The sequence below is a fragment of the Ruegeria sp. N8 genome, from assembly GCF_056531325.1.
This window is the reverse complement of sequence record NZ_JBQFLQ010000003.1, coordinates 330,098-386,407: the sequence shown is the minus strand read 5'-3', so window position 1 is coordinate 386,407 and position 56,310 is coordinate 330,098. Positions and strand designations below refer to the sequence as shown.

54 protein-coding genes (2 of these 54 only partly in view) are annotated in these 56,310 nt (G+C 59.5%); 34 read left to right on the top strand and 20 right to left on the bottom strand.

Features of this window, described 5'->3' with window-relative positions; all coding sequences use genetic code 11:
* Positions 1-619 carry the beginning of an error-prone DNA polymerase gene (locus tag ACR0C5_RS09625; protein ID WP_480876181.1) on the bottom strand. 2,300 nt of this gene lie to the left of the window's left edge, so only the first 619 of its 2,919 coding nucleotides appear in the window; it begins with the start codon at positions 617-619; its stop codon lies beyond the left edge, outside the window.
* A 110-nt stretch (positions 620-729) separates the two neighbouring features.
* On the opposite strand from ACR0C5_RS09625, the gene ACR0C5_RS09620 reads away from it, so the two are divergent.
* Complete coding sequence (locus tag ACR0C5_RS09620) at positions 730-1,194, top strand: DUF1203 domain-containing protein (protein ID WP_480876179.1); 465 nt, start codon at positions 730-732, stop codon at positions 1,192-1,194.
* On the opposite strand, the gene ACR0C5_RS09615 is transcribed toward ACR0C5_RS09620, so the two are convergent.
* Entirely contained in the window at positions 1,191-2,183 is a 993-nt protein-coding gene (locus tag ACR0C5_RS09615) for an ABC transporter ATP-binding protein (protein ID WP_480876224.1), read from the bottom strand. The genes ACR0C5_RS09620 and ACR0C5_RS09615 overlap by 4 nt on opposite strands.
* An 87-nt stretch (positions 2,184-2,270) precedes the next feature.
* Here ACR0C5_RS09615 and ACR0C5_RS09610 point away from each other — a divergent pair, with 87 nt between their 5' ends.
* The 4 genes from ACR0C5_RS09610 to polA all read left to right on the top strand — a co-directional run bounded on the left by ACR0C5_RS09610 (position 2,271) and on the right by polA (position 6,672).
* Positions 2,271-2,444 carry a zinc-finger domain-containing protein gene (locus ACR0C5_RS09610; RefSeq protein ID WP_170772979.1) on the top strand — a complete coding sequence of 58 codons (174 nt, stop codon included), beginning with the start codon at positions 2,271-2,273 and terminating at the stop codon, positions 2,442-2,444.
* Between the two features lie 90 nt (positions 2,445-2,534).
* Positions 2,535-3,197, top strand: coding sequence for a YrbL family protein (locus ACR0C5_RS09605; protein WP_480503493.1), 663 nt, complete (start codon positions 2,535-2,537; stop codon positions 3,195-3,197).
* A gap of 138 nt (positions 3,198-3,335) precedes the next feature.
* Positions 3,336-3,806: a hypothetical protein gene (locus ACR0C5_RS09600; protein ID WP_170772976.1), complete on the top strand. Its 471-nt coding sequence runs from the start codon at positions 3,336-3,338 to the stop codon at positions 3,804-3,806.
* A gap of 70 nt (positions 3,807-3,876) precedes the next feature.
* Positions 3,877-6,672 carry a DNA polymerase I gene (gene polA, locus ACR0C5_RS09595; protein WP_480876177.1) on the top strand — a complete coding sequence of 932 codons (2,796 nt, stop codon included), beginning with the start codon at positions 3,877-3,879 and terminating at the stop codon, positions 6,670-6,672.
* A 43-nt stretch (positions 6,673-6,715) separates the two neighbouring features.
* On the opposite strand, the gene ACR0C5_RS09590 is transcribed toward polA, so the two are convergent.
* Both ACR0C5_RS09590 and ACR0C5_RS09585 read right to left on the bottom strand, forming a co-directional pair.
* A complete protein-coding gene (locus ACR0C5_RS09590; RefSeq protein WP_170789490.1) occupies positions 6,716-6,946 on the bottom strand; it encodes a DUF2798 domain-containing protein in 231 nt (76 codons plus the stop codon).
* Positions 6,947-7,006: 60 nt separating this feature from the next.
* A complete protein-coding gene (locus ACR0C5_RS09585) occupies positions 7,007-7,762 on the bottom strand; it encodes a hydroxypyruvate isomerase family protein (protein WP_480876175.1) in 756 nt (251 codons plus the stop codon).
* A 178-nt stretch (positions 7,763-7,940) separates the two neighbouring features.
* On the opposite strand from ACR0C5_RS09585, the gene ACR0C5_RS09580 reads away from it, so the two are divergent.
* Positions 7,941-8,876 (top strand): DMT family transporter, encoded by a 936-nt coding sequence (locus ACR0C5_RS09580; RefSeq protein WP_480876173.1) that lies wholly within the window; start codon positions 7,941-7,943, stop codon positions 8,874-8,876.
* On the opposite strand, the gene ACR0C5_RS09575 is transcribed toward ACR0C5_RS09580, so the two are convergent.
* The gene (locus ACR0C5_RS09575; RefSeq protein ID WP_480876171.1) at positions 8,873-9,451 is read right to left on the bottom strand and encodes a DUF1285 domain-containing protein; all 579 of its coding nucleotides are present in this window, start codon (positions 9,449-9,451) and stop codon (positions 8,873-8,875) included. The genes ACR0C5_RS09580 and ACR0C5_RS09575 overlap by 4 nt on opposite strands.
* Positions 9,452-9,515: 64 nt before the next feature.
* Here ACR0C5_RS09575 and ACR0C5_RS09570 point away from each other — a divergent pair, with 64 nt between their 5' ends.
* Genes ACR0C5_RS09570 through ACR0C5_RS09555 form a run of 4 tightly spaced genes read left to right on the top strand, consistent with a single transcriptional unit; the run spans position 9,516 to position 16,193 of the window.
* On the top strand, positions 9,516-10,523 hold the full coding sequence (locus ACR0C5_RS09570) for an AAA family ATPase (protein ID WP_170789493.1): 1,008 nt from the start codon (positions 9,516-9,518) through the stop codon (positions 10,521-10,523).
* Positions 10,520-11,395 carry a DUF58 domain-containing protein gene (locus ACR0C5_RS09565; protein WP_480876169.1) on the top strand — a complete coding sequence of 292 codons (876 nt, stop codon included), beginning with the start codon at positions 10,520-10,522 and terminating at the stop codon, positions 11,393-11,395. Before ACR0C5_RS09570 ends, ACR0C5_RS09565 begins: the two co-directional genes overlap by 4 nt.
* Positions 11,392-14,154, top strand: coding sequence for a DUF4159 domain-containing protein (locus ACR0C5_RS09560; RefSeq protein WP_480876167.1), 2,763 nt, complete (start codon positions 11,392-11,394; stop codon positions 14,152-14,154). Before ACR0C5_RS09565 ends, ACR0C5_RS09560 begins: the two co-directional genes overlap by 4 nt.
* Positions 14,151-16,193 carry a hypothetical protein gene (locus ACR0C5_RS09555; protein WP_480876165.1) on the top strand — a complete coding sequence of 681 codons (2,043 nt, stop codon included), beginning with the start codon at positions 14,151-14,153 and terminating at the stop codon, positions 16,191-16,193. The genes ACR0C5_RS09560 and ACR0C5_RS09555 overlap by 4 nt, the downstream gene beginning before the upstream one ends.
* On the opposite strand, the gene ACR0C5_RS09550 is transcribed toward ACR0C5_RS09555, so the two are convergent.
* Positions 16,194-17,045, bottom strand: coding sequence for a 2-keto-4-pentenoate hydratase (locus ACR0C5_RS09550; RefSeq protein ID WP_480876163.1), 852 nt, complete (start codon positions 17,043-17,045; stop codon positions 16,194-16,196). It abuts the gene before it with no gap.
* Between the two features lie 117 nt (positions 17,046-17,162).
* On the opposite strand from ACR0C5_RS09550, the gene ACR0C5_RS09545 reads away from it, so the two are divergent.
* Together ACR0C5_RS09545 and ACR0C5_RS09540 are read left to right on the top strand one after the other, a co-directional pair.
* Positions 17,163-19,367 (top strand): response regulator, encoded by a 2,205-nt coding sequence (locus ACR0C5_RS09545; protein ID WP_480876161.1) that lies wholly within the window; start codon positions 17,163-17,165, stop codon positions 19,365-19,367.
* A gap of 9 nt (positions 19,368-19,376) precedes the next feature.
* Positions 19,377-19,835 carry a VOC family protein gene (locus tag ACR0C5_RS09540; RefSeq protein WP_480876159.1) on the top strand — a complete coding sequence of 153 codons (459 nt, stop codon included), beginning with the start codon at positions 19,377-19,379 and terminating at the stop codon, positions 19,833-19,835.
* Here the strand turns inward: ACR0C5_RS09540 and yaaA are convergent.
* The 3 genes from yaaA to ACR0C5_RS09525 all read right to left on the bottom strand — a co-directional run bounded on the left by yaaA (position 19,826) and on the right by ACR0C5_RS09525 (position 23,034).
* Positions 19,826-20,596 carry a peroxide stress protein YaaA gene (gene yaaA / locus ACR0C5_RS09535; RefSeq protein WP_480876158.1) on the bottom strand — a complete coding sequence of 257 codons (771 nt, stop codon included), beginning with the start codon at positions 20,594-20,596 and terminating at the stop codon, positions 19,826-19,828. The two genes, ACR0C5_RS09540 and yaaA, sit on opposite strands and share 10 nt — an antisense overlap.
* A gap of 32 nt (positions 20,597-20,628) precedes the next feature.
* Complete coding sequence (gene recQ / locus ACR0C5_RS09530) at positions 20,629-22,668, bottom strand: DNA helicase RecQ (protein ID WP_480876157.1); 2,040 nt, start codon at positions 22,666-22,668, stop codon at positions 20,629-20,631.
* Positions 22,669-22,746: 78 nt separating this feature from the next.
* Entirely contained in the window at positions 22,747-23,034 is a 288-nt protein-coding gene (locus ACR0C5_RS09525; protein WP_353008684.1) for a YggT family protein, read from the bottom strand.
* 131 nt (positions 23,035-23,165) lie between these two features.
* Here ACR0C5_RS09525 and ACR0C5_RS09520 point away from each other — a divergent pair, with 131 nt between their 5' ends.
* From ACR0C5_RS09520 to smpB, 10 genes are all read left to right on the top strand, one after another.
* Complete coding sequence (locus ACR0C5_RS09520) at positions 23,166-24,533, top strand: MFS transporter (protein WP_480876155.1); 1,368 nt, start codon at positions 23,166-23,168, stop codon at positions 24,531-24,533.
* Positions 24,530-25,393: a penicillin-insensitive murein endopeptidase gene (gene mepA / locus ACR0C5_RS09515; RefSeq protein WP_480503481.1), complete on the top strand. Its 864-nt coding sequence runs from the start codon at positions 24,530-24,532 to the stop codon at positions 25,391-25,393. The genes ACR0C5_RS09520 and mepA overlap by 4 nt, the downstream gene beginning before the upstream one ends.
* Positions 25,366-26,250: an esterase-like activity of phytase family protein gene (locus ACR0C5_RS09510; protein WP_480876152.1), complete on the top strand. Its 885-nt coding sequence runs from the start codon at positions 25,366-25,368 to the stop codon at positions 26,248-26,250. Before mepA ends, ACR0C5_RS09510 begins: the two co-directional genes overlap by 28 nt.
* 91 nt (positions 26,251-26,341) lie before the next feature.
* The gene (locus ACR0C5_RS09505) at positions 26,342-26,986 is read left to right on the top strand and encodes a queuosine precursor transporter (RefSeq protein ID WP_170789505.1); all 645 of its coding nucleotides are present in this window, start codon (positions 26,342-26,344) and stop codon (positions 26,984-26,986) included.
* A gap of 263 nt (positions 26,987-27,249) precedes the next feature.
* Complete coding sequence (arfB, locus tag ACR0C5_RS09500; protein ID WP_170772944.1) at positions 27,250-27,669, top strand: alternative ribosome rescue aminoacyl-tRNA hydrolase ArfB; 420 nt, start codon at positions 27,250-27,252, stop codon at positions 27,667-27,669.
* 55 nt (positions 27,670-27,724) lie between these two features.
* A complete protein-coding gene (locus tag ACR0C5_RS09495) occupies positions 27,725-28,471 on the top strand; it encodes an SDR family oxidoreductase (protein WP_170789506.1) in 747 nt (248 codons plus the stop codon).
* 81 nt (positions 28,472-28,552) lie between these two features.
* Positions 28,553-29,572, top strand: coding sequence for a P1 family peptidase (locus ACR0C5_RS09490; RefSeq protein ID WP_480876150.1), 1,020 nt, complete (start codon positions 28,553-28,555; stop codon positions 29,570-29,572).
* Between the two features lie 113 nt (positions 29,573-29,685).
* Positions 29,686-30,099 carry a c-type cytochrome gene (locus tag ACR0C5_RS09485; protein WP_170772938.1) on the top strand — a complete coding sequence of 138 codons (414 nt, stop codon included), beginning with the start codon at positions 29,686-29,688 and terminating at the stop codon, positions 30,097-30,099.
* A 152-nt stretch (positions 30,100-30,251) separates the two neighbouring features.
* Complete coding sequence (gene idi / locus ACR0C5_RS09480) at positions 30,252-30,794, top strand: isopentenyl-diphosphate Delta-isomerase (protein ID WP_170355873.1); 543 nt, start codon at positions 30,252-30,254, stop codon at positions 30,792-30,794.
* A gap of 41 nt (positions 30,795-30,835) precedes the next feature.
* On the top strand, positions 30,836-31,318 hold the full coding sequence (gene smpB / locus ACR0C5_RS09475) for an SsrA-binding protein SmpB (RefSeq protein WP_480876148.1): 483 nt from the start codon (positions 30,836-30,838) through the stop codon (positions 31,316-31,318).
* Between the two features lie 13 nt (positions 31,319-31,331).
* Here smpB and glpK read toward each other — a convergent pair whose 3' ends face one another.
* From glpK to panB, 3 genes are all read right to left on the bottom strand, one after another.
* The gene (gene glpK / locus ACR0C5_RS09470; protein WP_480858000.1) at positions 31,332-32,810 is read right to left on the bottom strand and encodes a glycerol kinase GlpK; all 1,479 of its coding nucleotides are present in this window, start codon (positions 32,808-32,810) and stop codon (positions 31,332-31,334) included.
* Between the two features lie 70 nt (positions 32,811-32,880).
* The gene (panC, locus tag ACR0C5_RS09465) at positions 32,881-33,723 is read right to left on the bottom strand and encodes a pantoate--beta-alanine ligase (protein WP_480876146.1); all 843 of its coding nucleotides are present in this window, start codon (positions 33,721-33,723) and stop codon (positions 32,881-32,883) included.
* Positions 33,720-34,559: a 3-methyl-2-oxobutanoate hydroxymethyltransferase gene (panB, locus tag ACR0C5_RS09460; protein ID WP_480876144.1), complete on the bottom strand. Its 840-nt coding sequence runs from the start codon at positions 34,557-34,559 to the stop codon at positions 33,720-33,722. Before panB ends, panC begins: the two co-directional genes overlap by 4 nt.
* Before the next feature lie 171 nt (positions 34,560-34,730).
* Here panB and ACR0C5_RS09455 point away from each other — a divergent pair, with 171 nt between their 5' ends.
* From ACR0C5_RS09455 to ACR0C5_RS09430, 6 genes are read left to right on the top strand one after another with little or no spacing between them, the layout of a single operon-like run.
* Positions 34,731-36,218 carry an ABC transporter substrate-binding protein gene (locus ACR0C5_RS09455; RefSeq protein WP_170785238.1) on the top strand — a complete coding sequence of 496 codons (1,488 nt, stop codon included), beginning with the start codon at positions 34,731-34,733 and terminating at the stop codon, positions 36,216-36,218.
* A 60-nt stretch (positions 36,219-36,278) separates the two neighbouring features.
* Positions 36,279-37,340, top strand: coding sequence for a ligand-gated ion channel (locus ACR0C5_RS09450; RefSeq protein WP_170772928.1), 1,062 nt, complete (start codon positions 36,279-36,281; stop codon positions 37,338-37,340).
* A gap of 40 nt (positions 37,341-37,380) precedes the next feature.
* Positions 37,381-38,328 carry an ABC transporter permease gene (locus tag ACR0C5_RS09445; protein ID WP_480876142.1) on the top strand — a complete coding sequence of 316 codons (948 nt, stop codon included), beginning with the start codon at positions 37,381-37,383 and terminating at the stop codon, positions 38,326-38,328.
* Positions 38,325-39,140 (top strand): ABC transporter permease, encoded by an 816-nt coding sequence (locus ACR0C5_RS09440; RefSeq protein WP_480876140.1) that lies wholly within the window; start codon positions 38,325-38,327, stop codon positions 39,138-39,140. Before ACR0C5_RS09445 ends, ACR0C5_RS09440 begins: the two co-directional genes overlap by 4 nt.
* Positions 39,137-40,735: an ABC transporter ATP-binding protein gene (locus ACR0C5_RS09435; RefSeq protein WP_480876138.1), complete on the top strand. Its 1,599-nt coding sequence runs from the start codon at positions 39,137-39,139 to the stop codon at positions 40,733-40,735. Before ACR0C5_RS09440 ends, ACR0C5_RS09435 begins: the two co-directional genes overlap by 4 nt.
* Positions 40,736-40,767: 32 nt before the next feature.
* Positions 40,768-42,219 (top strand): aldehyde dehydrogenase family protein, encoded by a 1,452-nt coding sequence (locus tag ACR0C5_RS09430; RefSeq protein ID WP_480876136.1) that lies wholly within the window; start codon positions 40,768-40,770, stop codon positions 42,217-42,219.
* Between the two features lie 3 nt (positions 42,220-42,222).
* Here the strand turns inward: ACR0C5_RS09430 and pncB are convergent, their stop codons facing one another.
* Complete coding sequence (gene pncB, locus ACR0C5_RS09425; RefSeq protein WP_480876134.1) at positions 42,223-43,515, bottom strand: nicotinate phosphoribosyltransferase; 1,293 nt, start codon at positions 43,513-43,515, stop codon at positions 42,223-42,225.
* A 164-nt stretch (positions 43,516-43,679) separates the two neighbouring features.
* On the opposite strand from pncB, the gene ACR0C5_RS09420 reads away from it, so the two are divergent.
* The gene (locus tag ACR0C5_RS09420) at positions 43,680-44,213 is read left to right on the top strand and encodes a hypothetical protein (RefSeq protein ID WP_170772915.1); all 534 of its coding nucleotides are present in this window, start codon (positions 43,680-43,682) and stop codon (positions 44,211-44,213) included.
* Here the strand turns inward: ACR0C5_RS09420 and pncA are convergent.
* Positions 44,210-44,803 carry a bifunctional nicotinamidase/pyrazinamidase gene (gene pncA / locus ACR0C5_RS09415; protein ID WP_480876132.1) on the bottom strand — a complete coding sequence of 198 codons (594 nt, stop codon included), beginning with the start codon at positions 44,801-44,803 and terminating at the stop codon, positions 44,210-44,212. The genes ACR0C5_RS09420 and pncA overlap by 4 nt on opposite strands.
* Positions 44,804-44,896: 93 nt before the next feature.
* Here pncA and trhO point away from each other — a divergent pair, with 93 nt between their 5' ends.
* Both trhO and ACR0C5_RS09405 read left to right on the top strand, forming a co-directional pair.
* Entirely contained in the window at positions 44,897-45,802 is a 906-nt protein-coding gene (gene trhO, locus ACR0C5_RS09410) for an oxygen-dependent tRNA uridine(34) hydroxylase TrhO (protein WP_480876130.1), read from the top strand.
* A gap of 63 nt (positions 45,803-45,865) precedes the next feature.
* Entirely contained in the window at positions 45,866-46,366 is a 501-nt protein-coding gene (locus ACR0C5_RS09405; protein WP_170772909.1) for a potassium channel family protein, read from the top strand.
* A 3-nt stretch (positions 46,367-46,369) separates the two neighbouring features.
* Here the strand turns inward: ACR0C5_RS09405 and ACR0C5_RS09400 are convergent, their stop codons facing one another.
* Positions 46,370-46,699, bottom strand: a complete 330-nt coding sequence (locus ACR0C5_RS09400) for a hypothetical protein (protein WP_170755199.1) — start codon at positions 46,697-46,699, stop codon at positions 46,370-46,372.
* A gap of 370 nt (positions 46,700-47,069) precedes the next feature.
* On the opposite strand from ACR0C5_RS09400, the gene ACR0C5_RS09395 reads away from it, so the two are divergent.
* Together ACR0C5_RS09395 and ACR0C5_RS09390 are read left to right on the top strand one after the other, a co-directional pair.
* Positions 47,070-49,514, top strand: coding sequence for a GcvT family protein (locus tag ACR0C5_RS09395; RefSeq protein ID WP_480876128.1), 2,445 nt, complete (start codon positions 47,070-47,072; stop codon positions 49,512-49,514).
* On the top strand, positions 49,511-50,860 hold the full coding sequence (locus ACR0C5_RS09390) for an MmgE/PrpD family protein (RefSeq protein ID WP_480876126.1): 1,350 nt from the start codon (positions 49,511-49,513) through the stop codon (positions 50,858-50,860). Before ACR0C5_RS09395 ends, ACR0C5_RS09390 begins: the two co-directional genes overlap by 4 nt.
* 36 nt (positions 50,861-50,896) lie before the next feature.
* Here ACR0C5_RS09390 and ACR0C5_RS09385 read toward each other — a convergent pair whose 3' ends face one another.
* Genes ACR0C5_RS09385 through ACR0C5_RS09365 form a run of 5 tightly spaced genes read right to left on the bottom strand, consistent with a single transcriptional unit; the run spans position 50,897 to position 55,503 of the window.
* A complete protein-coding gene (locus tag ACR0C5_RS09385) occupies positions 50,897-53,035 on the bottom strand; it encodes a hypothetical protein (protein ID WP_480876124.1) in 2,139 nt (712 codons plus the stop codon).
* Positions 53,032-53,901, bottom strand: a complete 870-nt coding sequence (gene motA, locus ACR0C5_RS09380; protein WP_170772900.1) for a flagellar motor stator protein MotA — start codon at positions 53,899-53,901, stop codon at positions 53,032-53,034. The genes ACR0C5_RS09385 and motA overlap by 4 nt, the downstream gene beginning before the upstream one ends.
* A 46-nt stretch (positions 53,902-53,947) precedes the next feature.
* Positions 53,948-54,520 (bottom strand): MotE family protein, encoded by a 573-nt coding sequence (locus tag ACR0C5_RS09375; RefSeq protein WP_480876121.1) that lies wholly within the window; start codon positions 54,518-54,520, stop codon positions 53,948-53,950.
* Complete coding sequence (locus ACR0C5_RS09370) at positions 54,517-54,996, bottom strand: hypothetical protein (protein WP_170772897.1); 480 nt, start codon at positions 54,994-54,996, stop codon at positions 54,517-54,519. Before ACR0C5_RS09370 ends, ACR0C5_RS09375 begins: the two co-directional genes overlap by 4 nt.
* 9 nt (positions 54,997-55,005) lie before the next feature.
* Complete coding sequence (locus tag ACR0C5_RS09365; RefSeq protein WP_480503463.1) at positions 55,006-55,503, bottom strand: flagellar basal body-associated FliL family protein; 498 nt, start codon at positions 55,501-55,503, stop codon at positions 55,006-55,008.
* A gap of 119 nt (positions 55,504-55,622) precedes the next feature.
* Here ACR0C5_RS09365 and fliF point away from each other — a divergent pair, with 119 nt between their 5' ends.
* Positions 55,623-56,310, top strand: partial view of a flagellar basal-body MS-ring/collar protein FliF gene (gene fliF / locus ACR0C5_RS09360; protein ID WP_480876119.1) — the 5' portion only. Its footprint extends 902 nt past the window's final position; the window shows 688 of its 1,590 coding nt (coding positions 1-688); the start codon lies at positions 55,623-55,625; its stop codon lies beyond the right edge, outside the window.

Here is a 56,310-nt window from a genome sequence, read left to right as displayed (position 1 = left end):
CAGTCTCTAATACAGAGAAATACTCACTGTCTGCGCCATCATATCTGGGGTGCATCACCAGATGCATCCGCCCGGAAAAGCGGCGCGTCAGCTTTTGCGCCTGTGTCCGCCAAGCACTCGCGCCGCCCTGCGGCCGGGTCGCTTGTGGCCAGAGCAGCAGGTGCAGACCGTCGGAGAATTCCATCAGGTCGGACAGGTGCAGGATACAGTCACCTTTCTCGGCCCGTAGACGACCCGCCGACAGGATACGGCACAGGTTGCCCCAGCCCTGCCGGTTGAGAGGCAGGGCGGTGACGGTGGGCGCGTCGGTGAAGATCAGCCGTGCCGCAGGGATCAGGCGTGGCACCGCGTGGATTGGGTAGGAGGGCGGTTTGGGAATGTGATCGGGGCAGGGCGGGCCGATGGGCGTGTTCTGCCCTTCCCATTCGATACGTTCGCGCACCTTTCGGGCAATCTCGCGCGCCTGGGTATGGGCACGCACGATCCCGGCGACCGAGTTGTCATCGGCAATCGCGATGGCGGGCAGACCAAGTGTGACGGCACGCTGCATGTATTCCTCGGGGTGCGAGGCCCCGGTGAGAAAGGTGAAATTCGACGTGATCGACAGCTCGGCATACATGGCGATTCCACATTATATTCACCTTTTGTTCTTTTTCGAGTCCTTTGCGCAGGAAACGGGTCGATTGCAGTTTCCCCTCTGGGCAGGGTGGCAGAAAAAGGAGACCCGAGATGTTCAAGATCACTGCCCTTCCCACCCCCCAAGTCCGCGCGCTTCAGGCCGGAGGGCCGGACGCATATGGCGCCTCACCCGAGCACGCCGTTTCCAAAGGTGCGGGCAATCCCTGCCGACATTGCCTACAAAACATACCAGAAGGCCAAGAAATGCTGATATTGGCGCATCGCCCTTTTCCAAAGGCACAACCTTACGCGGAAACGGGTCCGATCTTTCTATGTGCCAGCCCGTGTAAGCGATATGAGGGCACGGAGCTGCCCGAGATTTTGACCACCTCTCCGGACTATCTGATCAAGGGGTATGGATTGGATGACCGGATCGTCTATGGCACCGGGGTGATCGCCCCGACAGATCAGATTGGTGCGGCGGTAAAGGACATCTTTGCCCGTGCGGACATCGCCTATGTCCACGTGCGATCCGCCCGAAACAACTGCTATCAGGCGCGAATCGACCGGTCTTAAAGCTTGACCCGGTGCATCCCCCGGCGCGGCTGATCCAGATCATCCGCTGGGCCATCATCGGCACAGGATGAGGTCAGGGCGAGGAACACATCCTCGAGATCGGCCTCTTCGGTGCGCACGTCGCGGATGCGGATGCCTGCGGCGCGCACGGCCTCCAGCACCTGTTCAGCGCTGGTCTGGGAGCTGCGATATTGCAGGACAAGGCTGCCATCATCGCGCAAAGCGGCTTCGACACCATCGGTTGTGGGCAGATCCACCACGGGGCTGTCGGGAAGGATCACCATCGTCCGGCTGTCCATCCGACCCAGCAGGTTGGCGGTGCTGTCCTGCGCAATCTTTTCGCCGTGGTTGATGATGGCGATCTCGTCACACATCTCTTGCGCTTCTTCCAGATAATGCGTGGTCAGGATGATCGTCATGCCCTGTTCGTTCAGCTTGCGTACATTGGTCCAGAGCATCTGGCGCAGTTCGATATCCACGCCTGCCGTGGGTTCATCCAGAACCAGAATCTTGGGGTGGTGCACCAGTGCCTTGGCCAGCAAAAGCCGTCGTCGCATGCCGCCCGATAGCGTGCGGGCATAGGCCTCGGCCTTGTCGCTGAGGCCGACAAGTTCGAGAATTTCATCGCTGCGGCGCTGCGACTTGGGTACGCCATAGAGCCCGGCCTGCACCTCCAATGCGCCGCGCGGGGTGAAGAACGGGTCCAAGTTCAGCTCTTGCGGCATCACGCCAATGGCAGCGCGGGACTGACGGGGGTGTTGGTCCTGGTCAAACCCCCAGATCGACACTGAACCCGCCGATTTCACCACCAGACCGGCCAGAATGTTGATCAGAGTCGATTTCCCGGCCCCGTTCGGCCCCAACAGCCCAAAGACCGAGCCGCGCGGGACGGTCAGATCGATGCCCTTCAGCGCGTGCTTTTCAGGCTGGCCCTTACCGCCACGATAGGTCTTGCGCAGCCCTTCGATCCTGATTGCCGCATCGCTCATGTGGCTCTTGCCCCCGGTTTGCTCATCGCTCATAAACGCACCTAAACCATGCCCGCGAGGCCGACAACCGAAGAAGGATCGCCAGCCGTGACCATCGAAGCGCCGGAAACCAAGATCGTCGAAACCTCTCGTGTTGCCTGCGACGGCGGCGAGGGTGCGCTGGGCCATCCGCGGGTCTGGCTGCAGATCCCCGAGGATACCGGCTGGGTTGAGTGCCCCTATTGCGATTGCAAATATGTGCTGGCGGATCAGGATCAGTAGGCCCGTCACAAAACTGTTACGCGTCCTATTTCCGCCCGAGTGAAGACTCTATATCCTGACGAAATAGCTTTATGATTCCAGGGCGCGAAGATGCTCTTTTCCGTGCAGGTCATGCACCTTTCAGACCGGGATATTGTGGCCAAGGGCGGCCACCGGAACGTTTATGCCTGCCCCAACCAGCCAGAGTTGCTGGTCAAAGTGACGCGTCCCAGAATCCGCCGCAACAGATCCATCATGAAACGCGCTGTGCGTCGTCTGCTGCCCGATTCAGCATTCCGAAACGCCTTGAAAGAGCTGGAGTGCGAGATGAAGGCGGCGCTGAAAAGTGGTCTGGACATTTCCAGACTGCCACTGGCGCGGTCCTTTGGTGTCGTGCAGACAGATGTCGGGCCCGGCGTCGTGGTCGAGAGGATCAGCACCGAAGATGGCGCATTAGCGCAGAACTTGCTGTCGATGTGCGCGCGGCAGGAAATGACGGCTGAGACATTGGATGATCTGAACATCTTTGTCCGAAAGCTTTTTGAGTTCCAAATTGTGGGTCGGGACATCCATGGGAAAAACATCGTCTATGGATTGCGTGACGACATACGTATGTTCTTTCTGATCGATGGGTACGGGGAACGAAACCTTGTGCCGTTACGCTCGTTAAGTCGCAGGCTGAATGATCGGTCATTGAACAAGCAGATGCAGCACATTGCGCAGCAATCCGGGATGAACTGGGACAAGACGAACCGCGCCTTCAGTATCGCGTGATTTATCCTGAGCGGGTGTCTTGTGCATCTATGTTTTTTTAAACACAGATCGGCTTCAACTGCTCCAATAGTCATTTTTTCCCAAAATGCGCCCGTATTTGCGTGATACGCTGTGCCGCATTCGTCTTAGGTGAGTATGATGACTGAGATTACTCAAACGGACAGCGCAAGCCCGGTTTTTGGCTGGGTCGGATTCTGTTTCGCTGCTTTGGCGTTGTTCGCCGCCTTGTTTGTGTTTTGGGCGGGACCGTTTGCGCCTCAGCAATCTACAGGCGTCACGCTTGGCGAACTGGCGGCCGAGATCGGGAAATCGACCCTGCGTGCCGCCACGGGGGCAGAGCAACCCGAGCCTGTAGCCCGAACCCGCGATCTGGATGATTTTTTGCAAATCGGTGTGGCGATGCTTGGCGGGCTGGCGATTGTTGTTTCGGTCATTGGCCTTCTGCGTCACGAAAGGCGTCGCCCGGCCATCGCCGGAATGGTTATCGGTGTTGGCGCCATTCTGTTTCAGTTTTTCGCCTTTGCGTTTTTTGCGTTCCTCGGTGTGCTGGTCATAATGGCTCTGGTGCATAGTTTTTCGGACTTTTTCAGCGGCCTCTTTGGGGGTTAGGGCACGTTCCTGACTGGTCACCCGTCTGCCCCTGTGGCAGAACGATCCCTGACCGACAGGGAGAGCGCGCATGAGCAATTTCGGAAAAGGGTGTCATCTGCATCTGATCGACGGATCAGCCTTTATTTTTCGGGCCTATCACGCGCTGCCCCCGCTGACGCGCAAATCCGATGGGCTGCCCATCGGCGCTGTATCGGGCTTCTGCAACATGCTGCAGAAATATGTCGAAGGGAACGCGGGACCGGATGCGCCGACCCACGTGGCGGTGATCTTTGACAAAGGCTCGCACACTTTCCGCAATGACCTCTATGACCTCTACAAGGCCAACCGCGAGGCCATGCCTGAAGACCTGCGTCCGCAGATGCCTCTGACACGCGAGGCGACCCGCGCCTTCAACATCGCCTGCAAGGAGTTGGAAGGCTATGAAGCCGACGATATCATCGCCACGCTGGCCGTCCAGGCGCGTGAGGCAGGCGGGCGCGTGACCATTGTCAGCTCGGACAAAGACCTGATGCAGCTGGTGGGCGGCGGCGTCGAAATGCTGGACGCGATGAAGAACAAGCGTATCGACCGCGACGGCGTGGTTGAGAAGTTCGGCGTGGGGCCTGAACGGGTGGTGGATGTGCAGGCGCTTGCGGGGGATTCTGTAGATAACGTGCCCGGTGCGCCGGGGATTGGGGTGAAAACGGCGGCCCTGTTGATCAATGAATACGGTGATCTGGAAACCCTGCTGGACCGCGCGGAAGAGATCAAACAGCCCAAACGCCGCCAGACCCTGATCGAAAAGCGCGACCAGATTGAGCTGTCGAAAAAACTGGTGCAGTTGGACGAAAACACCCCGCTGGATTTCACGCTGGATGATCTTGAGGTTCAGGACCCCGACGCTGAGACCTTGCTGGGGTTCCTGGCGGATATGGAGTTCCGCACCCTCACCAAGCGAATTGCCGACAAGCTGGGGGCCGAGGCCCCGGTGATTGCTGATGCACCTGCGCCCGAAGTTGTGACCGAGGCTGAGGATATCTCTTTCGACGCCTCGAAATACGAATGCGTGCGCGATGCAACCGCGCTGCAGGCGTGGATCAACCGCGCTTATCAGACCGGCTGGGTGGCCGTCGATACCGAGACCACCGGATTGAACGAAATGATCGCCGATCTGGTGGGTATTTCGCTAAGTGTTGAGGCGGGTTCGGCCTGTTACATCCCGCTGACTCACCGCGATGGGGCATCGGATGACTTGTTCGGCTCAGACGCGCTGGCCGAGGGGCAGATGCAGCTGGATGAGGCTCTAACTTTGCTCAAACCGATGCTTCAGGACGCCTCGATCCTGAAAATCGGCCAGAACATGAAATACGACGCCAAGATTTTCGCGCGCTATGGCGTGGACGTGGCGCCAATCGACGACACGATGCTGATGTCTTACGCCATGCATGGCGGCGAACACGGGCATGGGATGGATACGCTGTCCGAGCGTTACCTGAACCACACGCCCATTCCGATCAAACCGCTGCTGGGGTCCGGCAAATCCGCAATCACTTTCGACAAGGTGCCGATTGACGAGGCCACTGCCTATGCCGCTGAGGATGCGGATATCACGCTGCGCCTTTGGAAACTGTTCAAGCCGCAACTGCATCAGGTGCAGGTGACGACGGTGTATGAGACACTCGAACGCCCTCTGGTGCCGGTCCTCAAGGAAATGGAGATGCACGGTATCAAGGTGGACCGCGATGTCCTGAGCCGCATGTCCAACGCCTTCGCGCAAAAAATGGCCGGGTTAGAGGCTGAAATTCACGAATTGGCCGGTGAGAATTTCAATGTGGGATCGCCCGCGCAACTGGGTGAGATTCTGTTCGACAAGATGGGACTTGAGGGCGGTAAGAAGGGTAAGACCGGGAAGTATTCGACCGGGGCGGACATTCTGGAAGACCTCGCCACCGAACACGAACTGCCCCGCCGGGTGTTGGACTGGCGGCAGCTTTCCAAGCTGAAATCGACCTATACGGACGCGCTGCAAACCCATATCAACCCGGATTCAGGCCGGGTGCATACGTCTTACTCGATCACGGGGGCGAATACCGGGCGTCTGGCCTCGACCGATCCGAACCTGCAGAACATCCCGGTGCGCACCGAAGAAGGGCGTCGCATTCGTGAGGCGTTTATTGCCGAGCCGGGCAATGTGATGGTTAGCCTCGACTATAGCCAGATTGAATTGCGGATTTTGGCTCATATCGCTGACATTTCGACCCTGAAACAGGCGTTTTCCGATGGGTTGGACATTCACGCCATGACCGCCTCCGAGATGTTTGACGTGCCGCTGGATGAGATGACACCTGAAATCCGCCGCCAGGCTAAGGCGATCAATTTTGGTGTGATTTACGGGATTTCGGGCTTTGGTCTGGCGCGCAATCTGCGCATTCCTCGGTCCGAGGCGCAGGGGTTCATTGACCGCTATTTCGAACGCTTTCCGGGTATACGGACATATATGGACGACACCATCGCTTTTGCGAAAGAGAACGGATACGTGCAGACGCTGTTCGGCCGCAAAATCCATACGCCTGAGATCAATGCCAAGGGGCCGCATGCCGGGTTCTCGCGTCGGGCGGCGATCAACGCGCCGATTCAGGGCACGGCAGCAGATGTAATCCGGCGCGCGATGGTGCGGATGCCGGATGCGATCAACGGGCTGCCTGCCAAGATGCTATTGCAGGTGCATGACGAATTGCTGTTCGAAGTGGCTGAGGATGCAGTGGATCAGGTGATTCGTGTGGCGCGCGATGTGATGGAGGGAGCATCGGACCCCGCGGTGAAGCTGGACGTGAAGCTAAGCGTGGATGCAGGGCAAGGCGCGAATTGGGCCGAGGCGCACTAAGAAGCGCTGCTCATCAGGCCCGGCGGGCCCTCTTCGCAGCGGGTCAATCCTGCGTCTTGACCAGACGGTTCACCAACTGTTGTACGGTGGGTCCCAGGATAAAGATGACCGTAAAGGCGATGGGCCAGCAAAACCCCCAAGCAGACATCCAATCGCCGAATGTGGTGGGCCCAAATCCTATGGCCTTGACAGTGGCAATGCCTGTGACGATGCAGGACATCAGCCCCGACATGATCAGACAGAACACAATGCGCGAAAAGCGGGCAGGGATCATCACAGTTCCTTCAAGTCATTGTGGTGATGTCTGCGCGATTTTTTTTGAAAAGGCCAGATATCAGAACTCTGCCCAGTCCAGACTGTTGAAAGTTTGCGCTGTTGAGGGGGTATATTCGGCACTGACCCAGCCGGAATAGCCCATTTCGTCAAAGGCCTCGAAAAGCGCAGCAAAGTCTGTTGGCCCGCGTCCGGGCTCGGACCGGTCTGGGGCGGCACCGATCTGAGCATGGGTGACAATGTGGTGAAAGCGGTGCCAGACGTCCAGCGCGTCACCGTGGATCATATGAGCGTGGAAGCTGTCATATTGCAGGCCGATATTGGGGCGGTCCACCAAGGCCAGAACTTCGGCAGCCAGATAATAATCGTTCAGGAAGTAGTTGGGTTGTGAGACAGGGTTCAGCGGCTCGATCGTAAAGTGCTGTTTGGGGGCGAAATCGGCGGCCCATTTCAGGTTCTCAACCATGGTTTTTAGTGCATCTGGTCCCGCGCAATACCCCGACATGATATGGATCAGCCCTGGTTTCAAAACATCGGCGTAGCGCATGACGCGGCGGATATCGGACTGAAACCGCGCTTCGCCACCTGGGACCGCAGCATAGCCTGGCTCGCCACCGGTGTAGTTGGGCGGAGGGGCGTTGATCAGCACCAGGTCTAGCCCGTTGGCCAGCAGGGCGCGGCGGGTTTCCTTGGCAGCCAGCTCATAGGGAAACAGGATCTCGACTGCCTGAAACCCGGCCTCCGCCGCGGCCTGAAACCGGTCGAGATAGGGCAGCTCGGTAAAGAGCAGCGAGATGTTGGCGGCGAATTTCGGCATAAGAGGTCCCACGTGATGCTGGCCGGACCTTAGCCTTGGGGCGATTTCAACGAAAGAGACTGAAAACGACAGTTTGTCGAAAACCGGCCAGAACCATCGGCTCGAATCAGCCAGCCTTCAGCCATCACGGTGGATCATTTTCGGCCACCGTTCCAACAGAAGGTCTGACACCATGGCGATGAGCCCTGACCCCGTGCGCGGGAACACTCTTTCTGTGTCTGCGGGGCGCCGCTCGGCTGTATCCGGCAATGGCCTGGCAGTGGCGTCCATGCTGACATGGGCAGCCGGGTTTCCTGCGGCCGAGGTTTTGCTGCAAACTTGGCCTCCGATTACGTTGCTGGTGGCGCGGTTGGCGTTGGCAGTGCTGGTGATGGTGCCGGTCTGGGTGTTGGTGGATGGGCCCGCGCGGGTGTTGCGCGCGCGTTGGGGGCACGCGATGTTTGTCGGCGCTGCGCTGGGGTCGGGGATGTTCCTGATCATTCTGGCGCAAAAGCTGACTGACCCGGTGACGGTTGCGATTATTGCGTCCGGCGCGCCCTTGTTTGCAACTCTGCTGGAACTGGCGACAGGTACGCGGCGCTTGCGGTGGAATTTTGCGCTGGGCGTGGTCGTGTCGATCATCGGCGGGCTGATTGCAACCAGCGCGCTGGCCCCGGCGCAATTAGGTTTGGGTGCGGCCTGCGCCATTGCGTCCACGGCCCTGTTTTGCTGGGCCAGTATGGCGACGGCGCGGGATTTCCCGGCGCTTAGCCAGACAGGGCGCAGTACGATCACTTTTGTCGGCGGGCTGGTAACGGCCTCGGTTCTGTTTTTCTGCGCCGCGCAAATGGGTGTCAGCGTTGTACCGACAGCGCCGGTCGATATGCAACAGATGGGTATGCTTGTGATGTATGCGCTGATCTCAATGGGGCTGAGTCAGGTCTTTTTCATCGCATCCGTTGGCAAAATCGGCGTGGCGCTGGCCGCGTTCCACATCAACATTGCGCCGTTTTACGTGATGTTGATCATGCTGGTTCTGGGTGAGGACTGGAACTGGACCCGCGCGCTGGGCGCGGGGATCGTGGCAATCGCCGTGCTGTTGGCGCAGGACCGTCGCGTGGCGCGTCGGGTCTAATCCGGCAACTCCTCGGACCGGATCAGGGGAAAAAACTGCCCACCCGACCAGACGCCGAACCACCCGTCGCTATGTTCGGCGATATCGACCAACCGGTAGAAGCTTTTGCGGTCGATCCGCGCCTCAAGATTTGCGCGGATCAGGATGTAGGGCGCGGGTTCCTCGGATTCGGGGTCGATGACAATGCGGATTGGATGGTCGGGCCCTGCGACGGCTTCATCCCCCACATGGGTGGTGAAACATAGCGTCTGCGCCGTGCCCTTGCCCGTCGCATCGAAATCGACCGCCACGAAAGGCGCGTCCTTGACAGTGATTCCCACCTTCTCGACCGGGGTAACGAGGTAATATTTCCCGTCTTCCTTCTTAAGAATTGAGGAAAAAAGCTTCACAAGCTCGAACCGGTTGATCGGCGACCCTAGATAAGTCCAAGAGCCATCTTTGGCGATATGGATGTCCAGATCGCCACAAAACGGAGGATTCCACAGATGAACCGGGGGTAGGCCCTTGGTTTTGGCGGCATTGACTGATGCCGCAATGCCATCAGGGGAAGGTGTCACAGGTTTTTGTCCGCTCATTACTTTTGCCATTTCCTTTTCGCGCGATACACTTCAACCATATTAGTCCACGGAAGGGAAAGTCATGACCGAACCTGCCGACCTCGTGTCCGAGATCGAAGCGCTGGAAACCAAACTGCAAGAGGCCAAGTCCTCGATCACCCGTCGCTTTATCGGACAGGAGAGGGTCGTGGACCTGACCCTGACCGCTCTGCTGTGTGGCGGGCACGCGTTGCTGATCGGTCTGCCCGGTCTGGGTAAGACGCGACTGGTCGAGACGCTGTCGACCGTGATGGGCTTGCACGGCAACCGCATCCAGTTCACGCCGGACCTGATGCCTGCCGATATTCTGGGGTCCGAGGTTCTGGACACCGCCGAAGATGGCAGCCGCCATTTCCGCTTTATTTCGGGCCCGATCTTTTGCCAGCTGCTGATGGCGGATGAGATCAACCGCGCCAGCCCCCGAACGCAATCGGCATTGCTGCAGGCGATGCAGGAACGCACTGTGACGGTGGCGGGCGAGGATCGCTCGCTGGGGACGCCATTTCACGTATTGGCGACGCAGAACCCGATTGAGCAGGAAGGCACCTATCCGCTGCCCGAGGCGCAGTTGGACCGTTTCCTTGTGCAGATCGACGTGGAATACCCTGATCGTCAGACCGAGCGGGATATTCTGTTGGCCACAACAGGCGTCGAAGAAGATGATGCGCATGAGATTTTCACCAAAGAGGAATTGCTGGCCGCTCAGGTTCTGTTGCGGCGCATGCCCGTCGGAGATTCGGTGGTTGAGCTGATCCTCGATCTGGTGCGCGCCTTCCGCCCGGATGAGGCGGGCGTGTCTGAACGTGTGGCCGAAACCGTTGCGTGGGGCCCCGGTCCGCGGGCGGCGCAGGCGTTGATGATGACCGTGCGGGCGCGGGCGATGCTGCAAGGGCGGCTGGCCCCGAATGCCGAGGACGTCTTGGATATGGCGCGCCCTGTGCTCAGCCACCGGATGGCACTGAACTTCGCGGCGCGCGCGCGCGGGGACAGCCTTGCTGACCTGATCGAAAGCACCGCTGCCGGGTTGATCCGCACCGAGGCTGCGGCGTGAATGCCGCGCTGACCCTTCGTGAAAGATCCGAGGCCGAGGCGTCCCGGCTGCCGCCCCTGTTGGCGCGGGCCGAACATCTGGCCGGAACGGTTCTGCTGGGCGATCACGGACGCAGGCGTTCGGGTCTGGGTGATGATTTCTGGCAGTACCGCCCGGCCCAGATCGGTGACAGTCGTCGGATGATCGACCATCGCCGCTCGGCGCGCGGGGATCAGCAATTTGTGCGCGAGCGCGAATGGCAGATCGCGCAATCGGTGATGCTGTGGGTCGATCAGGGCGCCTCGATGCGGTTTGCGTCTGACAAGAACCACCCGACCAAGGCCGACCGGGCGCGCTTGCTGGGTCTGGCCACGGCCATCCTGCTGGTACGGGGTGGCGAACGTGTTGGCCTGACGGGAACAACACTGCCGCCTCGGCGCGGCAACGCACAGATCGTGCGGCTGGCGCAAGCCTGGTCCGAGGATGCCGAGGCCGACTATGCTCCACCCGAGCACCGCGCCATGATCCCGCATGCGCGGGCCGTTTTCATTTCCGATTTTCTGGGGCCCATGGACGAGGTCGAACTGGCCCTGACCAAAGCTGCGGACCGGGGCGTTCGCGGCGTTCTGTTGCAGATTCTGGACCCGACCGAGGAGAGCTTTCCCTATCGTGGCCGGACCATTTTCGAAAGCGTCGGCGGCACGACCCGCCACGAGACATTGAAGGCCGGAGAGCTGCGCGATCGCTATCTGGACCGGCTTGCCAAACGCAAGGATGCGCTGACGCGGTTGTGCCGCGCGACCGGTTGGCAACTTGGGCTGCATCATACGGGTGACAGCGCGCAGGCGGCTCTGTTGTGGCTTTATCGTGCGTTGGATCGGGGGTCTGTATGACGATTTTGGCAGGCATCGGTTTTACCGCGCCATGGGTGTTGCTGGGTCTGCTGACCCTGCCGATCCTGTGGCTGATCCTGCGCGCCGTGCCGCCAGCGCCGATCCGACGGCTGTTTCCGGCGGTGACTCTGTTGCTGGGGCTGAAGGATGAAGAGAGCGTCTCGGACCGCACGCCGTGGTGGCTGCTTTTACTGCGGATGCTGGCGGCGGCGGCGATCATCATCGGGCTTGCAGGGCCGGTACTGAACCCCTCGCGTGATCAAGCGGGGTCAGGCCCGCTGATGCTGGTGCTGGATGCCAGCTGGGCCGGGGCCACCCGCTGGTCCGCAACGCTGGATCAGATTGACGCGCAACTGGCCGAGGCTGGACGCGCCGGGCGCACCGTTGCGATCCTGAGCCTGACCGAACCCGAAGCACCGGTGTTCCAATCCGCCGAAGACTGGCGCGGCAGGTTACCGGGGCTGGCGCCGACACCCTGGCAACCGACCGAGGTGCAGATGGAACAGACTCTGGCTGCGCTGGATCAGTTGGACGGGGGCTTCGACACGCATTGGTTCAGTGATCGTCTCGATTTTGATGGCCAGGATATAATCCTAGCGACATTGCAAGGGCGGGGTGAGGTCACGGTGTATCAGGCGGCCTCATCGGTTGTTGCCCTTTTGCCTGCCACATATCAGGACGGGCTGATCCAACTGACAGCGCAGCGGACCGAACCTGGCCCAGCCCAGCAGATCACTGTTTTGGCGCAGGGCCGTGACCCGGCTGGAGTGATGCGCGTTCTGCAATCCGCGGCGATGGAATTTGCCAGCGGCGAAACGCAGGCGCAGGTCGAACTGGCCTTGCCGTCCGAGCTGCGCGCACGGATCACTCGGTTTGAAATTCAGGGCCAGCGCTCGGCGGGCGCGATGACCTTGACTGATGACAGCCTGCGCAGGCGCGAGGTTGCGCTGATCGCGGGAACCCTGAACCGCGAAGGGCTGGAGCTGTTGTCGCCGCTGCATTACTTGACGCAGGTTTTGACCCCTACGGCGGATTTTGTCGAAGGCGGGTTGATGAATGTTCTGCCCGCGAACCCAGATGTGATCGTGCTGGCCGATGTGGCGAAACTTTCTGCGGGTGAGCAAGAAGCTGTTGTCGAATGGGTGGAACAAGGCGGGTTGCTGTTGCGCTTTGCCGGACCGCGTATGGCTGCCAGCGATCTGGGCCGCGATGCCGAGGATACGCTGTTGCCGGTACGGCTGCGCAGCGGTGGCCGCTCGGTCGGTGGTGCGATGAGCTGGGGTGAGGCCAAGGGGCTTGCCCCCTTCCCCGAAGGCTCGCCCTTTTATGGCTTACGGGTGCCGTCGGACGTTTCCGTTACGACGCAGGTGATGGCGCAACCTGACCCTAATCTGGCGGATCGAGTGATTGCATCGCTGTCGGATGGGACGCCACTGGTCACGCGCAAAGCGCTGGGTCTGGGGCAGGTGGTGCTGTTTCACGTAACGGCAGATGCGGAATGGTCCAGCTTGCCTCTGTCCGGTTTGTTCGTCGAAATGTTGGATCGTCTGGCTGTCGCCTCGGCCGCTAAGTCGCGGCAAGAGTCTCAGTTGCAGGGCACCACCTGGGCGCCAGTGCAAGTCATGGACGGTTTTGGCGGTTTGATGGATGCAGGGAATCTTGCCGGTGTCGACGGGGTTGATCTGGTGACGGGCACGATCGGTCCTGACTTGCGCCCCGGTCTCTATGAAAGCGGCAAACAGAAGCTGGCGTTGAACGTCTTGGCTGAAGATACCGTTCTGACGCCGGTTTCTTGGCCTTTGGATGTGCCGATCAAAGGGCAGGAAATCAGCACTGAAACCCCGATTGGAGGCATATTGCTCAGTCTTGCGCTGCTGTTGTTGACCGTGGACGTGATCGCCTCGTTGGCGTTGTCGGGGCGGCTTGGTCTTGCGCGCGCGGCGGCGATTGCGCTGGGCGCAGTGCTGATCGCACCCGAGGTGCAGGCGCAAACGCCCGACGAGACCGAGTTTGCCCTGAACGCAACGACTGAACTGGTGTTGGCCCATGTGCTGACCGGAAATGCCGACGTGGATGAGATCGCAGAGGCCGGGATGCGCGGGTTGGCGCAGACCCTGTTCTACCGCACGTCGGTGGAACCGGCCGGGCCTGTGGGCGTTGATCTGGAGCGTGATGAACTGGCGTTTTTCCCGCTGCTCTACTGGCCGATCACGCCGGATCAACCGCAACCCTCGGTCGAGGCGTATTCCAAGCTGAACGCCTATCTGCGCTCGGGTGGCATGATCCTGTTTGACACGCGCGATTCCAACGTGGCGCGGTTCGGGGCTGCCAGCCCCAATGGACGCAAGCTACAGCAACTGGCCGCGCCGCTGAATATCCCTTCGTTAGAGCCGATCCCGCGTGACCATGTGCTGACGCGGACATTCTACCTGTTGCAGGATTTTCCGGGTCGCCATGCCGGAGCGGATGTGTGGGTTGAAGCCGCCCCACTGGATGCGGAACAGATCGAGGGGATGCCCTTCCGCAACCTCAATGACAATGTGACACCGGTGGTGATTGGTGGCAATGACTGGGCCGCAGCCTGGGCGGTGGATCGCAATGGTCAGGCGCTGCTGCCCGTCGGGCGCGGATATGCCGGAGAGCGACAGCGCGAATTGGCCAATCGTTTCGGGGTCAATCTGGTGATGCATGTGCTGACCGGGAATTACAAATCGGATCAGGTGCATGTGCCTGCTCTGCTGGACAGGTTGGGACAATGACGGGAACCGTACTTTTTGATCCGCTGATCCCGTGGCCTGTTCTGGCAGTGGTAGGCGCGATTGCGTTGGCCGGGGTGGCTGTTGCCCTGTGGCGTGGTCTGTCGGGCTGGGCATTGCGTGGGCTGGCGGCCCTAGTGGTGATTGCGGCGTTATCCGGGCCGGTCTATCAGGTCGAGGACCGTGCGCCTCTGACCGACATCGTGCTGATGATCGAAGACGAAAGCGCCAGTCAGACCTTGTCGGACCGGGCTGAACAAACAGCGCAAGCGGCGGATGCCCTGGCGGATGAGATCGAATCCCACGACAACACCGAGCTGCGCCGCATCAAGGTCGGCGATGGCGACGGCGACGAGGGCACCCAGGTTATGGCCGCGTTGAATGAGGCGTTGGCCGAAGAACCCCGCGCCCGGATCGCGGGTATAGTTGTCGTTTCGGACGGGATCGTGCATGACGCGGATCAGGCCCCGGACCTGCCAGCGCCGATGCATCTGTTGCAGACCGGGCGCTCCAGCGACTGGGACCGCCGCCTGATTGTCCGCAACGCCCCGGCTTTTGCCATTATCGGCGAGCCCGTGACCCTGACCCTGCGGGTCGAGGATAGCGGCGCTGCCCCTGCCGGTGCCGCTACAGCGCCGCTTGAAATCTCGGTCGACGGGGCCGAGCCCGAGCAATTCACCATTCCCATTGGCACAGATGTGGAATTGCCCGTCACGCTGCCTCATGGCGGGCGCAATGTGCTGCAATTCACCGTTCCGCAGGCCGAAGGTGAGCTGACCGATCGTAACAACACCGCCTTGATCCAGATGAACGGCGTGCGGGATCGCCTGCGTGTGCTGCTGGTCTCGGGCGAGCCGCATCCCGGCGGGCGGACATGGCGGAACCTGCTGAAATCCGACAGCTCGGTCGATCTGGTGCATTTCACCATCCTGCGTCCACCCGAGAAACAGGACGGCGTGCCGGTGGATGAGCTTTCGCTGATCGCCTTCCCCACGCGTGAGTTGTTTTTGGAAAAGATCAACGATTTCGACTTGATCATCTTTGATCGCTACAAACGGCGCGGAATCCTGCCTGCCATCTATCTGGACAATGTCAGTAACTACATTAATGAAGGTGGTGCAGTTCTGATCGCGGCGGGGCCGGATTTTGCCAGCGCTGATAGTATTTTCCGGTCGCCTTTGGCCTCAATCCTTCCGGCGCAGCCAACTGCACGGGTGATCGAAGAACGCTTTGTCCCTATGGTGACGGATCTGGGTCAGCGCCATCCGGTGACGACCGATCTGGGTGATCCTGAAAACTGGGGCGCATGGCTGCGGCAGATCGACGTGAACCAGCGCCGGGGTGAGATGCTGATGACCGGCGTGGACGACCGCCCCCTGCTGGTACTGGACCGTGTGGGTGAGGGACGCGTGGCGATGTTGGCCTCGGATCACGCGTGGCTGTGGAGCCGCGGGTTCGAAGGCGGTGGACCGCAATTGGAACTGCTGCGCCGGCTGGCGCATTGGATGATGAAAGAGCCCGAGCTAGAGGAAGAGGCGCTGTGGGCCGAAGCCAACGGTCAAATCATGCGCATCATTCGCCAGACCCTTGAAGATGAGGTCGGCCCCGTGACCGTCACGCTTCCCAACGGCGAAACGCTTGAGGTGACATTGGACGAGGTCTCGCCCGGCCGGTTCGAAGCGCAGTATTACGGGCCCGAGATTGGCCTCTATCGTTTGCAGGAGGGTGAGCACTCGGCGGTGATCGGCCTTGGCCCCGCCGCGCCAAAAGAGTTCGAGCGCACGATCGCGACCTCGGAAGTGCTGGACCCTATTCTGGCGGGATTGCGCGGTGGCACCATCCGGGTCGAGGAGGGTTTGCCGTCGATCCGAAATGTGCGGGCCGGACGACCGGCCTCGGGACGAGGATGGATCGGCCTAACACCACGCGACGCTTATGAAACGCGCGATGTCACGCAGGCTGGGCTGTTGCCGCCGTGGTTGGTGCTCTTGCTGGCCGGTGGATTTCTTGTCGGCGGGTGGCTGCGCGAAGGGCGGCGCTGACTATTCGAACACAACGCTGACTGAGGGATCACCGGGCAATCCGTCATAGCTGACCGACGCGCCACCTTTACCCTTTGCAGGCGGGACCAGCGGGCCGAAAGAGCCGACCGAAATCAGATCGCCGGGTTGAAACTCGATCCCTTTCGAGATCAGCCACAACGCTGCATTGGCTGGGTGCCCCATGACCGCAGTGCCCGACGCCTCTGCCAATACCTCCCCATCCGCCGCCCGCAAAGTGACGGTCATATCTGGCAGGGCCTGGGACATCGCGGCAGGGTCGGAGACAGAAATATCAGACCCTAAAACGCCCAATTTTGGCGCCACCCCAATTGCAGTCAACGTAATCGGCGTGATCGGTTCGCCTTCGGCGAGAGTCAGGTCCGGTAGTTCCAAAAATGGGCGAATGGCTGATATGTTTTGCATCACCTCCAGCGGCGTCGTGGCCATGTTGATATCAGCATCTCCCACGACCAGAACCAGATCGGCTTCGAACACCGGGCGTGCGCCCCAGTTCAGCTGAACAGTCGCGCCATCCGCGACCATCATGTCGCGGTACAAGACACCCTGCACCGGTTCATCCGCGCCAAACCGGTCCTGCGCGGGCTTGCTGGTCAGACCCGCTTTGTAGCCGATGATTGGGCCCATATAAGGCTCTAACGCAGCAGAAATTTTAGCCTGCGTACATAATGCGTCTTGCATCGTTCCATCGGCGGACAGAGCCGCAGTCGGCGTGTTGGAAAGATAATCCTGAACAAACCGGTCAACCTGCGCATCCGTGGCGCATTCGGCCCAAGCGGGCTGCGTTGCCGCGCAGAACAGCCAGACGGCAGAAAAATAGCGTGCATTTGTCATAGGTAGCCTCCGGTTTGCAAAAAGTCTGACACAAGCCCTGGCTTCCAAGCAACGGCTTAAGCAGTTCTTCACTCTCTGCCCGGATGCTGGGACGGAATGGCCCGAGGATCGCCCACGATGAGTCTTGCAACAAAACTGGCACAAGAACGGCGTGCGCGGCTTGCCGCTGAGCGCTTGCTTGAAATGAAACAGGCCGAGTTATCGGCGGCCAACCGCAAGCTTGGCCTGCACGCCATAGCTCTGACCAAACGAATTGGCGAGACGCAGGCCGAGGTTGAAACCGTCCGCGGTGAGAATGAGAAGGTCAAATCGGACCTCACACTGGCCAATGCAAAGATTGAAGTGGCTGAGCGGCGGCTGTGGCACTCGATTCAAACCTTCCATGACGGGTTTGCGTTTTTCGACAGTAATAACCGTCTGATCGGCGCCAATACGGCCTATCTGAGCGTCTTTGACGGAATTGAAGAAGTGGCGCCGGGCATTGCCTATCCCCGTATTCTGGAAATTCTCACAGCCGAGGGCCTGATCGACCTTGGAGATGAGGCTGCCCCGGACTGGATAGAAAGAATGAAGGTACGGTGGACGCAAGCCAACCCGCAACCCGAAGTCATTCGTCTATGGAACGGTCACTACTTCAAACTCATCGATCAGCGTGGCAACGGCGGCGATGTGGTTAGTCTAGCGCTGAATATTTCGGCTTCAGTCCGGCATGAGGCTGAATTGCGATCAGCGCGAGAACGGGCCGAAGCGGCCAATCGGGCAAAGTCGGCCTTTCTGGCGAATATGAGCCACGAGATCAGAACCCCAATGAACGGGATCGTCGGCATGACCGAATTGCTGGACGAGACACCTTTGGATGAGGAACAAAGGCTCTATCTCAATACAATTCGCAATTCGGGCGAGGCGTTGCTGGTCATCATCAACGATGTTCTGGACTATTCGAAGATCGAGGCTGACAAGCTGGTCCTGCACCCCGAGCAGTTCGATTTCGAACGCTGTATCCTTGAGGTCGCGATGTTGCTGCAACCGGGTGTGCGGGACAAGGGGCTGACCTTGCTGGTCGACTATGACTTGTTCCTGCCCACACTGTTTGTTGGCGATCCGGGGCGGGTGCGGCAAGTTCTGACCAATTTGGTGGGCAACGCTGTCAAATTCACTGCCAACGGCCATGTGCTGATCCGCGTCACCGGCGTCCCCAATGCCGAGGCGCAAAGCTGCGATATTCACGTGGCAATCGAAGATACCGGCATCGGGATCGAGCAGGCGAAAATTGACCACATCTTTGGAGAGTTTAATCAGGTCGAAGATGAGAAAAACCGCCAGTTCGAAGGAACCGGGCTGGGTTTGGCTATCACCAAGCGTCTGATCACGTTGATGGGCGGAACGATCTGGGTGGAAAGCGATCCGGGGCAGGGTTCGTGCTTTGGGTTTCGGATATCACTGCCCACGGCCGAAGGTCCTCAGCCCGAACCACCTGATCTTGAAGGCAGGCTCAACCATGTGCTGGTGGTTGAGGATTTGGCGGTCAACCGCGCGATCTTGTCCAAACAACTTGGGCGGCTGGGGTCTCGGGTCACTGTCTGCACCTCTGGGGGTGAGGCGTTGGCGGCTATCGACTCATCGGTCGATCTAGTGCTGTGCGACCACGACCTGCCGGATATGGATGGGTTGGAACTTGCCACCACATTGAAGGAACGGGGCTGGGGTGAGTTGCCGATTGTGGTCATGTCTGCCAATCCCGGCACTATACATGCCAATCCCGCCCGTCACCTGATCGAAGGGGTCTTGCAAAAACCCATCCCGCGATCCGAGCTTTACGCGCGCCTGACTGCATTGGGTCAACACAAGGTGGATGCCCCCGCCCAACAGGAAACCGAGCCAGCGCCCGTCACAGACACCTTGGATCAGCGCCTGATGCGCGTCTTGGCGGCTGAGGATAACAGGACGAACCAGTTGATCCTGCAAAAGATGGTCAAGACGCTGAACATTGACCTGCGCTTCGCTAATAACGGGGCCGAGGCGGTTGAGGCTTATATGAATTTTAACCCCGACCTGATCTTCATGGATATCTCGATGCCCGGAATGGATGGAAAACAGGCTACGGGTGAGATTCGGCGGCATGAGATCCAGACAGGGCGCGCTGTGCCAATCGTTGCGCTGACGGCGCATGCGATGGCGGGCGATGATCAGGGTATCCTGTCTGCGGGGTTGGATCATTACCTGACCAAGCCGCTGCAAAAGCGGAAAATTCATCAGATGATCTTGGATCATGAGCCTGATGACGCACAGCCGGTGATTGATAGCGCAAAGGAACCCACCTAGGTTGTACCCATGTCGGACCGTGGATTTCAACCGCGCGCATTGGGCGAGATTGCCATTCGGTGCGCAGACATGCGCGCAATGGTGGCATTCTATGAGGATGTCATCGGGTTGGAGCGCCTGAGCGGCGACCACAACAGCGCCATCACATTATTTCGAATTGGCCCAGGATTTGGCGGCCACACGCAGGTATTGGCCTTGTTCCATCACACGGCCGCTCCGCGCCCCGGTTTGCATCCCGCAGGTGCAGGCCGCCCCACGACTGGGGCCGGGTCATCGCTGCATCACATTGCTTTGTCTTTGCCGTTTCAGGAGCAAGAGGCCGTCCTGCGCTGGTATGACCAGTTGGGCCAGCCTTACCGCGTCGAGCAGTTCGGCTGGATCGGTTGGCGCGGTATTTTCACCGAAGACCCCGAAGGCAATACGGTCGAGCTGGTGGCCTATGACACTTCGATGCGGGATCAGGCCTGATAGGGGCGCACAAAGACGGGTTTGTCCTCGGATGACAGGTCGGGGCGGTATTCATACCCACCGCTGTCAAAGTCCAACAGCCCCGCAGGATCGGTCAGGCGGTGCTGGATGACATAGCGCGCCATGGCCCCGCGCGCTTTCTTGGCGAAAAAGCTGACGATCTTGGGGGTGCCCGCCTTGTCCTCCATGAACACAGGAGTGATCACCCGCAGTTTGAGCGCTTTGGGATCAACCGCGCCGAAATATTCCTGACTGGCGCAGTTCACCAGCACGTCCGATCCGATCTGCACGCCCTGCGCGTTCAAAGCCTTGCTCAGCTGATCGCGCCAGTATTCATACAGGTTCTTGCCGCGCCGGGTTTTCAGCTTGCTGCCCATTTCAAGCCGATAGGCTTGAATCGCATCCAGAGGGCGCAATACGCCGTAAAGCCCCGACAGAATCCGCAGGTGATCCTGCGCCCATGCCATTTCATCGGCATCCAAAGATGCGGCCTCAAGCCCCTGATAGGTGTCGCCGGCAAAGGCCAGCGCGGCGGGACGGGTCAATTCGGCCTCGGGCGCATCGGAAAAGGCGCGGTATCGGTCACGGTTCAGGCGGGCCAGATCGTCGCTCAGGTCCATCAGCTTTTTCAGATCGCCCAATGTCAGGTTTCGGGCGGTTTTCGACAGCCGGATCGCGTCGTCCTGAAAGTCGGGTTGCGTGACCGTCACATCGCGCTCGGCCCAGTCCAGCCGCTTGGCCGGGGAAATCACTACCAGCATATCCGCCCTCTTCGCTTGCCTGTTCGGGGTATCTAGCCCGCTTGTTGCAAGACGTCCAGAAAAGCGGCCCCAAACCTTTCGTGACGACGATCGCCCAGCACTTGTTCCAGCCCGCGCTGATCACCGGGGCGCAATTGCGCGACCTTGGCCAATTGCGAGGCAGAGCAGGTCAGCGGTTTGTCGATCCCGTCAGGCCCACGCGCCAGATCGTTCTGAACGGCCAAAAGCTGGTCGTAGATGTCCCCCTGATCGCGCCCGGCCAGTTTGCGCCGAGCAGGGTGCAGCGCGGCGGCCTCGCCTGCGATCACCTCAAGGAAGGTGTCGCCATAGCGTTCCAGCTTTTTCGCGCCGACGCCGCCAATCCGGGCCATGTCGTCCAGCGTCATGGGGCGGGTTTCCGCCATTTCGATCAGGGTGCGGTCGGGGAAGATCACATACGCGGGCACCCGCTGCGATTCCGCCAGCGCGCGGCGTTTGGCCTTGAGGGCACTGAGCAGCGGCGCGTCTTCTTCGGCCACCATCGCTTTGACGGCGGGGCGGCGGGTGGCTTTGCGGATCGTGTCCTTGCGCAGGTTGATCTGCGCCTCGCCCTTCAGGATCGGTTTGGCGGCTTCGGTCATGCGCAGCGCGCCATGGCGGTCGGGGTCTGGGCGGACCAGATCATGCCCCATCATCTGCCGGAAAATCGCCTGCCATTGCGGGCGGGACCAGTCTTTTCCAATGCCCCATGTGGACAGCGCATCATGCCGCCGCGCGCGGACCTTGTCGGTTTCGTTGGCCAGCAGGATGTCGATCAGATGGCCTGCGCCGAACCATTCCTCGGTGCGCAAGATGGCAGACAGGGCCATGCGAACCGGCGTGGTGCCGTCGAATACCTCGGGCGGGGCATCGCACAGATCGCATTTGCCACAGGGTTCAGCCTGTTCACCGAAGTAACCCAGCAGGGTTTGACGGCGGCAGACCAGCGCCTCGGCCAACCCAAGCAAGGCGTTCAGACGGGCATGATCGGCCATGCGGCGTTCCGGTGGGGCCAGCCCCTCGTCAATTTGCGCGCGGCGCAGGCGGATGTCATCGGGGCCAAACAGGGTCAGCGTTTCCGCAGGGTCGCCGTCACGTCCGGCGCGCCCGATCTCCTGATAATAGGCTTCTATGGATTTCGGCAGGTCCGCGTGGGCGACCCAGCGGATATCGGGTTTGTCGATGCCCATACCAAAGGCGACGGTCGCGACCACGATCAGTCCATCTTCGCGCGCAAAGCGGGTTTCGACAATGCGGCGATCTTCGGGGTCCATACCGCCGTGATAGTGACAGGCCGAATGGCCCTCGGCACGTAGGGCCTGCGCCAGCACCTCGGTCTTGTTGCGGGTGCCGCAATAAACGATGCCGGATTGCCCTTTGCGCGCGGCGGCGAAATCCAGCACCTGTTTGCGTGGCCCGTCTTTGGCAGCAAAGGCCAGATGGATGTTGGGTCGGTCAAAGCCGCGCAGGAATTTGCGGGGTGCGGTGCCGTCGAACAGTTTCTCGACAATCTCATCCTGCGTTTCCGCATCCGCTGTGGCGGTAAAAGCCGCCAAGGGGACGTTCAGTGCGCGCCGCAGCTCTCCGATCCGCAGGTAATCGGGGCGGAAATCATGGCCCCATTGGCTGACGCAATGCGCCTCGTCCACCGCAATAAGGCCGACATTGATCCGGCGCAGCATGCCCAGAGCTGACCCGGCGGCCAGACGTTCGGGAGCCATGTAGAGCAGCTTCAGCCGCCCGGCCTCCAGCGCCTCCCACACCGCATCGGTTTCTTCGGGGGTGTTGCCCGAGGTCAGCGCGCCAGCCGCAACCCCGGCCTCTTGCAGCCCGCGCACCTGATCGCGCATCAGGGCGATCAGGGGGGAAATCACCACCGTCACCCCGTCGCGCAACAGGGCAGGTAGTTGGAAACACAGGGATTTGCCACCGCCCGTGGGCATTATAGCCAGCACGTTCTCGCCTGCCGTCACGGCGTCGACGATCTCTTCCTGACCGGGTCGGAAGTCGTCGAATCCAAAGACATCTCGCAGCAAAGGCGCGGAGTCGAACATCTGCGGGGTTGCCCTGTTTTAAGGTTTTTCTGCTCTTAAGACAGGACAATCACATACTAAGATTCGGTGAACAAGAGGTCAGACGAAATAGACCATGTTGTTGATCAGAATGATCCGCAGCGCATAGACGCCGATCAGCACGACCAGAGGTGTCAGATCCAACCCGCCCATATTGGGCAAAAAACGCCGTATGGGGCCATAGATCGGTTCGAGTATCCGGTTCAGGCCGTACCAGATTTGTGCCACCAGTTGCTGATGCAGGTTGAGCACCTGAAAGTTGATCAGCCAGCTCATGATCACATGGGCCAGAATGATGAACCAGACAATGTCCAGGATCAGCAGCAGAATTTGGATCAACGACAGCATGGGGCCTCCGGGTGGTCGATTGCCTGAGACCTAAGCGCCCTTGCGTCAAAGAGCAAGCCCGCGCCCACAGAACGCTTGCGAATTGACCCAAAGCCCCGTCTTATTGACGCAAGAAAAAAACAGGGGCGGTCATGGCAGAGATTTCCAAGCGCAAGCGCATCTGGGGCTGGTGGTTTTTCGATTGGGCGTCGCAACCTTTTCATACATTGCTGGTGACATTTGTCTTTGGCCCCTATTTCGCAGGGATTGCGGCGGGGTATTTCAGCGGCACCGGGCTGGATGCCGAAGCCGCCGCGGCGCGGGCGCAGACGGTTTGGGCCAATTGCCTGACGATCACCGGGCTGATCATCGCATTTGGCGCGCCGTTGCTGGGGGCGATGGCCGATGTGTCGGGGCGGCGTATCCCGTGGATATTCGCGTTCTCGGTCATGTATGCCGTGGGGTCCGCCGCGCTGTGGTACACGCTGCCGGACGGGTCAAACATGTGGCTGATGTTGTCGGCCTTTGGTCTGGGCTTTGTGGGCGCTGAATACGCGCTAATCTTTATCAACTCGCAACTACCCGAACTGGGCGATGATAATGAAGTGGGTGAGATTTCAGGCTCGGGCTTTGCCTTTGGCTATTTCGGCGGGTTGATCTCGCTGGCGATCATGCTGACGCTGTTCGTCGAACAACCCAACGGCAAGACGCTGATTGGGATTGCACCGATCCTAGGGCTGGATGCGGCCAATCAGGAGGGCACGCGCTTCGTCGGGCCCTTTACCGCGATCTGGTTCGTCCTGTTCATGGTGCCGTATTTCCTGTGGGTAAAGGACGATCCTGACAGCGGAAAACAGGGTTCGGTCGGGGATGCGCTGAAACTGCTGGGCAAATCCATCTCGGACTTGCGCCACCGGGTCAGTCTGGCGACTTATCTGGGCTCGTCCATGTTCTATCGCGACGCGCTGAACGGGCTTTACAGCTTTGGCGGGGTCTATGCGCGGCTGGTGCTGGAATGGGGCCTTATCAAGATCGGCGTGTTTGGAATTGTGAGCGTTCTGGCCTCGGCCATCTTTGCGTGGATTGGGGGCAAGGCAGACAAGAAATACGGCCCTAAACCAGTGATCTTGGTCGCCATCTGGGTACTGATCTTTGTCTGCGTCACGGTGGTGTCGATGGACCGGACACAGATTTACGGGATCACATTGCCCGAAGGGTCAGGCCTGCCGGACATGGTGTTCTTCGGCTGTGGCGTTCTGATCGGCGGTATGGGGGGTATTCTGCAATCGGCCAGCCGGTCGCTGATGGTGCGTCATACCGATCCTACGGCTCCGGTGGAAAGCTTTGGCCTATATGGTCTGTCAGGGCGCGCAACCGCCTTTGCCGCGCCCATGCTGATCGGAATTGCAACAACTGCGACGGGCAGTGCGCGTCTGGGGGTGTCACCAATCATCGCTTTGTTTATTCTGGGTCTAGTCCTGATGCGCTGGGTGAAACCGGAAGGGGATCAGAGCAGATGATTTTATTACGTTTTTTGGCCGTTCTGGCCGCATTGACACTGGCAGGAACGGCCGGGGCGCAACCTCTGGCCAAGCAGCTATTTGGCGCGCAAAAGCAAAGCTCGGCTCAAAAACCGGCCGCTTTCGGCAGTTATTCGCGCGGATGCGCGGCCGGATCAGTGCAGCTGCCCGAAACCGGTCCGACTTGGCAGGCCATGCGCCTGTCGCGCAACCGCAATTGGGGGCATCCGCAGGCGATCGACTTCGTGCAGGACCTCAGCCGGTTTGCGGCGAAACAGCCGGGGTGGAATGGTCTCTATATCGGGGATATCAGCCAGCCGAGGGGCGGGCCGATGACCTCGGGGCACCGCTCGCACCAGTTGGGTCTGGATATCGACATCTGGATGCTGCCCGGTGACAATATGCGCCTGTCCCGCAAGGCGCGCGAGAATATCTCGTCCATCTCCCTGCGCCGTGAAAACGGGGCCTTTGTAAACGGCAATTGGACCAAGCAACACCACGCGGTGCTGCGCGAAGCTGCCAAGGACAAGCGCGTCGCTCGGATTTTTGTCTTCCCCGGTGCCAAAGTGCAAATGTGCAAGGATGAGAAAGGCAACCGTTCCTATCTGCGTAAGATCCGGCCTTGGTGGGGGCATCACTATCACTTCCACGTTCGCCTGGCTTGCCCGAGAGGGTCGCGCGGCTGTGTCAATCAGGACCCACCCCCCAAGGGTGACGGCTGCGCACAGGCGCAGGAATGGGTGAACAACATCCTCAACCCGCCGCCACCGGACCCGAATGCGCCTGCGCCGAAGCCCCGGCGAGAATACCGACTTGCCGATCTGCCCCAACAATGCGCCGCCGTTCTGCAATCCAACTGATCACCGCGTCTCTGGTCGCAGGTGCTGTTTGGGCAGTTGAGGCAAAAACGGCCTCCCACCTGAGCAGCTACACCTGGAAACACCCCGCCGCGTGGTTCGGCGGATTTTCTGCCGTTCATGTCTATGATCAGGGGCAGCGCATAATCGCGCTTAGCGATCGGTCCACGGTCATCGAGGCTCGGATCGAGCGCGACAGGGGCCAGATCACCGGCGTCACCCTGACCGACCACGCGCGGCTTTTGTCCAGCACTGGGCGCGCCATGTCTGGCACAGCGGGCGATTCCGAAGGGATCGCCGTTGCCCCGGATGGCAGCTATTACATCTCTTTCGAGGGTATCCACCGTGTCGCGCATTACACCGGATTAAAGGCCAAAGCCCGTGTTCTGCCGCGCCCTAAAACGTTCGACGCATTGAATGGCAACGGGTCGTTCGAGGCGCTGGCGATGGATTCCAGCGGTCGTCTCTATACCTTGCCGGAAAAGAACCGCACCGCGCAGGGTGATATTCCCGTCTATCGCTGGGACGGTCAGGGCTGGTCGATGCCTTTTACCTTGCCGCAGCGCGGTAAATTTCTTCCCGTTGCCGCTGATTTTGGCCCAGATGGTCGGTTCTACCTGCTGGAACGTGCGGTGGGTTGGACTGGCTTTCGTTCACGTCTGCGCCGCTGGCTGATCACCGGCGATGTGCCCCGCTCTGAGGAGATTCTGTTCGAAACCACCACCGGCACCCATGACAACCTCGAAGGGCTGTCGATCTGGCGCGACGATCAGCAGCGCCTGCACGCCACCATGATCTCGGATGACAACTTTCTGGCGCTGCAACGCACCGAACTGGTCGAGTATCTGCTGCCCGATTGACACACACGGCCCAAGGGTCTAAACGCACGGCTTGCCTTGGGACGGTCCCTTGGCCAAGTCGCCGCTACCTTGACAAAACGGGCATCAAAATATGCAACGCAGCTTTATTCCCGGCATTTTTGCCATGGCCGCCATTGTCGTGGCCTCGAACTTTCTGGTCCAGTTCCTGATCTTTGACGGGCTGTTGACCTGGGGTGCTTTCACCTACCCGCTGGCCTTTCTGGTCACGGACATCATGAACCGCGTCTACGGCGTGGGCCCGGCCCGCAAGGTCGTGTTCGCCGGGTTTGTCACTGGCATCATCTGCTCGCTGATCGGCAGCCAGATCCTGTTGCAAGGTGACGGGTTCACCTATGCCGCCGTCCCGCTGCGCATCGCCGTAGCCTCGGGCACCGCTTTCCTGATCGCGCAACTGACCGACGTCACCGTGTTCAATTCGCTGCGCGGCGGACGCTGGTGGCGCGCGCCACTGGTATCGACACTGGTTGGATCTGCGCTGGATACGGCGATCTTCTTTACGCTGGCCTTCTCGGCCTCGGTCACGTTCTTCGGCGCCAATGCGGACGCCGCGATCAATTGGGCGTGGGAGCCCGTGCCCTTCATGCTGACCGGCCCGATGGCACCCTTGTGGGTGACGCTGGCCTTTGCGGATTGGCTGGTAAAACTGTCGCTGGCCCTGATCGCCCTGATCCCGTTCAAAGTGATCGTTGGTCGATTGACTGCACAGCCCGCATAAAAAAGTGCTTTGAGAATAGCGCATCTTGTGTCACCATCCTTATCAACCGCAACAGATAGAAAAGGAGGTGATCCAGTGTCGAGAAAGAGATTGGAGAGAGGTGTCGGAACAACCGGGGGGATCGCCTGCTAGGGCAGCCCTTGGCGGGGTGTTTACCCCGGCTGGTCGATTGATCTAACCGACCCAACCTCCTGTACTTTCGAAGGGCCGTCCCACCGGGGCGGCCCTTTTTGTTTCCGCCCGCGCCCGCTAAGGTCCGCCTCATGTTGCGCATCACCGACGATATCATCCTGCAAGACTGGGAAATGACCGAGACCTTTGTTCGGTCCTCCGGCCCCGGTGGGCAGAATGTGAACAAGGTCTCGACCGCGGTCGAGTTGCGGTTCGAGGCCGCGCGCTCACCATCCCTGCCCGATCCGGTCAAGGCGCGGCTGAAACGGTTGGCCGGACGGCGCTGGACCAAAGACGGCGCGATCATCATCCAGTGCGAGGAAACTCGGTCACAAGCCCGGAACCGAGAATTGGCCCGCGCCCGTCTGGCCGAGTTGATTTCCCGCGCGCTGGTCAAACCCAAACGGCGCATCGCCACCAAACCCACCTATGGCTCGGTTAAACGGCGGCTGGCAGCGAAAAAGGCGCGCTCTGACGTCAAGGCACTGCGCGGACGGGTTAACGAAGATTGAACTGGCAGTTTCCCCGCGCCTTGCTAGTCTGACCACCAAACGGGAGGGCAAGGCTATGAGGCTTAAGAGTAAAACGGCAATCGTAACCGGCGGTGCATCCGGTTTCGGTGCAGGCATCGCGCAGACATTCATAGCCGAAGGTGCCCGCGTGATGGTTGCAGATATCAACGGCGACGCGGCACAAGACATGGTCACGTCCCTTGGCGACCAAGCCACCGCGCAACAGGTGGATGTAGCTGATCGAGCTTCGGTTCAGGCCATGGCCGACGCCGCAGCCGCAACCTTTGGAACCCTCGATATTTTGGTCAACAATGCGGGCGTTACCCACTTGCCAACTCCGCTAGAGGACGTGACTGAGGATGATTTCGACCGCGTCTTCAAAGTGAACATGAAATCTGTCTACCTGACCGCCTGCGCCTTTGTCCCTGCGATGAAGGCACGCGGCACAGGCGCGATCCTCAATGTGGCTTCCACGGCGGGCCTGTCGCCGCGCCCGAACCTGAATTGGTACAACGCGTCCAAAGGCTGGATGATCACGGCCACCAAAACCATGGCTGTGGAACTGGCCCCATCCGGCGTGCGCGTCAACGCCATCTGCCCGGTGGCCGGTGAAACTCCACTGCTGAAATCCTTCATGGGCGAAGACACCCCGGAAATCCGTGCCAAATTCCTCTCAACTATCCCGCTTGGCCGCTTCTCAACCCCGCAAGACATGGCAAACGCCGCCCTGTTCCTTTGCTCGGATGAGGCGAGCATGATCACCGGCACAGCTTTGGAGGTCGATGGTGGCCGCTGTATCTGATCCGCCCTTCATCTGGCCAGAAATATCCCCGCCGGAGGCAGCGCGCCTGCGCGCTTCCCGCCCCCATCGGACCAGCTAGTCGTGACACCCGGACCCAAAAACCTGATCACCGATATCCCCGGCCTGCTGGTCGGCAACGCACAGGACGCCGCGCTGAAATCCGGCACCACAGTCCTGACCTCCGCCAGCCCATTCACCGCATCGGTCCATGTGATGGGCGGCGCTCCGGGCACGCGTGAGACGGACCTTCTCGCCCCGGACAAATCCGTGGACCGAGTCGACGCCATCGTTTTGTCCGGGGGATCGGCCTTCGGGTTAGATGCCTGCTCCGGCGTCTCGGATGCCATGCGCGCGCAGGGTCGGGGCTTCGCCGTTGGCGCGGCTGTGGTCCCCATCGTTCCGGGCGCCATCCTGTTTGACTTGCTGAACGGCGGTGAAAAGGCATGGGTGGAAAACCCGTATCGCAGCTTGGGTCATCAAGCGTATCTCTCGGCCTCAGATCAATTTGAACTCGGCAGCATCGGGGCTGGCACCGGCGCATTGGCAGCGATGCAAAAAGGCGGGCTGGGCTCGGCCTCAGCCGTTCTTCCCAATGGCGTCACGGTCGGCGCTATGGTGGCGGCGAATCCACTGGGCAGCGTCACCACGCCGGGCGATCGCCATTTCTGGGCCGCTCCGTTCGAAGTGGGTAATGAATTCGGAGGGCTCGGCCCAGACCCGTCCTCGGGCCTGGGACACCCCGCCCCCAGCCGCAAGGCGCAGGCCATGCACCCGGCGGCGCCGGACAAAGCAAATACCACCATCGCGATTGTCGCCACCGACGCCAAACTGTCCAAGTCGCAATGTCATCGAATGGCGGTTGCCGCCCATGATGGTATTGCCCGCGCCATCGTTCCCGCCCATACGCCGGGCGACGGGGACCTGGTCTTTGCAGTCAGCACGGGGACCCGCCCGCTTGGGGGTGACCCGATGCAGATAGGAGCGCTGGGACACGCAGCGGCCGTCTGTCTGGCCCGCGCCATAGGTCGCGCCATCTTTGAGGCGACGCCACAGACAGAGGATCTGTTACCCTGTTGGTCACAGATACATGACTTAAGTTAAGGACGACCAAAGTCGGGCTGTGACACAGTGCCATCGCGCGGCAATCTGCGCGTTGACTCTCATCTACACTGACGATCCATTCAGTGCAGCCAATTCGTATCGGAGCAAAAGCTATGAATCGTATCCTCGCCACCGCAGTTGCCGGTCTTCTGGCCCTTCCTGCCTATGCAGAAGGTGACGCCGAAGCGGGCAAGAAAGCGTTCAACAAATGCAAGTCCTGCCACCAGATCGCCGATGCCTCCGGTGAAGCCATCGTCAAAGGCGGCAAGACCGGTCCGAACCTCTACGCCATCGCAGGCCGTACCGCTGGTACCGTTGATGGATTCAAATATGGCGACAGCCTTGTCGCTGCAGGTGAAAATGGCCTGGTCTGGGATGAAACGACTTTCGTTGGATATGTTCAGGACCCCAAAGCCTTCCTGAAAACCTATCTGGATGACACAGCGGCCAAGTCGAAAATGACCTTCCGGCTGAAATCCGGCGGTGAAGACGTCTATGCCTATATCGTCAGCGTTTCGGGCGAATAATATCTGACACCGATCTACTGTGATTCATCGAAAGGCCGCAGTCCCCCTGCGGCCTTTCGTGCGATTGATATGAGTGCTCAACATCGCCACCTTGGAAATACGCAGCCGAACGAGTCCGACCTGTCCGTCGGGCAGGCAGCAGGAGTTGAAAGATGGGAATCATGATCCCGGCCTGGGTCGATGGCGAGTTGACCCCCGTGGACAAGCTTGAAGCGCATGAAAAGGGTTTGCGGCACAAGGCGGTGTCGGTCTTTGTCGTGCGCGGGACCGAGATTTTGCTGCAACGTCGGGCGATGGGCAAATACCACACGCCGGGCCTGTGGGCGAATACCTGCTGCACCCATCCCGACTGGGGTGAGACGCCCTCGGAATGCGCAGTGCGCCGCCTGCGCGAAGAGTTGGGGATTACCGGGCTTTATCCAGAATATCGCCACCGGCTGGAATACCACGCCGATGTGGGCAATTCGATGATCGAGCATGAGGTGGTGGACGTGTTCCTCGCCCATGTACGTGGGCCATTGCAGATCGAACCGAACCCAGATGAGGTGATGGATATCCGCTGGATCGACTATCACGACCTTCTGGCCGAGGTGCAGCGCCACCCCGCGCGATTCACGCCCTGGCTCAAGATTTATCTGCACAACCACGCCGACACGATTTTCGGCCCCGACCTGATCATCTCCGCCAAGACCTGAGGGCTTGCAAGGCCGCGCCAAGCCGCCTAAATCAACGCGTCATGGCCAAGCAAAAGCAGAAGACCGACCCGAATTACAAAGTCATCGCCGAAAACCGGCGGGCCCGCTTCGATTACGCGATCGAAGAGGATATTGAGTGCGGCATTGTACTGGAAGGCTCCGAGGTCAAATCTCTGCGCGCGGGTGGTTCGAACATTGCCGAAAGCTATGCCTCGGTCGATGACGGTGAGCTGTGGCTGATCAACAGCTATATCGCGCCCTATGAGCAGGCTAAAGTCTTCAAACACGAAGAACGCCGCCGCCGCAAGTTGTTGGTGTCGAGCAAAGAATTGTCGAATCTGTGGAACGCGACTCAGCGAAAGGGCATGACGCTGGTGCCGCTGGTTTTGTATTTCAACCACAAGGGTCGGGCTAAGCTGAAGATCGGCATCGCCAAGGGTAAGAAACTGCACGATAAGCGTGAATCGCAGGCCAAACGCGATTGGTCACGTCAGAAGCAGCGGTTGATGAAGGATCATAGCTGATCCCTCACCGGGTTCAGAACGCCATCGCAGCTGACACAGCTCGTTTCCATCGATCATAGGCGGCGTCGCGATCCTCTTGCGACATCTCTGGTTTGAATCGGCGATCCAGCGCCCAGGTCTCCGAGAACCCTTGCTGATCGGGATAGACCCCCGCGCGCATTCCGGCCAGCCACGCCGCGCCCAAGGCAGTCGTTTCCTGCATCACCGGACGGTCAACCTCAGCACCCAGATAATCCGACAACCCTTGCATCGCCCAATCCGAGGCGCTGGCGCCACCATCAACGCGCAGCGTCACATCGGTATCCGCGCCCCAATCGCCTTGCATGGCGTGCCACAGATCGCGGGTCTGGTAGGCGATGCTTTCCAAAGTGGCTTTGGCGAATTCGGCTCGGCCCGAATTGCGGGTGAGACCAAACACTGCGCCCCGGCAATCGGGTTTCCAGTAAGGCGCGCCCAGCCCGGTAAAAGCGGGCACCAGCACGACATGCTGATTAGGGTCTGCTTGTTGCGCCAAGTCGCCGCTTTCGGGGGCCGTTTTGATGATCTGCAACGCATCACGCAGCCATTGCACCGCAGCCCCGGCCACAAAGATCGAACCCTCAAGCGCATAGGTCCGCTTGCCGTCAAGCTGATAGGCGATGGTAGTCAGCAGGCGGTTTTTCGACTCAACGGGTTTGTCGCCCGTGTTCAGCAGCGCAAAACAGCCCGTGCCATAGGTGGATTTCATCATGCCCGGTTGGAAACACGCCTGCCCAATGGTGGCGGCCTGTTGGTCGCCCGCCACACCCAGAATTGGGATATTTCCCCCAAACAGAGTCGTTTCTCCGAAGTCCGAGGCACAATCATGGACCTGCGGCAGCATATTCATCGGCACGTCCAGCAGATCACAGATCTCCGTGCTCCATTCGCCTTTGTGGATGTCGAACAACAGGGTGCGTGCCGCGTTCGTGGCGTCAGTGGCATGGCTGCGGCCTTCGGTCAGACGCCAGATCAGAAAACTGTCGATGGTGCCGAACAGCAGCTCTCCGGCTTCGGCCTTTTCGCGCGCGCCGGGGACAGTATCCAGCAGCCATTTCACCTTGGTGCCCGAGAAATATGGGTCCAGTAGCAGGCCGGTCTGGGCGGTCACATCATCCTCGCACCCGGCTTGTTTGTAGCGCGCGCAAATCTCGGCGGTGCGGCGGTCCTGCCAGACGATGGCGTTGTGGATCGGTTTCCCGGTGGTGCGATCCCAGACCACGGTGGTTTCACGCTGGTTGGTGATGCCGATACCGGCGATCTGGTCGGAGGTGACGCCGTTGGTGTCCATCACTTCGCGGCAGACGCGCAATACGCTGTCCCAGATTTCCTCGGGGTCGTGTTCGACCCAGCCTTCCTGCGGGAAATGCTGGGTGAATTCGTGCTGCGCGGTGCCCGCGCGCTGCATTTCAGCGTCAAACAGAATGGCCCGCGATGATGTGGTGCCCTGATCAATAGCGAGAATATAGGTCATGCCCCGCGCCCCCCTCCGGTATTGGTTTTGCAGGAGTTTAGCGCAAACAATAGCGCGGGTGCCAGAGCGTTCAGACCGGAATATTGTCGATCAGTCGCACGCCATCTGCCCAAGCGGCCACAAACAGCCGGGCGGGGCGGTCGGCATGGGTCAGCGGTTCCAGCGTCTCGGCGCAGCGCAGTTGGATATATTCGACCTGCGTAAACCCTGCGGACAGCAGATCGGTTTCCGCCTGCGCGGCCAGAGCGTCAAACTCCGATCCGTCCCGCAGTGCGGCGGCCAGATCACTCATGATCCGGTGCTTGTTGGCGGCGATTTCCAGTCCCTCGGGAGACAGACGCAGGTTGCGCGAGGACATCGCCAGCCCCGAGGGTTCGCGGACGGTGAGGCAGCCAACCACCTCAATCGGGATGTCCAGATCGCGGGCCATACGGCGCACGACCATCAGTTGTTGATAATCTTTTTCGCCGAAATAGGCTCTGTCTGCCTGCGTTTGCAGGAACAGTTTCGCCACCACGGTGGCGACGCCGTCAAAATGCCCGGGCCGGAATTCGCCCTCCATCACGTTGGTCAGGCCAGTGACGGAAACGGTGGAGGCAAAGCCCTGCGGATAGATCTCATCGGGATCGGGCACATAGATTCCGTCGACGCCATAGGGGGCCAACTTCTGCGCGTCCTCATGTTCGGTGCGCGGATAATTGGCCAGGTCTTCGGGGTTGTTGAACTGCTTGGGGTTCACAAAGATCGTGACAATGACGCGGTCGGCCCCGGCCTTGGCGGCCTCAACCAGCGACAGATGCCCCTGATGCAGCGCGCCCATGGTGGGGACCACGCCAATGACCTCGCCTTGGCGGTGCCATTCGGTTGTCAGCGCGCGCAGATCGGCAAGGCGGCGCAGGATGGGGGCTGTCATGTCTTTGGTCCTCTGGACGGGGCCTGATCCGCAAAAACATGTTCGTCCGCCGGAAAGCTGCGGGCGCGCACTTCGGCGGCGTATTCGGCGATGGCGGCCTCGGCCAAGGGGCCAAGTTCGGCATAGCGTTTGACGAATTTCGGTTTGAAGGCGGTGAAAAAGCCCACCATGTCGTCGACCACAAGAATTTGCCCGTCACAGCCCGCAGATGCACCGATGCCAATGGTGGGGATCGCAACCTCTGCTGTGATGCGATCGGCCAGGCCTTGCGGAACCTTCTCTAACACGACCGAAAACGCGCCTGCGCTTGCGACGGCGTGGGCGTCGGCCAGAACCGCCTCGGCCTGATCATCGCGGCCCTGTACCTTGTAGCCACCCAGCGTGTTGATCGATTGTGGGGTCAGGCCGATATGGGCCATCACCGGAATGCCGCGTTGGACCAGAAAGCGGATGGTCTCGGCCATTTCGACCCCACCCTCCAGTTTGACGGCCCCCGCGCCGGTCTCGGCCATCAGCCGCGCGGCATTGCGAAAGGCGTCGGCCGGCGAGTGTTCATAGCTACCGAACGGCATGTCGATGACCATCATCGCGCTGCTCAGCCCCCGGGCGACGGCTTGCCCGTGCATCACCATCATCTCCATCGTCACGCCCAGCGTCGATTCCAACCCGTGCAGCACCATGCCGACGCTGTCGCCCACCAGTACGAAATCGCAATGGGCATCCATCAACCGCGCCATCGGCGTGGTGTACGCGGTCAAGCTGACGATGGGCTCGCCGCCTTTGAGGTCGCGGATATCCTGGGCGTTTGGGGCTTTTTTGCGGGCGGTGGCACTCATGATCGTTGCTCCGGGGTTCATGTTGCAGCGCGGCATAACAGATCGACAGGGGCCATAGAAACCCCGGTTGCGCGAACATTTCCTTGATTGACCTTGGGTTTATGGGGACATTGGTCTCAGAACGACCCTCGGAAACGAAGGGTCACACATTTTCAGTGGGGAGTGATTTACATGACAAAGCAGACGTTTCGGTCCTTTGCGTCGGTGTTGGCCGTGGGAGCCAGCCTCTTCGCCGGGCAGGCTTGGGCCAAATCCGATATTACCATTGCGATGCAGTTGGAGCCTCCGCATCTGGACCCGACAAGCGCCGCCGCGCAGGCCATCGATTCGGTCGTTTATACTAATATCTTCGAAGGGTTGACCCGTTTTATGGGCGATGGCTCGGTCGTGCCGGGGCTGGCGGAAAGCTGGGAGATTTCGGATGACGGCACTGTCTACACTTTCAAGCTGCATGATGGTGTGACCTTCCACGATGGCTCGACCATGGATGCCGAGGACGTCAAGTTCAGCCTTGACCGCGCCCGCGCCGAAGACAGCGCCAACGCGCAGAAAGCCCTGTTTGCCGGGATCGACAGTGTCGAAGTAGTCGATCCTTTGACCGTCAAGGTCACGTTGTCTGCACCGAACGGGAACTTCCTGTTCAACATGGCGTGGGGCGATGCGGTGATTGTCGCGCCTGAAAGCATCGAGAACATCAAGACCAACCCGGTTGGTACCGGGGCCTATACCTTTGGCGACTGGGTGCAGGGCGACAGCATCACGCTGAACCGCAACCCGAACTATTGGGGCGATCAACCCGCGTTGGAGACCGCTACGTTCAAGTTTATCTCGGATCCGACCGCTGCATTTGCTGCGATGATGGCCGATGATGTGGATGTGTTCGACAATTTCCCGGCCCCCGAAAACCTGCCTCAGTTCGAGGCGGATTCGCGGTTTCAGGTGCTGGTCGGTTCGACCGAGGGCGAGACGATCCTGTCCACGAATAACAAAAAGCCGCCCTTTGACGATATCCGCGTGCGGCAGGCTTTGGCCCATGCGATCGACCGGCAGGCGATCATCGACGGGGCGATGTTCGGCTATGGCACCCCCATCGGCACTCATTTCGCACCGCACAATCCGGCCTATGTCGACCTGACCGGAAATTCGGCCTATGACCCCAAGAAAGCCGCACAGCTTCTGGCTGATGCAGGCTATGCTGACGGGTTCGAAACCACGTTGCACCTGCCGCCCCCCTCTTACGCCCGTCGCGGCGGTGAGATCATCGCGGCGCAACTGGCCGAGGTCGGGATCAAGGCCGAGATCATCAATGTTGAGTGGGCACAATGGTTGGAATCGGTGTTCAAGGGCAAGGATTTCGGCCTAACAATCGTCAGCCATACCGAGCCGATGGATATCGGCATCTATGCGCGGCCCGACTATTACTTCCAATATGACAGCAGCGATTTTCAGGCTCTGATGGAACTGTTGAACGAAACCACCGATCCGGATCAGCGCAAGAAATTGCTGGGCGATGCGCAACGCCTGATCGCCACTGATTTCGTCAATGGCTACCTGTTTCAGCTGGCCAAGCTGGGTGTTGCCAAAGCAGGCGTGCAGGGCCTGTGGGAGAACGCGCCCACGGCTGCCATCGACCTGACGCAGATCAGTTGGTCTGAATGACCGGAACTGGGGCCGTGTTGCGCGGCCCCAAGGTTTTCCAGGGTCAGGGTGAGCAGTATCATGACGTCTTTCCGTGTTCTTTTGCTATGCGTGTGTACGCTCTGCGGGCTGGCCTCGATGGCGGGTGCGCAAAATGCGCTGAGCACCCGGTTGGACGCACTGGCCGGCACCCCCGAAAATCCGTTGAATGTGGGCGTTGGGATCAGGATCAACCAGATTACAAGCGTCGATCAAAAGGCGGAAAACTATGGGGCGGTGGCGGTTTTGCGGTTCGAATGGACGGACCCTCTGCTGGCGTTTGACTCAGAGAAGACGGGGCGAGACATTCGGGTCTTCAACCCTTCTGACCTGGCGGACCACGCGGCCGAGATTGGCGCCGTCATGCCCGCTTTCGTGATCCACAATCAGCAATCCAACAAATGGATACACGAGGCCGCCGCCTCGCTGCGCAGCGACGGGCGGGTGGTTTATGTCGAGAAATCTTCGCTGACCTTGCAGGCCCCTCATTTCGATTTCCGCAAGTATCCGTTCGACACGCAGGATTTCTATTTCGAGGTCGTTTCAGTCTTTCCCTCGGATTACGTGACGTATTACCCGCTGGAAGACTACTCGGGTCTGGGCGATCTGCTGGGCGAGGAAGAATGGGTTCTGGGCAATGCGCGAATGGTGAAAACCCAGGTTCAGGGTCTGTCGGGGCAAGATAGCGATCAGTTGGCGCTGGCCTTTCAGGGCAGCAGGCATCAGACTTACTACATGATCAGGGTGTTCATGCCCATGCTGGTACTCGTTGCTGTTGGCTGGGCGCTGTTCTTTCTGGACGAATACCGCAAACGGATCGAGATCGCGGGGGGCAACCTGCTGGTCTTCGTTGCTTTCAACTGGGCTATTTCTGCTGATCTGCCCAAGCTGGGCTATCTGACCTTTCTGGATTTCGTTCTGCAATGGATGTTCCTGATGACCGGAGCGTTGATCGTTTTCAATGTCGCCTTGCGCAGACTCAAGGTCGCCGGGCGCGAAGACACAGCGCGCAAGTTGGACAATTACGCGGTTAAGTGGATCTATCCTCTGGGCTATGCCGCGATCGTCGGCTACGCGGTTTCTGCTTATTTGCTGATACCTTAGACGCTGGACCAACGGCGCCTGTGACCCTAACGTGCGATCTATGCTGCGCTACGCTCTCAAACGTTTGATATCGCTGATGATCAGCCTGGCCGTTGCCTCGGTCGTGATCTTCGCAGTGATCGAGGTTGCACCGGGCGATCCGGCATCCTTCATGCTGGGCGTAAACGCGCAAGAGGACACGCTAGCTGCGCTACGGGCTGAGTTGGGCTTGGATGGCTCAAAGCTTGAGCGCTACTTCAACTGGGTCAGCGGAATGCTGGCGGGTGATTTCGGCACCTCCTATACCTATCGCACGCCAGTTTCGCAGATGATCCAGGATCGGCTTTGGGTGTCTTTCCCGCTGGCGCTCTATGCATTGACCTTGTCGACACTGATTGCCTTCCCTGCCGGGATTTACGCTGCTGCGCGTCGGGGCAAGCCCGGCGATCTGACCGTGATGGGTGCGACGCAGCTGGGCATTGCGGTGCCCAATTTCTGGTTTGCCATGATGCTGGTGCTGATCTTTGCCATAAACCTGCGCTGGTTCAACGCCGGAGGGTTCGCAGGTTGGGATCAGGGGTTTTGGACCGGGTTGCATTCGTTGACGTTGCCCGCCGTCGCGCTGGCCTTGCCGCAAGCAGCGATTCTGGCGCGGGTCATGCGGTCATCTCTGCTGGATATTCTGGGCGAGGATTTCATGCGCACTGCTCGCGCCAAGGGTCTGTCGCGCCGTCAGGCCCTGTGGCGGCACGGCGTCCGCAACGCGCTGATCCCGGTGCTGACCATCATTGGGCTGCAGTTTTCATTCCTCTTGGCTGGGTCGATCATTATCGAGCAGGTCTTCTATCTGCCCGGCCTTGGGCGCTTGGTGTTTCAGGCGATCTCGGCCCGTGATCTGATTGTGGTGGAATCGGTTGTCATGTTGCTGGTCTTTGCCGTCATCACCGTGAATTTCCTGGTCGATCTGGCTTATGCTGCCGTCGATCCCCGCCTCAGGAGCCGGACATGAGCCGCAACCTGATCCTTGGCGCCTTGCTGTCCTCGCTGGTTCTGCTGGCGGCGCTGGTGTCCTTTGTCTGGACACCTTACTACCACGCCGCGTTGGATATTCCCGGCAAGCTAAAGACGCCAAGCGCACAGAACTGGTTCGGGACGGATCATTTCGGCCGCGACATGTTTTCGATGATCATGGTGGGCGCTCGTACGTCGATTGCGGTTGCTCTGGTTGCCGTGGGGATCGGTATGGCGCTGGGCGTGCCGCTTGGCCTGACAGCGGCGGCGCGCAAAGGATCTTGGCTGGATGAGGTGATCATGCGCGGCAATGATCTGGTCTTTGCCTTCCCATCGCTGGTCATTGCGATCCTGATCACAGCCGTATTCGGTGCCGGGGCCATAAACGCCATCATCGCCATCGGCATCTTCAACATCCCTGTCTTCGCCCGCATCACCCGCGGCGCGGCGCTTTCCCTGTGGGAGCGTGAGTTCATCCTCGCCGCCCGTGTCTCGGGCAAGGGTGCTGCGCGCATATCAGCGGAACATATCCTGCCCAATGTCGCCAATCTGTTGATCGTGCAAGGGACCATTCAGTTCAGTCTTGGGATTTTAGCCGAGGCCGGCCTGTCTTACGTCGGACTTGGTGCACAACCGCCCACGCCCAGCTGGGGCCGAATGCTGGCCGATGCGCAGACAATGGTCAGTTTTGCCCCGCATTTGGCTCTGATTCCAGGGCTGGCGATCATTGTCACGGTGCTGGGTCTGAACCTGCTGGGCGATGGGCTGCGCGATTGGCTGGACCCTCGGATCAGGGTGGCGCGCGCATGAGTTTGCTTGAGGTCGAAAACCTGTCGCTGTCCATCCACGGGGCGCCGATCCTGAAGCAGGTCAACCTGTCCATTGATTCCGGCCATATCGTCGCCGTGACAGGTGAAAGCGGCTCGGGCAAGTCGATGACCGCTTTTGCCGTGATGCAGCTGTTGCCCAACGGGGCGCAAACGCAGGGCGAGATCCGGCTGGAAGGGCGCGACGTGCTGACCACTCCCGAAGCTGAGATGTGTGCCCTGCGCGGGGCCGCAATCGGGATGGTGTTTCAGGAGCCGATGACAGCCCTGAACCCGGTGAAGACCATCGGCGATCAGGTCATGGAAACGATCCTGATCCATAAGGCCATGCCTGCCACGCAGGCTCTGGACCGGACGAAGGAAGTGTTGCGCCGCGTGGGCCTTCCCCCGGAGCGCTTTCCCCTGTCTCGCTATCCGCATGAGTTGTCGGGCGGGCAACGCCAGCGCGTTGTCATCGCCATGGCCATTGCCTTGCGGCCCACGTTGCTGATCGCGGATGAGCCGACAACCGCGCTGGATGTAACAACGCAGGCGCAAATCCTCGATCTGCTGAAGGGGTTGGTGCGCGAATACGGCATGGGTCTGCTGATGATCACCCATGATCTGGCCGTGGTCGCTGAAATGGCAGACCAGATCGTCGTGATGCGGCACGGCGAGGTCGTGGAAGCTGGCCCCACCGACGATCTGCTGCGAAACATGCAGCACCCTTATACCCGTATGCTGTTTGAGGCCTCGGGTCATCAGGTGGCCTTGCCCGACACAGCGGGGGATCGCCCGTTGCTAGAGGTCACTCAGGTCGTCCGCGACTATCGCTTGCCGCGCAAGGGTCTGTTCGACAAGCCGGGCCACCACCGCGCGGTGGACCAGGTCAGCTTTACGCTCAATCGTGGCGAGCGGTTGGGTTTGGTAGGTGAGTCTGGATGCGGAAAATCGACCCTAACGCGAGCCATTCTGGGATTGGAAGAGGTACAAGCGGGGGAAATCCGTCTGGATGACACACCCGTTTTCACGGGCCACAAGCCAAACCCTGCGGTACGTCGTAAAATGCAGGTGGTGTTTCAGGACCCCTATGGCAGCTTCAACCCCCGCCACAAAGTCGCGCGTTTGATCACCGAACCGTTTCATTTGCTGGACACGCCGCCCACTGGGACCGAGCGGCAGGACCGGATCGCAGAAATGCTGACCGCCGTCGGCCTCAGCCCTAATGACGCTGGGAAATACATCCACGAGTTCTCGGGCGGGCAGCGTCAGCGTATCGCCATTGCCCGTGCCTTGATCATCCGCCCCGAATTGATCCTGTTTGATGAAGCGGTCTCGGCCCTTGATGTTTCAGTTCGTGCGCAAATCCTGGATCTGCTGGCCGAGCTGTGCGCGACCTATGACCTGACCTATCTGTTCATCAGCCACGACTTAAGCGTGGTGCGCACGATCACTGATCGGGTGATGGTCATGCAGGCGGGCAAGATCGTGGAACAAGGCGAGACCGAGCAGGTCTTTGCCCATCCGCAGCACAGCTATACCCGTACCCTGATCGACGCCGCGCCGGTGCTGCCTGATATCGGGACGCTTGCTGGCTGAAATGTATGATTAGAGCCTGAATGGAGAGAAACATGCCCAATCCTCTTTGGTTCAACCCCGCACTTTGTTTGATTGGTGGAGAGTGGATCGCGCCCTCTGCTGGCGTCGACCTGCCTTTGATCAACCCCTCGGATGGTACGGAAATCTGTCGCATCGCGCGGGGGGATTCGTCTGATGTCGACGCGGCGGTCGCGGCTGCGCAGGCAGCACTAGATGAGGATTGGGGCCGTAAAACCGCAATGGAACGCGGGCGGATCCTGACCCGATTGGGTCAGTTGGTACTTGAACGCGTGGACGATCTGGCCGCGTTGGAGGCGATGGATGTGGGCAAACCGCTGACTCAGGCGCGCGCGGATGCGGTGGCCTTGGCGCGGTATTGCGAATTCTACGGCGGCGCGGCGGATAAGGTTATGGGCGAGACGATTCCCTATCTGGACGGCTACACCGTTTATACCCTGCGCGAACCCCATGGGGTGACGGGCCATATCGTGCCGTGGAATTACCCGATGCAGATCATCGGGCGTTCGGTCGGGGCGGCACTGGCGATGGGCAATGCCTGCGTCCTGAAGCCGGCGGAAGAGGCTTGCCTGACCGCGCTGGCCTTTGCCCATCTGGCCCAACAAGCGGGTTTGCCAGCTGGTGCGTTGAACGTGGTGCCGGGTTTAGGGGCCGAGGCCGGAGCCGCACTGTCGGCGCATCCGGGCGTCCACCATATCTCGTTTACGGGGTCGGTCGCGACAGGGGCCTTGGTGCAGCAGGCGGCGGGGCGCAATGTTGTACCAGTGACGTTGGAATTGGGTGGAAAATCCCCGCAACTGGTGTTTGATGATGCCGATCTAGACGCGGCCCTTCCGTTTCTGGTGAATGCGGGTATTCAGAACGCGGGGCAGACCTGTTCGGCCTCGTCCCGTATTCTGGTGCAGCGTGGGGTCTATAGCCAAGTCCAAGCGCGCATGGCCGCTGCCTATGCCGATCTGACCGTCGGACCGGCTGTGCAGGATTTGCGGGTGGGGCCTTTAATCTCGGCTCGGCAACAACAGATTGTCGAAGGATTTCTGGCCAAAGGCAAAGATCTGACCATCGTGGCGCAGGGACAAATCGTTGAGGATGCTCCGGCTCAAGGTGCTTATGTGCGGCCAACCTTGTTCGCCGATGTGCCGCCTGATCATACGTTGGCGCAGGATGAGATTTTCGGCCCGGTGCAGGTGCTGATCCCGTTCGACACCGAGGACGAAGCCGCAGAGATCGCCAACAGTACCGACTATGGGCTTGTCGCCAGCATCTGGACCCGCGACGGCGCGCGGCAGATGCGACTGGCGAAACGGCTGCATGCGGGGCAGGTTTTCGTCAATAATTACGGGGCAGGCGGCGGCGTCGAGCTGCCCTTTGGCGGCGTCGGTAAATCTGGCCATGGCCGCGAAAAGGGTTTCGAGGCGCTCTATGGCTTTTCACAGCTCAAAACCGTGGCGACTTTCCATGGTTAGGGTCTAAACGATCACTTCGATCGCCTGTTGCGCACCAACCCCGAAGACGCGTTTGTAACGTTCGATCTCATCCGCCGGACCCATCGCCTTTTCGGGATTGTCCGACAATTTGACCGTCGAGCGCCCGTTGGCCGAGACCGCTTTGCAGACCAGAGAAAACGGTGCAAGCGCGTCATCCGGCACCAACCCGCGAAAATCGTTGGTCAGCAATGTACCCCAGCCAAAGGAAATATTGGTCCGTCCGGCAAACTGGCCGTGCAACTCGCGGATCTTGTCAACATCCAGCCCGTCGGAAAAAATCACCCGCTTCTCGCGCGGATCCTCGCCGCGTGATTTCCACCAGTTGATGGCGGTTTCCGCTGCGGCTGCCGGATCACCACTGTCGACGCGGATGCCAGTCCAGCCTGCCAGCCAGTCGGGTGCGCGGTCCAAAAAGCCCTGTGTTCCATAGGTGTCGGGCAGGATGATGCGCAGGTTGCCATCATGCTCATCATGCCAATCCCTGAGAACATCATAGGGCGCTTGCGCCAATTCGGCGTCTGTGTCGGCCAGCGCGGAATAGACCATGGGCAACTCATGCGCGTTGGTGCCGATGGCCTCAACCTCGCGGCGCATGGCGATCAGGCAGTTCGACGTGCCGGAAAAAGCAGACCCTAATCCTTCGATCATCGCCTGCACGCACCAATCCTGCCACAGAAAAGAATGACGCCGCCTGGTGCCGAAATCCGCAATGCCCAGCCCATCAATATCACGCAGTTGCTCAATCTTTTCCCAAACGCGGGTCATGGCGCGGGCATAGAGCACTTGCAGCTCGAACCGGCGCATGTCGTTGAGAACTGCGCGCGAGCGCAATTCCATCAACACGGCCAGGGCCGGGATTTCCCACAACATGACCTCATGCCATTTGCCTTCGAAGGTCAGTTCGTACTGATCGCCCTTGCGTTCAAGATGGTAGGGCGGCAGGCGTAGGTTCTCGAACCACTCCATGAAATCGGATCGGAACATCTGCCGCTTGCCGTAGAACATGTTGCCCCGCAGCCATGTGCTTTCGCCGCGGCTGAGGCTGAGGGAGCGGATATGATCGAGCTGTTCGCGCAGTTCGCCCTCATCAATAAGCTTGGCGAGGGGGATGTGATTCGACCGATTGATCAGCGAAAACACCACTTCCGTTTGGGGCCGATTTCGAAACACTGACTGGCACATCAGCAGTTTGTAGAAATCTGTGTCGATTAAAGACCGTATAATTGGGTCAATCTGCCATTTATGATTGTACACACGTGCCGCAATATCGACCATGAGGAACTCCTGCGATTTCCGTTGTTAGATCAATCGGTGTGTGGAATGGCAAGAGTCGCTGGTTTGGTGACAATGACAAGCTCAGGTCACAAAGCGAGCAAATTGTGTGATCTTTTCACCGGTTAGTGAGAAGAGGGGTTGGGAAGTCGAGGTTAAGTTAGTGAATGGTTCTCGAGTACGATTTTGACATCGTTGTTGTCGATCCGGGGGACGGAGAAGGCGAGCAAGGCGCGGAGGGGGCTTCGAAAAAGCCCGTTTTGCGCGCAATGTTCCGCAATGTGAAAACGGCGGATGCACTGCGGGCGGCTTCTCCGAAAATCCGCAAGATCTTTCAGGATGCAGGTTTCGGTCTGGACGCGACCGGAAGCCAGTTGATGCATGGCTTTTATCGACCCCGTGACGAGGCCGAGCGTGAACGGATTCTGAAAGCGCTGTTTGCCAACATTCGGGAAATGGGTGTTCAGGGCGAATATTGCGGCGAATTCGACTTTTGGAAATTCCTTCGGGACGTCAAATCGGCCCGCCCGCGCAACGGTCAGCGACGCAACACCGCTGATTGGACCCCGAACCCGCGCTATAAATCCCCGGCAACGCCGGAACGCCGCACCTTGCCCGCCCGCATTGGCGTGGCTCTTGGGCTGGCGGTTATTATTTTTGTGATCCTGAAATATCTGTTGGATTCGGGCTCCGCGCCCTAAGCCAAGGTCACACCGGCAGCCTTCATCGCTGTTTCTGCTGCCGTCAGCGAGCCGTCCAGATCAATCGCGCGGCACAGTCCCATATTCACCGTCACCTCAAATCCCAACCGCGCCGCGTCCACGGCTGAGAAGTGAACGCAGAAATCCGTGGCCAGGCCCACCATCGTCAGTTTGCGGATGCCTCGGGTGTTGAGATAGCCCTCCAACCCGGTTGGCGTAGTCTGATCGTTCTCGAAAAAGGCTGAGTAGCTGTCAATCGCACTGCGAAACCCTTTGCGAATGATCAAATCGCCTTCAATGCGCAGATCGGGATGAAACGCTGCGCCCTGCGTTCCCTGCACGCAATGATCCGGCCAGAGCACCTGCGGGCCATAGGGCATTTCTGCTACGTCAAATGGGTTCTTTTCTACATGCGAGCTGGCGAATGAGGAATGCCCTGCCGGATGCCAGTCCTGCGTCAGGATCACCGCGTCGAACTCATCCATAATCGCGTTGATCGGGGCGACGATCTCATCGCCGCCGGGAACGGCCAACGCACCGCCGGGGCAGAAATCGTTCTGGACGTCGATTACGATCAGGGCATGGGTCATCGCGTTCTCCTTTTCAGCTATCGGTAAGGGGGCGAGCGGGGGGCGTCAATCCGATCCCTTGCGACTCTGCGCGCGTGGGGCTAGACCGCGCGCATGTATACCATCGCTGCCCTCTATCACTTCACCCGTTTCGCTGATCACACCGCCCTGCGCGAACCCTTGCTGGACCTGTGCCGTGCACAATCGGTCAAAGGCACGCTGCTGCTTGCGCAAGAGGGGATCAACGGCACTATCGCGGGTCCGCGCGCCGGGATTGACGCCGTGCTGGCGCATATCAAGGCGCTGCCGGGTTGCGCCGATCTGGAATGGAAAGAGGCCACCGCCGACCATCCGCCTTTCGGGAAGATGAAGGTGCGCCTGAAGAAAGAGATCGTGACCATGGGCCAGCCGGATGTCGATCCGCGCGCCCGTGTCGGCAACTATGTCGAGCCGGAGGAGTGGAACGATCTGATCCGTTCCGACGATGTGGTGGTGATCGACACTCGCAACGATTATGAGGTGGCGATTGGTACGTTTGAAGGAGCAATAGACCCTGAAACAGCCAGTTTCCGCGAATTCCCGGCCTGGTGGGAGGAAAACAAGGACCGCTTTCACAACAAGCGTGTTGCCATGTTCTGCACCGGCGGTATCCGGTGCGAGAAATCCACCAACTTCCTGCTGGGTCAGGGGGTCGAGGATGTCTATCACCTGAAAGGCGGTATCCTGCGATATCTTGAGGAAATGCCCGCCGAGGACAGCACTTGGCAGGGTGAGTGTTTCGTCTTCGACAATCGCGTGTCCGTGGGGCACGGGCTGGTCGAGGGGCCCCACAACCTGTGCCATGGCTGCCGCCGTCCGATCCTGCCCGAGGATATGAAGCGCCCTGAATATGAACACGGCGTCTCGTGCCATCAATGTGTGGATGAAACCTCGGAAGCTGACAAGAAGCGCTTCCGCGAGCGGCAGAAGCAGATCGGGCTGGCGCGCCAACGCGGGCAGGAACATTTGGGCGCAGACTAAACCACTCGGTTGCACGGGCGGGGCGAAACCCCGATCATCGCACCCGTTAAAGACGGAGACGACATGCGCCGCGAGCCGACAACGTTGGAAGAATGGAAATCGACCCTGCTTGCCGCAGGCGGTATGGTTTTGGCCAGCTTCTTTGCCTGGTTCGGCCTTTCCCGCCTTAGTGAATCAACGGCGGGCGATACGTTGGGCACGTTTGCATCCGTGGGTCTGTTCCTGTGGATCGTCTCGCAATCGTGGTACTATATGACACAGGTGAAATCCCCGCGCCGCGTGCTGTTCTTGATGGGCGTATCCTTTATTCAGGTCGTCCCCTTCCTGTTCGCCGCCGTCTATGGTGCGTTCGGCTATAAAGACAACTGCGTGGTCGGTGCCAGCGGACCGGGGGACATCCTGTATTTCTCATATGTCACCTTCACCACCGTTGGATATGGCGACATGGCCCCAACCGGCCTGTGCCGCGCGTTGGCTGTGTCAGAAGCGGTGACAGGCTACATCCTGCTGGGCCTCTTCGTCGCCGCTGCCGTGGCACTTTATGCCCGAAACCACTCGGACTAGAGCCTATTTGTTGGTGTCAATCCACCGGGACATCATGTGCTTGTCGCGGAAACACTCAGACGGTATCGGTCTGCGTTTGGAACGCGAGATCCGTTCAGCAAAAGCAACCTGTTTGCCGGTGGGGTAATTGGCAAATGGTGACGGGTCGTCCTGTTTATGCGCCGAAATCCACTGGGACATGGCCCTGCGGTCGCGTTGTGCCTCGACCGGGATTTCAAGCGCCGATTGCTGGGCAATCGCGCGCGCATAGCGCATCTGCCGGTCCGTGACGGGCAGCATGTGATAGTCGTTGCTGGGTGCGTCGTACCAGCTTTGACGGGCAGCGTTGGCCATAGCTCGAATACCTCCGTTCCACCTCAGACATTCACGTGGAACAAATATAGAACATTTTAGGAACTTTTCAAGATTTCCGCTGATCCACGCGGTCTTCACCGTGTTTCGAACCAGCCTGTCCCGTCGCGTTTCGACCTATTCGGCACGTATTTTCGTGCTTCCTAATTTAATCAAAGAATCAGTGCGTCTCATTTCAAGACACAAACGCTCACGACATCGCGCGTTTGGTGTCACCGGGCGATGATCCGCCGACGCGGCGTTTGCTTCCGGCGCTTTGATCGTCATTACCGACATTTTGCGTCGGGAACAGAGCATCAGTAGCCCCTGACCTGTGGCTGACTTTCGTGCAAGCTCTGTAGGAGGTGCGCCAATGAAAACCCATGCTCAGGCCGTTGTCATCGGAGGGGGGCTGGTCGGCTGCTCGATCCTGTATCACCTGGCCAAGCTGGGCTGGACTGACGTTGTCCTGCTGGAACGCGATGAGTTGACCAGTGGGTCCACGTGGCACGCAGCGGCCAATATCCACGGGCTGCATGACAACAACAACATCACGCGCATTCAGCACTACACGATGAACCTGTACAAAGAGTTAGAGAAGGAAACCGGACAGGGCTGCGGCGTGTTTCAATCCGGGTCGCTCTATCTGGCGCAAACCGAGGACCGCGAACACCAACTGCGTCTGCAAGAGGCCAAGGCGCGTTTCTACGGCCTGAACTTCCACGAGATCAGCCGCGAACAGGCGATGGAACTGCACCCGCTAGCGCAGTTCGATGACATCCGCTGCATCATGTTCGAACCCGATGGCGGCAATGTTGATCCCTCGGGTGTAACACATGCCTATGCCGCTGGAGCACGCGCGATGGGCGCCAGTATTGAACGGTTTTGTCCCGTGTTAGGGACTGATCAACAACCTGACGGAACGTGGATCGTACGCACCGAAAAGGGCGATATCCACACACAGTGGGTGGTCAATGCCGGTGGATTGTGGGGGCGTGAAGTGGCCGCGATGGCTGGGATTGAACTGCCCCTGCAACCGACTGAACATCAGTATTTTGTCACCGAAGCGATTGATGAAGTCGCCGCGTTGGGCCGTCGCTTGCCGTCCATCGCCGACCGGGATGGCGAGTACTACTTCAGGCAAGAGGGCAATGGCTTGCTGATCGGGGCCTATGAGAAGGACATGCGGTTTTGGGCCGAAAACGGCACACCGCTGGATTTCGCCCACGATCTGTTCCCCGACGATCTGGACCGCATCATGGAAAACGTTATCCGGGCCACCGAACGCGTGCCCGTTGCGGCAACTGCGGGGGTGAAGCGGGTAATCAATGGCCCGATGATCTGGTCGCCGGACAGTAATGCGATCTGGGGGCCTGTGCCCGAGTTGCAGAACTATTTCTGCTGCACCGGGATCATCCCCGGATTTTCGCAATCGGGCGGGCTTGGCCTGTTGTCGGCGCAATGGATGATCGAGGGCGAGCCGCAACACGACATGTTTGCCTGGGATCTGGCGCGGTTAGGCGACTGGGCCGACAAGGCCTTCACAAAGGCGCGGGTGCAGGACGTTTATACGCACCGCTTCGCCATCCATTTCCCGAACGAAGAGCGCAGCGCCGGACGCCCCGCGCGCCTGCGCCCGGCCTATCAGATGCAAAAGGAGATGGGCTGCGTCTTTGGCCTGAACTGCGGGTGGGAACACCCCCTCTGGTTCGCTGATCAACCCGGTGTGGTCGAAACCAACGGCTTCACCCGCCAGAATTGGTGGGAACCGGTTGGCCGAGAGGTGCAGATGTTGCGCGACATTGTGGGTGTGATCGACATCTCGAACTTCGCCAACTATGTGATCAAGGGGCCAGGGGCGCATGATTGGCTGGATCGTCTTGTTGCCAACCGGATACCGACCGAGGTTGGCCGGTCGTGTTTGACCCCGTTGATTTCAGTGCGCGGAGGCGTTGCCGGGGACTTTACCATCACCAAAGTCGTCGATGACGAATACATGATGATCGGCTCGGGCATGGCCGAGCGCTATCACCAGCGGTTCTTCAACATGGTTGATCTGCCTGAAGGTACCCGTTTCGAGGTTGCCACAAACCGTATCGCCGGGTTCAACGTCGCCGGCCCGAAATCGCGCGATGTGCTGCAACGGCTGACCAATGCGGATCTGTCCAACGAAGGGTTCCGCTTCATGCGTTCACGTCAGATAGACGTGGCGGGCGTTTCCTGCCTCGCCATCCGTGTCAGTTTTACCGGCGACCTTGGGTGGGAGCTGCACTGCGCTGAGAGCGATCAGGTTGCGCTTTACACGGCCTTGCTGGAGGCCGCGAAAGAGCAAGGCGGCGGCCCAGTTGGCGGCCGTGCGCTGGGAAGTCTGCGTATCGAAAAGGGCTACGGCTCGTGGGGGCGAGAGTACAGTCAGGAATACTGGCCGCAAGAAGTCGGGCTGGACGGCCTCATCAAGCTGGACAAGGATTTCCTGCACAAGCAGGCCTATCTGGCCATCAAGGACAACCCTGTGCGTGAGGTTTTGTCGATGTTCGAAATTGAGGTGGACGCCGCCGACGCCTCGGGCGGTGAGCCGATCTTTACACCAGATGGTCATTCGGTCGGGCGCGTGACATCGGGTGGCTTCGGGTATTCGGTCGGTAAATCGCTGGCCCTTGGGTTCGCAAACCCGCAAGTCGCAAAACCCGGTGATAGGGTTGAGGTGTTCATCCTCGGCAAACCGCATCGCGCAACTATTCTGGCTGAACCTCCTTTTGATCCTGCGGGATATCGGCTGCGTGACGTCTCTAAGCCGGCTATAGAGCCTGCCGAATGACCGATACGTTCGCCTGCGTTGCAAATTTCGTCCTAAATCGTCCACCCGAGGAAATGCCAGACAGCGCCAAAGAGGCAGCGGCGCTGATGATGGTGGACACTATGGGCATCCTGATTGCCTCCGGCCCGATGGAAGCAGGCGTGATCGCGCGGGATACGGCGGCATTGCTTTACGCCAGCACGGATTCTTCCTTTAGCGCTCGGCTGATGTTTGACGGGCGACCCGTCAGTATGGCTGGCGCTGCCTATGCGGCGGCGACACAGACAGACAATCTGGACGGGCATGACGGGTATAACCCGACCAAAGGCCATATCGGCGTGGTTGTGCTGCCTGCGTTGGTTGCGCTAGCCACGCATTGCCCGAATTTGACTGGCCCGCAGGCCTTGGCTGCTGTGATCTCTGGCTATGAAATCGCGGGCCGCGCGGGGATTTCGCTGCACGCGTCGGTCAGCGATTATCACACCTCTGGGGCCTGGAATGCGCTGGGCGTGGTCGCAATGGCGGCCCGATTGCGCGGGCTCACTCCAGACCAGTTGCGGCAGGCGCTGGGGATCGCCGAATATCATGGGCCGCGCAGCCAGATGATGCGCGAGATCGCCAATCCCACGATGCTGCATGATGGTTCGGGATGGGGTGCGATGGTCGGCCTGTCCGCGGCGATTCTGGCCGAGCGGGGGTTTACCGGGGCACCTGCCATCACGATCGAGGCCGAGACTGCCGCCCCGCATTGGGCGGATTTGGGCAGGTTTTGGCAGGTTGAGTATCAATATGTGAAGCCGTACCCGATCTGCCGCTGGGCCCACGCCGCGATAGATGGGGTCCGCGCGCTGATGTCGAACCACAGTTTGGTCGGTGACCAGATCCATTCGATCCAGATCAACACTTTTTGTGAGGCCGTGCGACTGTTTTCTGGAATGCCCGCGACCACTTCGCAAGCACAGTACTCTCTGGCCTTCGCTGTTGCAGTTCAGGTTCTGTATGGCCGCATCGGAGCCGAGCATATCTCAGGGCCCGGACTGTCCGACCCCCGGATCGCGGGCCTGATTTCCCGTATACACGTGAGCGAGGAAGAGAGGCATTCGCAACGGTTCCCGGGTGGGCGCTGGGCAGATGTATCAATTGAGACAACGGACGGGCGCATTTTGCATTCGGGCGATATCCACGCCCGCGGTGGCCCTGAGGCGCCTATGTCGCGCGATGAGGTTTTGGCGAAATATTCCGAGTTCGCAGAACCAGTTGTCGGAGCGCATCGGGCTAACGCGATCCGCGATGCGATCTTGTCCTGGATTGAACCGCATTCTAGATATGCCGATCTGGCGTCGCTGGTTTATTCACCCCCGCGATAGCAGTCTCGCGGGGAATCGGGCCCCAATTTATACGGTTCACTGCTCGAGAATTGTAAGCAATTCGGTGATTTTTTCCCTAGCTTCGACACTATCCTGAAGTAAATCCGCCGCCTCGGCCAAAGGCTTGTCAGGTTGCGAAACAGGAGGAGTGATCAGGACTTGTGTCGCCTTGCTAACCAAACCAAATTGCGTTTCTTCCTCTTGATCAATGGCTTCGGGGCGGTCGGCCAGCCAAAAATTTCGGTCAGCCTGCTCCGCCTGCCCTAATGTGCGCGATAGCTCTCCGGCTGTATCGAAATCGCCAAGGGCCTGCATCGCTTGGTGCCTGATACGCAATGCCTCTTCCGAACTGTCCCCTTCCAGTTCAAGCATAGCTTGGTGAGGGCGTTGCGTTTGCAAGGCAGAGCGTGCCCTGATCCGTGCACGCTCTGACCGTTGCACCGTATCTTGGGGTCTGTTCGACAAAGCCAGCGCTGGTCCAGGGAACCCAAGCTTCACCAGACGGTTTGCCAACGCGACAGCCGTATCTGTGCTCAGGTCCTGCGTATCACCGGATGCAAATTCCAACGCCCGACGTAGAAATGTTATGTCATCCGCCCTCTCCACCAGAATGTGAGAAATCCGGTTCAACGTGGCCAGGCGTTCTTGCCCTGCAGGTATTTCCAAGGCAGCATCAAATGCTAGGTCGAATTCCTGAGTCAGACTTAGGGCCACAGCATGAGCCCGTTTTAACTGTGGCTCGATCTCGGATTTACGAAACTCGTTCGAAAAAGACGCCGCAAGGGCGACTTCTTCGGGTGAAGCGGCGCCTCGATCAACCCATCGGTTTTCGATCAGCCGCGCCAAAGCGAGCGGAGCGTCCAGATTGGGGCCGGAGGATGCAACCACGTCGTTTAGCAACGCCTCGGCTTTTGGAGCGTCACCTTCGGCGGCTGCGACCTTAGCTTTGGCCCGTGTTGTGTCCGAGGCGTTTTGAGTTCCCGCCCGGTCAACAGACCGCAATACGCGTCGAGCGGCTTCTATCCGACCCGCATCGACCAAAATTTCGGATAGATCAGGTCCAAATTGCCGTCTTAGACGCGTTGGCAGCCGTGAAAATGATTGCTCTACCCTGTCCAAGTTTGCTTCAGCGGATAATTCCCCGGCCATCAGAACAGCCCAAAGTGCAACGTCACCCCCGCATCGTTGCAAGCCACCAAACGGATTGTCGTCTGCCACATGCCCTGCGTCCAAATACTGCGCAATTGCTGCAACCCGGTTTACGTCAGCATCGGGATCTTCCACCAATGCCAAAGCCTGGATCGCCTCGGCGCCGAAGCCATAGAATGCGTACAGCTTTGCCAGAGACAGCGCTGTGTCCTGATTAACCCGATCGAATTCCTGAAACAAACCTGATCTTAAGGTGGCTATTTGCTGAGGGAAATCGGCTGAGCCACCCCACGTCTCGAACCCCAACTCTGTATCGGATATGCAGGCAGGTTCTTGTTCAAACCCGATCAAATCGGGTCCCAGTAGACCGTTCAATTCATCGAGCACCGTCGATACGCTGATATTCCCTGTCGGGTCTGCTGGCCCTTCCGTGGCACCGTCAAAGATCGACGATCGCGGGCCAACCTGGGCAAGCTCAAGGTCAACGATGCCCCGGTCTGCACCTTGTAATAGACGTTCTGACAGGCGATCCTCAAACCCAAGCAATGGCGTCGGAAGCGCAGGCATTGACAAGACGTTGCGGTTCTGAGCCGCCGCCAGCAGCCCGGTGTCGCGGTTTGCTTGCGGCAAGATGGGCGGAGGAATGTCCGCACCTATCGGTGGCAGGGCCTGCGCAATGGCAATATCGACCACAATCATGGTGTCTTGGTATAAAAACGCCGAAGCCGCGCATTCACACCCGAATTGCATTTCCAACGGCCCGCCCGGTTCAGCCTGAGAAATGGCGGACAAACGGTTTTGAGACAGCCTGCGGAAGACCGAAGTGGTTTCGAAATGAACATCCTCCAGGGTGACGTTCAGACGCGCACCATACTTGGTTTGGGTGAGGACCCAGCCGGTGCCAGGCGGCACCTGAATGACCAGCCTGGTGTAGTCCTCATGCTCTCCCGAGCGCACGGTGGCTTCACGCGCAGTGGCACCGTTTGCTGCAAGCAACACTGCAAGAAAAAGACCAAGTCGGATCATGCCGCCGCCTGTTTCAGCTCTTTCAACGCCTCTTCCAGTTCCGAAAAACCAGGGCGGTTATGGGTCGGCGTGTTCTGGCGACCGACTTCAATGCACATCGCGGGGTTGTGGTTGTGCAGATTGGCGACCAGAACCTCTTTGATCAGTTGATAGAAATGGTTGTCTTCCTCAACCACGGCCTTCAGTTTTCCTGCGAATGGCCCGACCAGACCATAGGCCAGGAACACGCCCAGAAAGGTCCCAACCAGAGCCCCCCCGATCAGTTTACCCAGTACCTCGGGTGGCTGGTCGATCGATCCCATGGTCTTGATCACCCCTAAAACCGCAGCCACGATCCCCAGGGCTGGCAAGCCATCCGCAACCGTCTGCAATGCATGGCTGGAATGCATGGCGTGGTGAAAATTCGCCTCCATCCGCTTTTCCAGAACTTCTTCGACCTGATGGGGGTCGTCGTAGTTCATCGAAGCCGACCGCATCGTGTCACAGATCAGATCCACGGCCTCTTTGTCGGATTGAATCTTCGGATAGGCCGAAAACACCGCGGAATTTTCGGGGTCTTCTATATGTTGCTCGACCTCGACCGGGTTGGCTTTGGCGATGCGGATCAGGGAAAACAGAAGGCATAACAGGTCGCGGTAGTCATCGGGTTTCCATTTCGGACCTTTGAACACCTTTCCCATGTCCTTGAGCGTATGCTTCACCGCGCTCATGTCGTTGCTGATCAAAAACGCTCCGACCGCTGCGCCCCCGATCATCATCATTTCGAACGGCAGAGATTTCATGATGATGGTCATCTTGCCGCCAGCGGCCAGATAGCCACCGAACACCATGACGAAGATGACGACAATTCCGACTAGTCCGATCATGAGGGGCCTCCAGCAAACTCAAACGCGGCTTTGGTGAACATGGACGTCATTCCTGTGGCGCGGCAGCGTTGCGCCCCGCCATGATAACGCTGATTGTATAGGCGGTCTCAGGGCTTATCCTCGCCAGCACGCCAGCAGCGGCATCCGCAGGCATCCGTGACAGGAAACCGGCGGCAAAACCTGGATCCATCGTCTCGAACAAGGCGGCTGCGTCTTTGGGTTTCATACTTTGATACACATCCGTCAGCCGGGTCAGGTCGGTCTCGGCCGCTTTTTCCGCATAGGCCAGTGTTTCGCGCAGGTTCTCTTCGGCCGCTTGCATAGCGACCATTCGGGTTTCGATGGCTTGCTCGGCGATTTCCAACGCCTTTTCCTTGTCGATTGCGGCGGCTTCGCGCTTTTCCAACGCCGCTTCGCGTCGCAGAAGTTCTGTCAACAATTCCTGTGCGCCGGGCTTTTCCATACCTTCTGGCTTGGCTTGCTTGACCGTCGGTTCGGCGTTCTTGGCCAGTGCCGGACCAGCCTCCAACCCGACGCGAATCGCAGCCGATCCGATCATCAGCAAAGAGATCACAGCAAGCACGCCGCCTTTGGGTTTGTTGCTCTGCCTTGTTTTCATGCCGTGGCCTCACGCCTTTTGCGACCATGCCGCATAAACATCGGACCAGCCGTTCGTTTTTCCGCAGGCTCAGGAACGGGTTCTTCCTTTTGCTCGGGCGCTTCCGCAGCTTCAACCTTTGCAACCTCAGGCTCTGGTGGCACCGTAGGCTCGGTCGCGGGCGAGGCTGTATCCTTTGGGGCTTCCTGATCCGGCACGATGTCATGCATCGACGCCATCATCAGCTCCAACCGCTGCGCGACCGTCTCCGCCCGTTGCGTCAATTGCTTCAAGGTGTCCCCGGAGCGGTCCGACGCCGCACGCGCGGACTCCAGCGATTTCTTTAATTCATCCGACTGTGCCGAAAGAACGGCAACGGCCCCGCCAACGCCCTTTTCAAGATCGGTGAATCGCTTGAGGCGTCGAGACAGAACAAAGCAATAGAGACCTGCGCCCAAGGCGCCTGCGACTAGGAAAATATCTGCGATCAGTTCCAACTTCGCCTCCTAATTCAAAACGAATTCCATCACGAGGACATCGCGAACGCGATCCTCGCCAACTACAATGCCGATGCGCCGCAGCAGATGCCCGCGAATGCGCACCAGGGCCAACGAATCCTCAAGATCCGAGATTTCAACCGCCCGCAGATACCCGTTCAGCACATCCATGATTCGCGGCTTCATCTTTTCGACATCGCCCAGATAGTTCGAGTTCACCTCAAGCTGAGCGTGAAATTTCAGGTGCCGCGAATCGCCCGAGTTCAGCGACAGGATCAGCGGCGGAAGATCGACGAATCCAACGTCAGGCAAGGCTTTTGCAGGCTTTTTTTCCGCCTTTTCAACCGCCTCTTGCGCCTTGGGCATGGCGCCTATTGGCAACAGCCCGGACGTGGTTACAAAATACCCTCCACCCGCGCCGGACAGGGCTAGAATCACACCTAGTATCAATCCCTTTTTCCCAGGCTTTTCTGGGGCTTCTGCCTGTTCTGCAGTTGCGTCAGTCATGACGTCCTCATCCATCCGTTCTGCAATCGTCATAACCCGGCAGGGACTAACCGATTGTTAAGGGCAATCGGTCAAACAAGGGATGCGCCGAGCAGAATGTCGGCGAGTCGGAGGTGAGCGTGCAGCAGATCGGAACTGTCTGGACAAGTTTGGACAGGCGAAAACAAATCATCGTTGCCGGTGCGGTTGTGCTGGTATTTCTTGGGGTCCTTGCGATGTCGCGGCTGATAACGGCACCGTCGATGACCTTGCTTTATGCCGGGCTGGAAAGTGGGGCGGCGGGCGATATCGTTCGGTCACTGGATCAGCGCGGCGTGCCCTTTGAGATTCGGGGCGGCTCGATCTACGTGCCGGGGTCGCAGCGGGATGAGTTGCGCATGACTCTGGCGAGCGAGGGTTTGCCTGCGAATGGAAACCGGGGGTACGAACTGCTGGATACGCTCAGCGGGTTCGGGACCACTTCGCAAATGTTTGACGCCGCTTATTGGCGCGCGAAAGAGGGTGAACTGGCCCGCACGATTGTAGGAGCACCCCATATCAGCCAGGCGCGCGTGCACATCGCCAATGGTTCAACCAATCCATTTCAGCGCAGCGTTGCACCGACTGCCTCGGTTTATCTGGTGTCTTCGGGGGCGGATATCACGTCAGATCAGGCCAAGGCGATCCGGTTTCTGGTCTCATCCGCGGTCAGTGGTCTTGCGTCCGAGAATGTGGCGATCATCGATTCGAACGGGGCTGTGATTGGCGCGCAGGAAAACGCCGTTGCCGCCGATACGGCGGATGACAAGTCGCGGCAATTGCGGGAAA

Excerpts from the sequence above, each read along its gene's own strand:
- ACR0C5_RS09620 (WP_480876179.1), top strand. The coding sequence starts at position 730 with ATGTTCAAGATCACTGCCCTTCCCACCCCCCAAGTCCGCGCGCTTCAG.
- ACR0C5_RS09615 (WP_480876224.1), bottom strand. The coding sequence starts at position 2,183 with ATGAGCGATGCGGCAATCAGGATCGAAGGGCTGCGCAAGACCTATCGT.
- ACR0C5_RS09605 (WP_480503493.1), top strand. The coding sequence starts at position 2,535 with ATGCTCTTTTCCGTGCAGGTCATGCACCTTTCAGACCGGGATATTGTG.
- ACR0C5_RS09600 (WP_170772976.1), top strand. The coding sequence starts at position 3,336 with ATGACTGAGATTACTCAAACGGACAGCGCAAGCCCGGTTTTTGGCTGG.
- polA (WP_480876177.1), top strand. The coding sequence starts at position 3,877 with ATGAGCAATTTCGGAAAAGGGTGTCATCTGCATCTGATCGACGGATCA.
- ACR0C5_RS09590 (WP_170789490.1), bottom strand. The coding sequence starts at position 6,946 with ATGATCCCTGCCCGCTTTTCGCGCATTGTGTTCTGTCTGATCATGTCG.
- ACR0C5_RS09585 (WP_480876175.1), bottom strand. The coding sequence starts at position 7,762 with ATGCCGAAATTCGCCGCCAACATCTCGCTGCTCTTTACCGAGCTGCCC.
- ACR0C5_RS09580 (WP_480876173.1), top strand. The coding sequence starts at position 7,941 with ATGAGCCCTGACCCCGTGCGCGGGAACACTCTTTCTGTGTCTGCGGGG.
- ACR0C5_RS09575 (WP_480876171.1), bottom strand. The coding sequence starts at position 9,451 with ATGAGCGGACAAAAACCTGTGACACCTTCCCCTGATGGCATTGCGGCA.
- ACR0C5_RS09570 (WP_170789493.1), top strand. The coding sequence starts at position 9,516 with ATGACCGAACCTGCCGACCTCGTGTCCGAGATCGAAGCGCTGGAAACC.
- ACR0C5_RS09560 (WP_480876167.1), top strand. The coding sequence starts at position 11,392 with ATGACGATTTTGGCAGGCATCGGTTTTACCGCGCCATGGGTGTTGCTG.
- ACR0C5_RS09555 (WP_480876165.1), top strand. The coding sequence starts at position 14,151 with ATGACGGGAACCGTACTTTTTGATCCGCTGATCCCGTGGCCTGTTCTG.
- ACR0C5_RS09550 (WP_480876163.1), bottom strand. The coding sequence starts at position 17,045 with ATGACAAATGCACGCTATTTTTCTGCCGTCTGGCTGTTCTGCGCGGCA.
- ACR0C5_RS09545 (WP_480876161.1), top strand. The coding sequence starts at position 17,163 with ATGAGTCTTGCAACAAAACTGGCACAAGAACGGCGTGCGCGGCTTGCC.
- ACR0C5_RS09540 (WP_480876159.1), top strand. The coding sequence starts at position 19,377 with ATGTCGGACCGTGGATTTCAACCGCGCGCATTGGGCGAGATTGCCATT.
- yaaA (WP_480876158.1), bottom strand. The coding sequence starts at position 20,596 with ATGCTGGTAGTGATTTCCCCGGCCAAGCGGCTGGACTGGGCCGAGCGC.
- recQ (WP_480876157.1), bottom strand. The coding sequence starts at position 22,668 with ATGTTCGACTCCGCGCCTTTGCTGCGAGATGTCTTTGGATTCGACGAC.
- ACR0C5_RS09525 (WP_353008684.1), bottom strand. The coding sequence starts at position 23,034 with ATGCTGTCGTTGATCCAAATTCTGCTGCTGATCCTGGACATTGTCTGG.
- ACR0C5_RS09520 (WP_480876155.1), top strand. The coding sequence starts at position 23,166 with ATGGCAGAGATTTCCAAGCGCAAGCGCATCTGGGGCTGGTGGTTTTTC.
- mepA (WP_480503481.1), top strand. The coding sequence starts at position 24,530 with ATGATTTTATTACGTTTTTTGGCCGTTCTGGCCGCATTGACACTGGCA.
- ACR0C5_RS09510 (WP_480876152.1), top strand. The coding sequence starts at position 25,366 with ATGCGCCGCCGTTCTGCAATCCAACTGATCACCGCGTCTCTGGTCGCA.
- ACR0C5_RS09505 (WP_170789505.1), top strand. The coding sequence starts at position 26,342 with ATGCAACGCAGCTTTATTCCCGGCATTTTTGCCATGGCCGCCATTGTC.
- arfB (WP_170772944.1), top strand. The coding sequence starts at position 27,250 with ATGTTGCGCATCACCGACGATATCATCCTGCAAGACTGGGAAATGACC.
- ACR0C5_RS09495 (WP_170789506.1), top strand. The coding sequence starts at position 27,725 with ATGAGGCTTAAGAGTAAAACGGCAATCGTAACCGGCGGTGCATCCGGT.
- ACR0C5_RS09485 (WP_170772938.1), top strand. The coding sequence starts at position 29,686 with ATGAATCGTATCCTCGCCACCGCAGTTGCCGGTCTTCTGGCCCTTCCT.
- idi (WP_170355873.1), top strand. The coding sequence starts at position 30,252 with ATGGGAATCATGATCCCGGCCTGGGTCGATGGCGAGTTGACCCCCGTG.
- smpB (WP_480876148.1), top strand. The coding sequence starts at position 30,836 with ATGGCCAAGCAAAAGCAGAAGACCGACCCGAATTACAAAGTCATCGCC.
- glpK (WP_480858000.1), bottom strand. The coding sequence starts at position 32,810 with ATGACCTATATTCTCGCTATTGATCAGGGCACCACATCATCGCGGGCC.
- panC (WP_480876146.1), bottom strand. The coding sequence starts at position 33,723 with ATGACAGCCCCCATCCTGCGCCGCCTTGCCGATCTGCGCGCGCTGACA.
- panB (WP_480876144.1), bottom strand. The coding sequence starts at position 34,559 with ATGAGTGCCACCGCCCGCAAAAAAGCCCCAAACGCCCAGGATATCCGC.
- ACR0C5_RS09455 (WP_170785238.1), top strand. The coding sequence starts at position 34,731 with ATGACAAAGCAGACGTTTCGGTCCTTTGCGTCGGTGTTGGCCGTGGGA.
- ACR0C5_RS09450 (WP_170772928.1), top strand. The coding sequence starts at position 36,279 with ATGACGTCTTTCCGTGTTCTTTTGCTATGCGTGTGTACGCTCTGCGGG.
- ACR0C5_RS09445 (WP_480876142.1), top strand. The coding sequence starts at position 37,381 with ATGCTGCGCTACGCTCTCAAACGTTTGATATCGCTGATGATCAGCCTG.
- ACR0C5_RS09440 (WP_480876140.1), top strand. The coding sequence starts at position 38,325 with ATGAGCCGCAACCTGATCCTTGGCGCCTTGCTGTCCTCGCTGGTTCTG.
- ACR0C5_RS09435 (WP_480876138.1), top strand. The coding sequence starts at position 39,137 with ATGAGTTTGCTTGAGGTCGAAAACCTGTCGCTGTCCATCCACGGGGCG.
- ACR0C5_RS09430 (WP_480876136.1), top strand. The coding sequence starts at position 40,768 with ATGCCCAATCCTCTTTGGTTCAACCCCGCACTTTGTTTGATTGGTGGA.
- pncB (WP_480876134.1), bottom strand. The coding sequence starts at position 43,515 with ATGGTCGATATTGCGGCACGTGTGTACAATCATAAATGGCAGATTGAC.
- ACR0C5_RS09420 (WP_170772915.1), top strand. The coding sequence starts at position 43,680 with ATGGTTCTCGAGTACGATTTTGACATCGTTGTTGTCGATCCGGGGGAC.
- pncA (WP_480876132.1), bottom strand. The coding sequence starts at position 44,803 with ATGACCCATGCCCTGATCGTAATCGACGTCCAGAACGATTTCTGCCCC.
- trhO (WP_480876130.1), top strand. The coding sequence starts at position 44,897 with ATGTATACCATCGCTGCCCTCTATCACTTCACCCGTTTCGCTGATCAC.
- ACR0C5_RS09405 (WP_170772909.1), top strand. The coding sequence starts at position 45,866 with ATGCGCCGCGAGCCGACAACGTTGGAAGAATGGAAATCGACCCTGCTT.
- ACR0C5_RS09400 (WP_170755199.1), bottom strand. The coding sequence starts at position 46,699 with ATGGCCAACGCTGCCCGTCAAAGCTGGTACGACGCACCCAGCAACGAC.
- ACR0C5_RS09395 (WP_480876128.1), top strand. The coding sequence starts at position 47,070 with ATGAAAACCCATGCTCAGGCCGTTGTCATCGGAGGGGGGCTGGTCGGC.
- ACR0C5_RS09390 (WP_480876126.1), top strand. The coding sequence starts at position 49,511 with ATGACCGATACGTTCGCCTGCGTTGCAAATTTCGTCCTAAATCGTCCA.
- ACR0C5_RS09385 (WP_480876124.1), bottom strand. The coding sequence starts at position 53,035 with ATGATCCGACTTGGTCTTTTTCTTGCAGTGTTGCTTGCAGCAAACGGT.
- motA (WP_170772900.1), bottom strand. The coding sequence starts at position 53,901 with ATGATCGGACTAGTCGGAATTGTCGTCATCTTCGTCATGGTGTTCGGT.
- ACR0C5_RS09375 (WP_480876121.1), bottom strand. The coding sequence starts at position 54,520 with ATGAAAACAAGGCAGAGCAACAAACCCAAAGGCGGCGTGCTTGCTGTG.
- ACR0C5_RS09365 (WP_480503463.1), bottom strand. The coding sequence starts at position 55,503 with ATGACTGACGCAACTGCAGAACAGGCAGAAGCCCCAGAAAAGCCTGGG.